This is a genomic window from Actinomadura sp. 9N407 (genome assembly GCF_044326315.1).
Lineage (GTDB): Bacteria > Actinomycetota > Actinomycetes > Streptosporangiales > Streptosporangiaceae > Spirillospora.
Genome location: NZ_JBIRAW010000055.1, coordinates 1 through 46,744, shown reverse-complemented (window position 1 = coordinate 46,744; position 46,744 = coordinate 1). Strand labels below are relative to the sequence as shown.

Sequence of the window (46,744 nt, the reverse complement as noted above, 5' to 3'; positions counted from 1 at the left end):
GTGTTCGCCTATCCGCAGCGTTGGAAAGGCGAACACGCCACGAGTCGACATTGCGGGTGACCGGTGATCAGGTGGGCCAGTTGGGCTTGCGCTTTTCGGTGAACGCGGCGATGCCTTCGCGGCGGTCTTCCGAGAACGCGGCGGTACGCCAGGCGTTGTCCTCGATGTCGAGTCCGGCGTCGAGGCTCAGGCCGTTGCCGAGCCGCAGTGCTCGCTTGGCGGCGCGGACGGCGACCGGGGAGTTCGCCGCGATGGCGGCGGCGATCACCATGGCCTCCTCGCGTGCCGATCCGGCGGGGACCTTGCGGTCGACCAGGCCGTACGCCTGGGCCTCGTCGATGCTCAGGCGGCGGCCGGTCAGCACCAGATCGGCCGCGCGGCCCGGGCCGAGACGGCGCAGTGCCAGCTGGGTGCCGCCGCCACCGGGCACCAGCCCCACGGCGACCTCCGGCAGCCCGAACACCGCCGACTCGTCGGCGACGATCAGGTCGCAGCTCAGCGCGAACTCGCAACCGCCGCCCAGCGCGTACCCGTGCACGGCCGCCACCACCGGCTGCGGCAGGTTCAGCACCGCCCCGAACGCCGCCCGGAACACCGGCCGCTGGGCCAGGATCTGCGCGTCCGACATCGCGTTGCGTTCCTTGAGGTCCGCCCCCACGCAGAAGGCCTTCTCACCCGCCGCGCTCAGCACCACCGCCCGTACGGACGGGTCCGCGGCCACCTCGGCGCCCACGGCGGCCAGCTGCCGTGCCATAGCCGTCGACAGCGCGTTCAGTGCCTCCGGACGATCCAGCATGATCTCGGCCACGTGCTCGGCATCCCGCCGCAGTGTCACTCCATCCACGCGATCACCCTAATGCGGCACCCGTTCACCGCGTCGCCGCGCGCCCTGTCCGCTTCCCCAGCCCTGCCTGTGGACGGACACACCTGGATCCGGCGACAGAGACCGAGGACGGATGGCTGCTGGCATCTGGCGCGTTCGGATCTTCCGAATCGGGGTGACCGCGACCCTCGCCGCCTCCGGTGACTCGTGGCGTGTTCGCCTCGATGGGCGACGCTGGGGGCGAACACGCCACGAGTCAACGGACCAGGGCGCAGAGCGCTCGGGGGCTAGGGGCGGAGCCCCAGCCGGGGGGCGTGGGGGGCGGAGCCGCCCCACCGGGGTGGGTGGCCCCGAAGCGAGGAACGAGCGTAGGGGTCGGCCCGACCCGCTCGGGGGGTGTGGGGGGTCGTCCCCCCACAATGACACTGTGACTGTTTCTGGTTATGGGGATTTGGGGCGGCCTCCGTTGCATGAGGGGGGGCTTCGGCGGGCGTTGGTGCGGCCTGGGGCGTTGTGGCGGGATGTACGGGTCGTGGCGGAGACCGGGTCGACCAATGCTGATCTGGCGCGTCTGGTGGGGGAGGGGGCGCCGGAGGGGACGGTGCTGGCGACCGAGCTGCAGACGGCCGGGCGGGGGCGGTTGGGGCGGCCCTGGACGGCACCGCCTCGGTCGGGGTTGATGTTCTCGATGCTGCTGCGGCCGGTGGTTCCGGCGGCTCGGATCGGGTGGATGCCGTTGCTGACCGGGGTGGCCGTGGCGATGGCGGTACGGCGGATGACGGCCTGGTCGGAGGCCGGGGAGAAGTTTCTCGGGGAGCCGGAGGACGTGGCGGTGGACGCGCGGCTGAAGTGGCCGAACGATCTGCTGGTCGGGGAGCGCAAGCTGGCCGGGATCCTGGCGGAGAAGGTCGGTGACGCGATCGTGGTCGGGGTCGGGCTCAACGTGGGCCTGCGGGAGGACGAGCTGCCGGTGCCCACGGCGACTTCGCTGCTGATCGAGGGGGCTCCGCTGACCGATCGGGCGCCGTTGCTGCGCGCGATCCTGCGGGAGTTCGAGACCTGGTATCGCGAGTGGACCGCGCTGGAGGGTGACCCGGAGAGCAGCGGGCTGCGTACCGCATACAAGGAGCTGTGCGCGACTTTGGGGCGGAACGTACGGGTCGAGTTGCCCGCCGGTGAGCCCTTGCGCGGTACGGCCGGGGACGTCGATGCCTCGGGGCGGCTCGTCGTCACTGGTGAGGACGGTGCGGTGCGGGCTGTCGGGGCTGGTGACGTGGTTCACGTACGTTGAACGTGGTGGGGGGATCGGTGGTCCGATCACCCTGGGACGGCCGCGTCTGCCACGATATGTCGCGGTACTTGACCACGTCGCCGCGGGCGGTCTGAGGGGCAGGGGAGATGTCAGCAGCAGGGGTACCGGATCCGAAGGAGATCGAGGAGCTCCTGCTCGGTGGCGAGCTGCGCTACACCCGTGTCGACGCCACCGAGCGGGCCGGGGTGACGCGGGAGCTGTCCGGCCGGATCTGGCGGGCGTTCGGGTATCCCTCGATGCCCGACGGCGAGGTGGCCTACACCGACGGCGATGTGGCGGCGCTGGACCGGATCCGCCGGCTGATGGACGACGGTGTCCTGGACGAGGACGCGGTGATCCGGCTGGTGCGGGCGTTCGGGCAGACGATGACCCGGCTCGCCGAGTGGCAGGTCAACCTGCTCAGCCACATGGTGATCCCGGATCCGAACGAGCCGCCCGATCCGACGTCGGTGCAGACGATCGTGGAGCTGGCCGAGAAGCACATCGGGGAGTTCGAGCCGCTGGTGGTGCACGCCTGGCGGCGGCAGCTGGCCGCCGCAGGGACCCGCGCGATCGCCGCTGCGGCGACCAGCCGCGAGGCCGGGACGGGTGCCGTACGGCCGCATCTGACCGTGGGCTTCGCGGACATGGTCTCGTTCACGCAGATGAGCCGGGAGTTGGAGGAGCTGGAGCTGGCGCGGGTGGTGGAGCGGTTCGAGGAGACCGCGTCCGACATCGTGGCCTCGTGCGGCGGGCGGCTGGTCAAGACGCTGGGGGACGAGGTGCTGTTCTGCGCCGACGACCCGGCGGTGGGCGGCGAGATCGCGCTCACCATCGCGGAGGCGATCCAGGACGAGACCGAGGTCCCGGACGTCCGGGTGGGCGCGGCGCACGGCCCGGTGCTGCAGCTGATGGGCGATGTGTTCGGTACGACGGTGAATCTGGCCGCCCGGCTGACCTCGCTGGCCCGGCCGGGCTCGGTGGTGATCGATGAGGAGTTGGCGGAGCGGCTGGAGGGCGAGCCGGCGTTCGCGCCCACCCGGATCGTGCGCAGGCCGGTCCGCGGGCTGGGGATCATCCAGCCGTACGTACTGCGCCGCGGGAAGCACGGGTCCCCGGCCGGGTGACGGCCGGGGACGTCGCGTTCCGGCTCAGTCCTCGCCCGGGGCGGCGGTGAGGCGCTGCAGGTAGTTCTGTTCGCCGAGGGACTCCACCAGGCCCATCTCGGTCTCCAGGTAGTCGATGTGCTCTTCCTCGTCGGCCAGGATGTCCTCGAAGATCCGGGCGGAGGTCACATCGCCGCGCGAGCGCATCAGCTCGATCCCGGGCCGCAGCCGCGCCACGGCCTCGAGCTCGACCTGCATATCGGCCTTGAGCTGCTCGAACACGGTCTGCCCGATGCGCAGCGTGCCGATCTTCTGGTAGTTGGGCAGTCCCTCCAGGAACAGGATGCGGTCGGTCAGCCGCTCCGCGTGCCGCATCTCGTCGAACGACTCGTCGCGGGTGTGCTTGGCCAAGCGAGTGAAGCCCCAGTTCTGCTGCATCTTGGCATGCAGGAAGTACTGGTTGATCGCGGTGAGTTCCGCGGTCAGCTGCTCGTTGAGCAGGTTGATGATGTCCTTGTCGCCTTCCATTCGGCCCATGCTGTCATGCGGGCCGGACCTTGGACAGCACTAGGCCCCCGTTCGGCGCGTATCGGTGCCGGACGAGGTGCGTCAGGAGGCTGCCGTCAGGCTGCGGTCGACGACCTCCTCTCGGCGGCCCTCGTGGCGGTACGGGGCGCGTGCTCCGCGTTCCGTACCGGCAGGGACGGGCCCGCGACCGTGATCGACTCGGGCGCAGTGCGCTCGGGCAGTGTGTGCTCGGGCGCCGTGTGCTCGGGCAACACGTGTCCGGGCAGCAGGTGCTCGGCGGGCATCACGGGGGAGGCCGGGCCGCCGGTGATCGCGTCGACCAGGTCGCTGGCCGTGCGGTACTCGCTCACCAGGGCATGCAGGCGCTTGGTGCAGGACCCGCACCCCGGCTTCATGCCGCACGCGGCCCTGACCTCCTTGGGAGAGCAGGCGCCGCCGGCCATACAGCCCCGCACGTCATCTTCGGTGACGGCGTTGCAGACGCAGACGTACATCCGGCGGTGGAACCTTCCGTGCGGCGTTACGGACTACCGAGGGCGATCACCAATGCACGGTAAGGGCACCCTCAATAAGGTAAGGCTCCCCTAAGGTAACCCAGTGATGTCCGTTCTGGCCAGTGGTGGTCGGTTCTCTTTACCTTCGGTCCCTCCCGGCGCCGTGGCGGTGTGAGCCAACCGTCACGGGGAAGCATCCGTCCCGAACGACGGGAGGGCGGGACGGTGACAGTGGTCTGGCCGGGTGACGCGTATCCCCTCGGGGCCCACTTCGACGGGGCGGGCGCCAACTTCGCGATCTTCACCGAGGCCGCCGAGCGGGTGGAGCTGTGCCTCTTCGACGGGCCCGCGGCCGACGGGGGCGAGGAGACGCGGATCACGCTTCCGGAGGTGGACGCGTTCGTCTGGCACGCCTACGTCCCCGGGATCATGCCCGGCCAGCGGTACGGGTACCGCGTGCACGGCCGGTACGAGCCGCGGCAGGGCGACCGGTGCAACCCGGCCAAGCTGCTGCTCGACCCGTACGCGCAGGCGATCGAGGGCGAGGTCGACTGGGACGCGTCGTGCTTCGGCTACGAGTTCGGGGACCCCTGGTCGCGCAACGACCAGGACTCGGCCCCGCACACGATGCGGTCGGTGGTGGTCAGCCCCTTCTTCGACTGGTCCGACGACCGGCCGCCGCGGACGCCGTACCACGAGACGGTGATCTACGAGGCCCATGTGAAGGGCCTCACGTACCGGCATCCGGAGATCCCGCCGGAGCTGCGCGGCACGTACGCGGCGCTCGGCCATCCGGTGATCGTCGATCATCTGGTCAAGCTGGGCGTGACGGCCGTCGAGCTGATGCCGGTGCACCAGTTCGTGCACGACGACACGCTGGTCGATCGGGGGCTGCGTAACTACTGGGGCTACAACACCATCGGCTTCTTCGCCCCGCACAACGGGTACGCGGCGTCCGGGCGGCGCGGGCAGCAGGTGCTGGAGTTCAAGGCCATGGTGAAGGCCCTGCACGAGGCCGGGATCGAGGTGATCCTGGACGTGGTCTACAACCACACCGCCGAGGGCAACCATCTGGGGCCGACGCTGTCGTTCCGTGGGCTGGACAACGCCTCGTACTACCGGCTGATGGAGAACGACCCGCGCTACTACATGGACACCACGGGCACCGGCAACAGCCTGCTGATGCGCAGCCCGCACGTCCTTCAGCTGATCATGGACTCGCTGCGGTACTGGATCACCGAGATGCACGTGGACGGGTTCCGCTTCGACCTGGCCGCCACGCTGGCCCGGGAGCTGCACGAGGTGGACCGGCTGTCGGCGTTCTTCGATCTGGTGCAGCAGGATCCGGTGGTCTCGCAGGTCAAGCTGATCGCGGAGCCCTGGGATGTGGGGGAAGGCGGCTACCAGGTCGGCAATTTCCCGCCGCTGTGGACCGAGTGGAACGGCAAGTACCGCGACACCGTCCGCGACTACTGGCGGGGCAAGCCCGCGACGCTGCCGGAGTTCGCCTCCCGGCTGACCGGGTCCAGCGACCTGTACGCCGACGACGGCCGCCGGCCCAACGCCTCGATCAACTTCGTGACCTGCCACGACGGCTTCACCCTGCACGACCTGGTCTCGTACGACGGCAAGCACAACGAGGCCAACGGCGAGGGCAACCGGGACGGCACCGACGACAACCGCTCCTGGAACTGCGGCCGCGAGGGCCCGACGGACGACCTGGAGATCATCGGGCTGCGCGAGCGGCAGAAGCGCAACTTCATGGCCACGCTGTTCCTGACCCAGGGCGTGCCGATGCTCTCGCACGGCGACGAGATCGGCCGTACGCAGCGCGGCAACAACAACGCCTACTGCCAGGACACCGAGATCTCCTGGGTCGACTGGGACGGGCTCCAGGACCATTTCCCGCTGTTCGACTTCGTCCAGAAGCTGGCGGCGCTGCGCAAGAAGCACCCGGTGTTCCGGCGCCGCCGCTTCTTCCAGGGGCGCGGGCCCCAGACCCGGCAGGCGGTGGGATCGCGGCAGGGCAAGGGGGCGAAGCAGGGCAAGGCGCTGCCCGACCTGCTGTGGTTCACCCCCGGCGGGCGGGAGATGAACGACGCCGACTGGTCGGCCGGCTACAACAAGTCGTTCTACATCTTCGTGAACGGCGACGCGATCGACGAGCCCGGCCGGCGCGGCGAGCGGATCAAGGACGCCTCGTTCCTGCTGCTGTTCAACGCCCACCACGGCGATCTGGGTTTCGGGCTGCCGCCCGCCCGGTACGGCGGGATGTGGTGCAAGGTGCTCGACACCGCCGATCCCCTGCTCGCCGAGGAGGAGTCCCCCATGGTCAAGGCGGGCGAGACGGTGACGGTCGAGGCCCGTTCGGTGCAGGTGCTCCGCCGTGTCTGACCCCGAGGTCCCCGCGACCGCGACGTACCGGATCCAGCTGCGCGGTGTGCGCGACCCGCGGCACTGCGGCTTCAACGAGGTGGGTGCGCTGGCGCCGTACCTGGCGGGGCTGGGCGTCTCGCACGTGTACCTCTCGCCGGTGCTCCAGGCGGCGCCCGGCTCGACGCACGGGTACGACGTGGTCGATCACGACCGGCTGTCGGCGGAGCTGGGCGGGAGCGACGCGTTCCGGGCGATGGCGTCGCGGTTCCGCGCGCACGGGCTGCGGATGATCGTGGACGTGGTCCCCAACCACATGGCGATCCCGCATCCGCCGGAGCTGAACGCGCCGCTGGCGTCGGTGATCGAGCGGGGCGAGGACTCGCCGTACGCCCGCTGGTTCGACATCGACTGGGAGGCGGGCGGCGGGCGGATCGTCCTGCCGGGTGAGGGCGAGCCCAACTACCGGCGGTTCTTCGACATCTCCGGCCTGATCTGCCTGCGCCAGGAGGACCCCGAGGTCTTCGCCCGGACGCACGGGCTGCTGCTGCGCCTGGTCTCCGAGGGGCTGGTCGACGGGCTGCGGATCGATCACCCCGACGGCCTCACCGATCCGCGCGGCTATCTGGAACGGCTGTCGGCGGCGGCCTCGGAGCCCGGGACGCCGCGCTGGATCGTGGTCGAGAAGATCACGACCGGCGAGGAGCGGCTGCCGGCCGGCTGGCGGTGCGCCGGTACGACCGGGTACGACGCGCTCGGCATGGTGGGCGGGATCTTCGTCGATCCGGACGGGGAACGGCCGCTGACCGACGCCTACGTCGCGTTCACCGGCGGCCCGGCGGCGTTCGAGGAGGTCGAGCACGAGGCGCGCCGGTACGCGGCGGAGCACGGGCTGCGGCCGGAGATCACTCGATTGCACACGGTCCTGTGCCGGGCCCTGGGCGAGCAGGACGAGGCGCGGCGTGAGGATCTCAGGACGGCGCTGTTCGAGCTGCTGGCCGCAATGCCCGTCTACCGGGCGTACGTCGTCCCGGGCGAGGACCCGCCGGTCCAGGCGGTCGAGGTCCTGGAGCAGGCGGAACGGGCGGCGCGGGCGCGGGTTCCGGACCGGCTGCACCAGGACCTGGAGACGATCGTCAAGCTGGCCCTGGGGGCCGGCGCGGGAGAGCCGGAGTTCGCCGAGCGGTTCCAGCAGACGTCGGCGCCGCTGGCGGCCAAGGGCGTGGAGGACACCGCGTTCTACCGCTGGAACCGGATGGCGATGCTGAACGAGGTGGGCGGCGATCCGGCACGGTTCGCGGTCGGCCCGGAGGACTTCCACGCGTACTGCGAGACCCTGGCCCGCGACTGGCCCGCGACGATGACGACGCTCTCGACGCACGACACCAAGCGCCAGGAGGACGTCCGCGCCCGGCTCGCCGTCCTCGCCGAGCTGCCGGGACCGTGGACGGAGGCCGTCGAGCGCTGGCGCGCGTGGGACCCCAAGGGCTCGCCGCTGGAGCCTGACCTGGAGTACCTGTTCTGGCAGACGCTCGCCGGGGCCTGGCCGCTCACCGCGGACCGGCTGGCGGAGTTCCTGACCAAGGCGATGCGCGAGGCCAAGACCCGGACGTCCTGGATCGAGCCCGACACCGGGTACGAGGAGGCGGTGCTCGCGTACGCCCGGCGGGTCCTGGAGGACGCCGACCTGATCGCGGATCTCACGGGTTTCGTGGACATGCTGAAGCCGTACGCGCGCGCCAACATGCTCGGCCAGAAGCTCGTCCAGCTGACCATGCCGGGCGTCCCGGACGTCTACCAGGGCTGCGAACTGGTCGGGCTGTCGCTCGTGGACCCCGACAACCGGCGTCCGATCGACTACGGCCTGCGCCGTACCCGCCTCACGCGCCTCGACAGCGGGCGCGACCCCCGCGATCTGGACGACGAGAAGCTGCTGGTGACCTCGCGGGCGCTGCGGCTGCGGCGCGCGCACCCGGACTGGTTCGGCGGCGGCCATGGGGCTGTCGAGGCTGAGGGGGATGCCGCGCGGCACGCCTTGGCCTTCTCTCGCGGGGAGGCTCTGACGGTCGTGACCAGGCTTCCGGCAGGTCTTGAACGGGCCGAGGGCTGGGGCGACACGTCCCTGGACGCCGGTTCCGGGCTGTGGCGCGACGTCCTGACCGGCGCCGTCCACAGGGGTCCGCGGCTCCGCCTGGCCGAACTGTTCAGAACGCTTCCCGTCGCTCTCCTCGTTCCAGATGCCACAGGAAAGAACGGCACGGAGAAGGACAGCACGGGAAAGGACAGGGCGGAGTGACCCGATTCGAGGTCTGGGCGCCGGATGCCGAACGAGTCCAGGTCGCCACCTGGAAAGGGGAAGCGCCCGTACGCCGATTGATGAGTCCTGTGGAAGGGCGGCATGGCTGGTGGGGCGCGGACGTCCCGGAAGCCGGGCACGGTACGGATTACGGCTTCGTCCTAGGCGATCAGGACGAGATCCTGCCGGATCCGCGTTCGCCTTGGCAGCCCCACGGAGCCCATGGGGCCAGCCGTGTGTACGAGCACGACCGCTTCGCCTGGACGGACCGGGCATGGCGAGGACGTCCCCTGCCTGGCAGCGTCCTGTACGAGCTGCACGTGGGCACGTTCACCCAGGAGGGGACGTTCGGCGCGGCCATTGAACGGCTCGACTACCTGGTCTCCCTAGGAGTGGACGCCGTTGAGTTGATGCCGGTGGCCGCGTTCCCTGGGATCCAGGGCTGGGGGTACGACGGCGTACACCTGTGGGCACCGCACGAGCCGTACGGCGGTCCGGACGGGTTGAAGCGTTTCGTGGACGCGGCTCATGCGCGTGGGCTGGCGGTCGTCCTCGATGTCGTCTACAACCACCTAGGGCCGAGCGGCAACCGGCTCGCGTCCTACGGGCCGTACTTCACCGACGCGTACAGCACCCCCTGGGGCGCGGCTGTGAATTTCGACCAGGTGGGCTCTGACGAGGTGCGCGCGTTCGTCATCGGCAACGCGCTGATGTGGCTGCGCGACTACCACCTGGACGGCCTGCGCCTGGACGCCGTCCACGCCATCAACGACCACGGCGCCGTACACATCCTGCAAGCCCTCGCCGGCCGCGTCCAGGCGCTGTCGGCCCATCTCGGCCGCGAACTCTTCCTCATCGCCGAGTCGGACCTGAACGATCCCCGGCTGGTGACGTCCCAGGAGGCCGGCGGGTACGGCCTGGACGGGCAGTGGTGCGACGACGTCCACCACGCCCTGCACGCCGCCCTGACCGGGGAACGGCAGGGGTACTACTGCGACTTCGGCTCGATGGCGACGCTCGCCAAGGCTCTGACCAGGGTGTTCGTCCATGACGGCACGTGGTCGACGTACCGGGGGCGCCATCACGGCCGGCCGGTGGACGTGCTGCGGACGCCCGCGCACCGGTTCGTCACGTTCCTGCAGAACCATGATCAGGTCGGCAACCGGGCGGCCGGTGACCGGGCCGCCGCGTCGCTCCCGCCCGCCCGGCTCAAGATCGGCGCGGCGCTGCTGCTGCTCGGCCCGTTCACCCCGATGCTCTTCATGGGCGAGGAGTGGGCGGCGAGCACGCCGTGGTGCTACTTCACCGACCACCGGGAGCCGGAGCTGGGACGGGCCGTCACGGAGGGCCGCCGGCGCGAGTTCGCCCGGCACGGCTGGACGGGCGAGGTTCCCGATCCACAGGCTGTGGATACGTTCCGGCGATCCCGGCTCGACTGGGCCGAGGCCGGCGAGGGCGTCCACCGTGAGCTGCTGGAATGGCATCGCGCGCTGATCGCGCTGCGGCGCGCCTGGCCCGAGCTGACCGACCCGCGGCTCACCGGGGTCGCGGTGGAGACCGGCGAGACCCTCGGGCGCGACACGCGGGCGAATGTGCAAGATCAACCGGATGACGCGAATGTCGGTTCGCTCGTGCTGCGGCGCGGCCGGATCCGCGTGGTGGCCTGTTTCGACGAACGAACCGTGCGATTGCCGGTCGTTCCACCCGCGCGGCTGCTGCTGGCCTCCGATTCCGCCGTACGGCTGGATCCGGCCACCACGGACGGTGACCTCGAAACGGTCACGCTCACCCTCCCGGGGCCGGGCGTGGCGGTCCTCGGACCGCTCCACGGCCACCCTGACCGGTGGCAATAACGTACGGTTACTTCCTCTTACATCATGATTTGTCCGTGTTCATGGATGTACTATGAGTGGCAAACCGCAGGTCAAGAGCGCGGCGGCCGCCGGGAAACGTTCGTGAATGGTCATACGATCGGTCCATGACCTCAGTACTGCTCGCCGAGGACGACACGTCCATCTCCGAGCCTCTCGCCCGCGCGCTGCGTCGTGAGGGGTACACCGTCGAAGTCAGCCCGGACGGCCCGCAGGCGCTGGAGCGGGCTCTCGGGGGCGGCGTGGATCTCATCGTCCTCGATCTCGGACTGCCCGAACTGGACGGTCTGGAGGTGGCGCGCCGGGTGCGCGCCGAGGGGCACGGGGTGCCCATCCTGATCCTCACCGCCCGCGCCGACGAGGTCGACACCGTCGTCGGGCTGGACGCCGGTGCCGACGACTATGTGACCAAGCCCTTCAGGCTGGCCGAACTGCTCGCCAGGGTCCGGGCCCTGCTGCGCCGCGGCAGCACCGAGACGCCCATCGTGCAGGGCGTCCGGATCGACGCCGAGTCGCGCCGGGCCTGGATGGGCGAACAGGAGCTCCAGCTGACCACCAAGGAGTTCGACCTGCTGCGCGTGCTGGTGCGCGACGCCGGCAAGGTCGTGACCCGCGAACAGATCATGCGCGAGGTGTGGGACACCAACTGGTGGGGTTCCACCAAGACGCTCGACATGCACATTTCCTGGCTGCGCCGCAAGCTCGGCGACGACGCCGGCAGCCCGCGCTACATCACGACCGTGCGCGGTGTCGGCTTCCGGTTTGAACGCGGCGATTGATCCCGTTCGTCATGATCACGCGGTCCCGCCGCGGGCCGACCGAGACGGGCCGCGGCGTGTCGCGTGATCACGGCATCACCTCGAAGGAGCCCTGATGAGGCGCCGACTGCTCCTGTCGACGCTCGCGGTGGCGGTCGTCGCGATCCTGCTGCTCGGCATTCCCCTCGCCTACGCCACACACAAGCTCATCTACGAGGAGGCGCGCCAGTCGCTGGACCGCGAGGCCGCCTCGATCCTCGGCGGGGTCGGATTCAGCCTGGAGTCCGGCCAGCCGATCACCGACCAGAAGATCTCGCAGGAATATCCGGGCCGCTACATCGTGATCACGCTGGCCAACGACCAGGTGGTCACGGCCGGGGCGCGGCCCGCCCGCGGCACCGAGCTGCTCACCGCCACCGGGACCGCCGGCGGCGTGCGGGTGCAGGTGTCCCGGCCGGCCGGGCAGGTCCAGGACGAGGCGCTGCGGCTGATGCTGCTGATCGGCAGCCTGGCCGCGCTGGGCGTCGCGGTGACCGTCGGGCTGGCGATGTTCCAGGCCCGCAAGCTCACCGTCCCGCTGATCGACCTGGCCGAGACCGCCGACCGGCTCGGCTCGGGGAACGCCCGGCCGCGCCGCCGCCGGTACGGCATCGCCGAGGTCGACCGGGTCGCGGAGGTCCTGGACCGCAGCGCGGTCCGGATCGCCGACCTGCTGGCCGCGAGCCGGGAGTTCGCCTCCGATGCCAGCCACCAGCTGCGCACCCCGCTGACCGCCCTGTCGATGCGGCTGGAGGAGATGGTCGAGGCCGCCGACTACCCCGATGTCGTCCGCGAGGAGGGCGCCGCCGCGCTGGCCCAGGCCGAACGGCTGGTGGCCGTGGTGGAGCAGCTGCTCGCCCGGTCCCGGCACGACCGTACCGGCGCCGCCGTGGCGGCCCCGATCGACGACATCATCGCCCAGCAGGTCGAGGAGTGGCGGCCGATCTTCCGCCGGGACGGCCGCGACGTCCGTACCACCGGGGAACGGGGCCTGGTCGGGATGACCAGCCCCGAGGGCCTCTCCCAGATCATCGCGACGCTGCTGGACAACTCGCTGGTGCACGGGTCGGGACCGGTCACGATCAACACCAAGCCGGGCGCCAGCTCGGTGGTGGTGGAGATCGGCGACGAGGGCCCCGGCATCCCGCCGGAGCTGGAAGCCAGGATCTTCGAGCGCAGCGTCAGCAGCGGCCGGGGAACCGGGCTCGGGCTCTACCTGGCCCGCTCGCTGGCGGTGGTGGACGGCGGCCGGCTGGAGCTGATCCAGACGAGGCCCGCGGTGTTCGGGGTGTTCCTGCGCCAGGCCGCCCAGGCCAAGCTGGCCTCGGAACGCGTCGTGATCGGCCCCGCGTGACGGCTCAGGAGTCCGCGTTACGGCTCAGGGGTGCCGACTCAGGGCATACGGGGCTCAGGGGTGCAGGCTCAGGGGGTACGGGTTCAGGGGTAGGGATTCAGGGGGTGCGGGTGAATTCCGCGTACCCCTCGGCGGGGTTCTCGCCGAGCGCCCGGCTGAGATCAGGGGCGGGAAGCGTGTGGCCGTTGACCTGCTGCGGGGCCTGCTGCGGAGCCTGCGGCACGTCGGGCTCGACCGGCGCGACGCCGGGCAGCCCGGAGTGCGGGTCGACCTGCGCGGCCTCGACGGGCAGGAACACCCACTTCTTGTACGACCAGAACCGGAACAGCGTCGCCACGCCGGTGCCGACGATCAGCGCGCCGTTGTAGGCGATCGGCCCCGTGAGGCCCATCACGTAGTGGGTGAAGCCGATGAACAGCTGGGTGATCACCAGGCCGACGCCGTTCAGCGCGAAGAACAGGACGTACTCGCGGCCCAGCCCGGTCCGGTCGCGGTGCCGGAACGTCCAGTAGCGGTTGGCCATGTACGAGAACGTGGTCGCCACCACCGTCGCGATGGCGTTGGAGGACAGCGGGCCCATCCCCAGGCCGGCCTCGTTGTGCAGCGCGTTGCTGAGGATCAGCGTGATGACGAAGGCGATCGCGCCGACGCTGCCGAACTTCGCGAGCTCGCGCACCAGATGCGCGAACCGTTGATAGAGGTTGGAGACCAGGTTCACGAAGAGGAACCGTCCTTCCGGACTTCGGCTACGGCGGCCGCGGGCGTGGTCCGACGCACTACGGCAAGGGTGGAGGCACAATGAGGATAGACGTATGTGGCCACTGAGGCGTCGTTAAAGGAACGTTCGCGTATCCGCGCCTGTTCCCCTCGCCCTCGACGCTGCCCTGTTGAACGCACCTCACACTCCTTCGACGCGGCACGCGCCCGGTTCGTTCGCCGTGTCCAAGGAACCGGCCGCGATGACCGGGCACACCGTACCGCCCGATAGCCTTTCGACCGTGAGAGATCCAGCTCAGATGCCCGTAGTGGGTATGGCGGGCGGCGGGCAGCTGGCCCGGATGACCCAGCAGGCCGCGATCGGCCTCGGCGTGTCGCTGCGCGTGCTCGCCGGCTCCGCCCACGACTCGGCGGCGCGGGTCGTCACCGACGTCCGCGTAGGCGACGACTCCTCGCTGGAGGATCTGCGCGCGTTCGCCAAGGGCTGCGACGTGGTCACCTTCGACCATGAGCACGTCCCCGGGGCCCACATCGCGGCCGTGGAGGAGTCCGGTATCCCGTGCCGCCCCGGCGCCGCGGCGCTGCTGCACGCCCAGGACAAGCTGGTGATGCGCGAGCGCCTCACGGCGTTCGGCGCTCCCTGCCCGGCGTACGGCCTCGTGCCGGACAGTGCACCGATGGCCTTCCTCGAAGCCTTCGCCCGCGAGCACGGCCTGCCGCTGGTCCTCAAGGCCACCCGCGGTGGCTACGACGGCAAGGGCGTCTGGATCCTGGACGGCCTCGGCCGCGAGGAGCAGGACCTGGTGAGCCGCCTGCTCGCCGAAGGCGTGACCCTGATGGCCGAGGAGCACGTCCCGTTCCGCCGGGAGCTCGCCGCCGTCGTGGCCCGTTCCCCGCACGGCCAGGGCGCCGCGTACCCGATCGTGGAGACCGTCCAGAAGGACGGCATCTGCGTCGAGGTGATCGCGCCCGCCCCCGGCCTGGACGGCGGCACGGCCGCCGAGGCCCAGCGCCTCGCGCTCGACATCGCCGACCGGCTCGGCGTCACCGGCCTGCTGGCCGTCGAGCTGTTCGAGACCGATGCGGGCCTGCTGGTCAACGAGCTGGCGATGCGCCCGCACAACTCCGGCCACTGGACGATCGAGGGCGCCCGCACGTCCCAGTTCGAGCAGCACCTGCGCGCCGTACTGGACCTGCCGCTCGGCTCCACCGACCCCACCGCCCCGTACACCGTCATGGCCAACGTCCTCGGCGGCGGCGAGGCCGAGATCTACCACCGCTACCTGCACGTGATGGCCCACGATCCGGCCGTCAAGGTGCACTTCTACGGCAAGGACGTCAGGCCCGGACGCAAGATCGGCCATGTCACCGCGCTGGGCTCCGACCTCGACGAGGTCCGCGACCGCGCCCGGCACGCCGCCGACTTCCTGCGCTGGGGCTCCAAGATGGGAGCAGCCCAGTGAGCCGCAGGGCCGCGGCGCGGGCTGGACTGACGAGCGAGGAACGAAGGGAAGCCCGTGCCTGAAGGCGGCCCGGAGGCGAACGGGGAGAGAGGGCTTGTGATCAGGGTCGGTGTGGTGATGGGGAGCGACTCGGACTGGCCGGTGATGAAGGCCGCCGCCGAGGCGCTGGAGGAGTTCGGTGTCGGCTACGAGGCCGATGTGGTCTCCGCGCACCGGATGCCGCTCGACATGATCGCCTACGGCTCCGAGGCGGCCGGGCGCGGCATCAAGGTGATCATCGCGGGCGCCGGCGGCGCCGCCCACCTGCCCGGCATGCTCGCCTCGGTGACGCCGCTCCCGGTCATCGGCGTCCCCGTACCGCTGAAGTACCTCGACGGCATGGACTCGCTGCTGTCGATCGTCCAGATGCCGGCCGGCGTCCCGGTCGCCACCGTCGCCGTCGGCGCCGCCCGCAACGCGGGCCTGCTGGCGGTACGGATCCTCGCGGCCTCCGACGAGGCCCTCCAGTCGAAGATGACCGATTTCCAGCGGGACCTGTACGACCAGGCCAAGGCCAAGGGCGCCCGCCTCCGCGACAGCCTCTAGCCCTTCGTCGACTCGTGGCGTGTTCGCCCTCGCAGGGCGGCGGACAGGCGAACACGCCACGAGTCAACCTTGGGGTGGGGCGGTCAGCGGCGGAGGGCCCATTCGACGGCCGGGCAGCGGTTCATGACCACGTCCAGGCCGGCTTCCTGGGCTCGTCTTGCCGCCGGTTCGTCGATCACGTCCAGGGGCAGCCAGACCGCCTTCGCGCCCGCCGCGATCGCCTCGTCGACGGCCGCGCCCGCGTACTCGGAACGCCGGTAGACCCCGACGACGTCGATCTCGCCGGGGACGTCCTTGAGCGACGCGTACCCCTGCTCGCCCAGCACGGCGGCTCCGGACGGGTGGACCGGTACGATCCGCTTGCCCCGCTCCTGGAGCAGCCGTGCCTGCGTGTAGACCTCGCGCTCGGGATTGTCGCCCAGGCCCACGAACGCCCACGTCTTGGTGTCGTTCAGCAGCCGCCGGACCACGTCCCGCTCAGCAAATGCATCACCCATGCCCGTCACAACATCAACAGTGCCGGGTTCGTTCCCCTACGGCCGGCCGAGGGCTCGGTAGTTCCAGCCTGCGGCGCGCCACTGCTCGGGGTCGAGGGCGTTGCGGCCGTCGACGATGTTGCGTTCGGCGACGACCTCGGCCAGGGCCATCGGGTCCATCTCGCGGAACTCCTGCCATTCGGTCAGCAGCAGCACCACGTGGGCGCCGCGCGCGGCGCCCAGGGTGGAGTCGCCGAAGTCGAGCGACGGCTGGGCCTCGCGGGCGTTGGCCATGGCCTGCGGGTCGTACACGGTGACCTTGCCGCCCTGGCCCCTGATGTTGGCGGCCACGTCGAGGGCGGGGGAGTCGCGCACGTCGTCGGAGTTGGGCTTGAACGCCGCGCCCAGGACGCCGACCGTACGGCCGATGAACGAGCCGCCCAGCTCGTGCCGGGCCAGATCGACCATCCGGATCCGGCGGCGGATGTTGATCTCGTCCACCTCGCGCAGGAACGTCAGCGCCTGGTCGACGCCCAGCTCGCCGGCGCGGGCCATGAACGCGCGGATGTCCTTGGGCAGGCAGCCGCCGCCGAAGCCGAGGCCGGGGCCGAGGAACCGGCCGCCGATCCGGTCGTCGTACGACAGCGCCTCGGAGAGCTTGGTGACGTCGGCGTGCGCGGCCTCGCAGACCTCGGCCATCGCGTTGATGAACGAGATCTTGGTGGCCAGGAAGGCGTTGGCCGACACCTTGACCAGCTCGGAGGTGGGGTAGTCGGCGACGATGAACGGCGTGCCGGCGGCCAGCATGGTCGAGTAGACCTCGCGCAGGATCTTCTCCGCGCGGTCGGCGGCGCCGGTGTCGGAGGGCACCCCCACGACGATCCGGTCGGGGCGCAGGGTGTCCTGGACGGCGAAGCCCTCGCGCAGGAACTCGGGGTTCCACGCGAGCACGGCGTCGCCGTCGGCGGGGGCCAGCATGGCGATCCGGTCGGCCAGCCGCTCCGCCGTGCCGACCGGCACGGTGGACTTGCCCACGATCACGCAGGGCCGGTGCAGCAGCGGCGCCAGCTCCGAGATCGCGTCGTCCACGTAGGTCATGTCCGCGGCGTACTCGCCGATCTTCTGCGGGGTACCGACGCAGACGAAATGCACGTCGCCGAACTCCGCGACCTCCTCGTAGGAGGTGGTGAAGCGCAGCCGCCCGTTCTCCAGATTGCGGCGGAGCACGGGCTCCAGCCCCGGTTCGAAGTAGGGCAGGTCTCCTGCCTGGAGCCGGGCGATCTTCTTGGGATCGATGTCCAGCCCGAGAACCTCGTAACCCAGGTCCGCCATGCAGGCCGCATGGGTGGCGCCCAGGTAACCGGTCCCGATCACCGTCAGCCGGTGGGTCAAGGCACAACTCCTTCGTCGTCTCGCCGCTGCCCCGTCGTGCGAACACTGTGGTTTGAATACCGTGTGGACATACCCCGCCCTGGCCGGTGGCCATGGTACCGGCGGGTAGCATTTGCGCTATGAGTCCCGACTTTCCCACGTACGCCCCGTCGGAGGAGCACGAGCTGCTCCGTTCGACGGTCCGCGAGCTCGCCGACGCCAAGATCGCGCCGCATGCGGCGGAGGTCGACGAGGAGGCCCGCTTCCCTCAGGAGGCCCTGGACGCGCTGGTGCAGAACGACCTGCACGCGGTGCACGTCCCGGAGGCGTACGGGGGCGCCGGGGCCGACGCCCTCGCCACCGTGATCGTGATCGAAGAGGTCGCTCGCGCGTGCGCCTCGTCGTCGCTGATCCCGGCGGTGAACAAGCTCGGTACGGTACCGGTCCTGCTGTCCGGCTCCGACGAGCTCAAGAAAAAGTATCTGACGCCGGTGGCCCAGGGCGACGCCATGTTCTCGTACGCCCTCTCGGAGGCCGAGGCCGGGTCGGACGCGGCGGGCATGAAGACCCGTGCCGTACGTGATGGGGATCACTGGGTACTCAACGGCGCCAAGATGTGGATCACCAACGCGGGCGTGTCGGAGTACTACACCGTGATGGCCGTGACCGACCCCGCCGCCGGCGGCCGCGGCATCTCCGCCTTCGTGGTGGAGAAGTCCGACGAGGGCGTCTCGTTCGGGCCCAAGGAGCGCAAGCTCGGGATCAAGGGCTCGCCGACCCGCCAGGTCATCCTGGAGAACGTGCGGATCCCGGCCGACCGCATCATCGGCGCCGAGGGCACCGGCTTCAAGACCGCGCTGGCGACCCTGGACCACACCCGCATCACCATCGCGGCCCAGGCCCTCGGCATCGCCCAGGGCGCTCTCGACTACGCCCTCGGCTACGTCAAGGACCGCAAGCAGTTCGGCCAGGCCATCGGCGACTTCCAGGGCGTCCAGTTCATGCTGGCCGACATGGCCATGCGCCTCGAAGGCGCCCGCCAGCTGACCTACCACGCCGCGATCAAGTCCGAGCGCGCCATGCACGGCGCCAAGATCCCGGACCTGACCTTCGTCTCGTCCGCCTGCAAGGCGCTGGCCTCGGACGTGGCCATGGACGTCACCACCGACGCCGTCCAGCTGCTCGGCGGCTACGGCTACACCCGCGACTTCCCGGTCGAGCGGATGATGCGCGACGCCAAGATCACCCAGATCTACGAGGGCACGAACCAGATCCAGCGCATGGTCATGGCCCGCCAGCTCCTCAAGTGACCGAGCGGGCCCGGCCTTGCGGACGGTCGTCCGCAAGGCTCACTCGCCGTGCACGACCCGCAGCCGCCCGGCGTGGGCGTGCGGCTCCGGGGGGAACCAGACCCAGGCGTCGCAGCTGGTCTCCTTGCGGGTCACCGCGAGCTCGGTGAACGCCAGCGGATCGAGCAGCGAGAGGCCCGGCCGGACGATCTGCTCGTAGAGGTAGTCCGAGACGATCAGGCCGAGTGGTGCCGCCCGCTCGGCATGGGCGGCCTTGAACGCCTCGGCGTCCAGCAGCCGGAAGAGATGGGTCAGCGCTTCGCCGTCCGCGCCGCGATCGCCGGACCGGACGTACCCGGCGTGGACGGCCAGCCGCAGCCGGATCCGCGCCTCCGGAAGCGCGACCCGGTCGTGCCGGCGCAGCTCGGCGTGCAGCCGCGCGGGGAACGCGTCGAGCAGCGGCTCGACCCCCGCGTCCGGCGGTGCCATGACCAGCATGCCGTCGCCGCGATCCTCGCGATGGCAGCCGGCGAGCGGGACGCCCGCGCCCGCCAGAGCGGTCTCCACGGCCTCGTACAGGACCTTGTGCAGGTACGGCTGGAGCGCTGTCTCGCGGCGCCCGAAGCCGACGATGTCGGCCGCGATCAGAGTGCGGTGCAGGGTGGTGACCGGGGTGTACTGGATCATGCGAAACCCGTCTCGACGTTGAGCTACGGACTGTTGACCGCATCATGTGGCCCCGGCCGCGCGGGTTTCCTCCAGCGGGACAAAGCCATCCAAAAAGATCTCGGCGCGACCAAAGCTGAACAGGGGCGCTGCAAAGGCGCCGGCGCGTCAAGTTCCGTCGCGGAGTGTTCACCCGGTGTTCGCCGGCGTCCCCGCGGTGGCCCGCGGTCGGCCCGGCGGCGTCGCTTCGCGAAAAGTGCCGTCAAATGTGTCATGTGACATGGTGAAGCCCGCTCCGATCACTCTTGATTAGGGCCTCGCGACGATGTCAGCGATCCGGCATGGACGCCGGAGCCCGCCGAGGTGGGGTGCCGTACGGCCAGGAGAGGCCGAGCGGCGTTCGACTTCGTCCGGTGGCCCGCGAGTCCGGCGGAAGACCCTCGCCTCCGTCCTGACTTAGGTCATGATTTCGCGTGAGACGCCCGGCGATCGCCGTTAGATAGAAGTTCGCGTGCAATGGCCGCTATGTAACGACCATTGCCGACCTTCGCGCGCCGGGCGCGGCCGAAAAGGATCATTGGACGAAACACGGCAGATGAAGAAATCGCGCTGGAAGTTCTGGCCGGGCCCGAAGTCCCGGCCGACGATCGCCCGGGCCGGCCGGGCGGAGCTCGATGGGTACCTGTCCGGCGGCGCCCCAGGGGGCACGGCCAGGGACCGTCTCAGGCTCCTCATCGTGTACGTGGTGTTCGAGCACCGGGACCGTGACGCGGTCCTGGAGTTCGCTCGCCGCTGTGAGGGCACGGAACGGGCCGAGGAGTTCATCCAGGGAAACGTGGTGGCCGGTTTCCGCTGGGAATCCGTCAAAGACGTCCTGGCCTTCTGCGGCGCCGGGCCGGACTTCATCGAGATGGCCCGGGAGCTCTTCGACGAGGCGGGCGTCGAGAACGTCCGCGGCACCGGCGACGGCGGTGCCGATGTCTCCATGGCGCCCGCCGGCGGAGACGAAGGGCGCGGCGCTCCCGAGCCCGATCCGCGGGAGGCGTCCACGGCGCAGGAACTGATCGAGCTGATGCAGGCGTACCGGGGCTGGAAGGGGCGCCCCAGTTACCGCAAGATGGCCGCCGGCAGCCGCTACGCGCACACGACCTTCTCCCAGCTCAGCACGCGCAACTCGCTGCCCAAACTCGAGTTCGTCCTGGACTACATCAAGGGCTGCGGAGCCGACGAGGACGAGCTCGGCAACTGGCGCGCGGCCTGGCAGCGCTTGGAACTCGCCAAGCCGGAGCCTCCGGGAAGGTCCGGCAGCGAGCATCTGGACGGCGCGCCCGGATAGAGCGCGGACGGGTCAGCCCTTGCAGAGCTTCTGGGTGGCGGTGCCGGCTTCGAGGCCCTGGGACGGGGTGGCCGAGGGGGACGGCCGTACGGTGACCTTCTCCACGCCGTCCCAGTCGTCGCCCACGAGGACCTGGATGCGGGAACCGAGCGAGCCGACCTGCTTGAGCTTGGCGCCGGGGATGGCGGCGGCCAGGGTCTCGGCGGAGTCCTTGCGGGACGGGCCGTACTGGATCGTGGTGGTCTTCAGGCCGCGGCGGGCGACGCCCGGGACGACGGTGACCTTGAAGCCCTCCTTGCGGAGCTGGCCGCCGGCCTTGGTGGCCAGGCCCGGGGTACCGATCGCGTTCAGAACGCTGACCTGGATGTCCTCGGGCGGGACGGTCGGGCCGGTCGGCGTGGCGGACGGGGTCGCGGAGGCGGACGGGCTGGGCTTGGTGACCGGCTGGTCGCGCCTGACCTTGGCGAACAGGTCGTCGGCCCGGCCCTGGTCCCACAGGACGGTGGACTGCGGGGTGCCGGCGTTCCAGAGGACGGCGTTGTGGTCGGGGTTGGCCAGCGGGACCTTGGCGAACGTGAGGCTGTCGGTGGACAGCCCCTTCATCTGGTCGGCCAGCTCGGGCAGGTTGTCGGCCAGCTTGTCGTCCACCCGCAGGGACTTGAGCGCGGCGTTGAGGAACCGGGTGGACTTGGCCGGGTCGCTGAGGGTCTTGGTGCTGAGGGCGCGCTTCATCATCGCGGCCATGAACTGCTGCTGGCGCTCGATCCGGCCGAGGTCGCTGCCGCCGGTCAGGGTGTAGCGGGCGCGGGCGAAGCTGAGGGCCTTGAGACCGTCCACGTGGGACGTGCCCGCGGGCAGGACGAGCCCGCTCTTCTTGTCGTTGATGGGCTGCTCGGTGCACACGTCCACGCCGCCGAGGGCGTCGACCATGCTGACGAAGCCGTAGAAGTTGACCTCGACGTAGTGGTCGATGGACACGCCGGTGGCGCGCTTCACGGTGTTGACGGTGAGGTCGGGGCCGCCGAACTGGTACGCCCAGGTCAGCTTGCCCGGACGGGCCGGGACCGCGGCGCCCTTGGCGCCCTCCGAGCCGTTGGACTTGTGGGCCGGGATCGTCACGTACGAGTCGCGGGGCAGGTTGACCACCGTGACGCGGTCGTGGTCGCGCGAGATGTGCATCAGCAGCATCGTGTCGGAGCGCTCGCCCGCCTCGTGGCCCAGTTTGGCGGCCTTCTGCTGGGCCTTGGTGAGGCCCTCGCGGCGGTCGACGCCGGCCACCAGGATCGTCATCGCGCCCTTGGGCGTGTCCTTGCCCTTGCCGAGGCCGCCGACGCTGACCCGGTCGAGGGCGCCGGTCACGTAGTTCTGGAACGCCCAGGCGCCGCCGGAGGTCAGCAGCACGAACGCGGACATGGCACCGGTGACCATCAGGAAGCGGCGCTGCCGGCGGGCGCTCAGCGCGGAGCGGCGGCTCGTACCGGAGCCGGGACGGCGGGGGCCGCGCGGGCCGTCCACCGTGACGCGCGGCGCCGGAACGCCGTCGACGGTGACGCCCTCGATCTCCTCGTCGTCGGCCGCGCCGCCGGGGAGCGCGCCCCCGGGGCCGCCGGGCCGGGGCCGGAAGTACCGCTCCAGCGGATCGCCGTCGCCGGCCCGTCCCGGTCCGTCCCCACTCCTGGGCCCCTCTGCCATTCTGGCCGCCGCCTCCCGAGAACTCGCATCGGCACCCTTACGGCGCGCATGGCTTCCCACTCTAAAGTGGGAGACACCCGTCCGTTCGGTACCTGGACCTCGTGTCCTTGCAGTAACGTGGCGCCGTCTTGACCACCCCCCGGGTGCCCGGGCGAGTTGAGCTGCGCCACGGACGATCGAGAGAGAGCCCGCGAGTCCAGATGAATCCGTCTTCCGGCGCCCAGAGCGCCCCGCAGGCCGCCACCGCCGACCGTACGTGGCCGGCGGTTTCGGTAGTGATGCCCGTACTGAACGAGGAGCGGCACCTGACCGAGGCCGTCCGCGGCATCCTGTTGCAGCAGTATCCGGGCGAGTTGGAGCTGGTGCTGGCGATCGGGCCGTCCAAGGACCGGACCGAGGAGATCGCCGCCCGGCTGGCCACCGAGGACCCCCGCATCGTGGTGGTGGCCAACCCCACCGGCCGTACCCCGCACGGGCTCAACATCGCCATCAAGGCCTCGCAGTACTCGATCATCGTGCGGGTGGACGGCCACTCGCTGCTGCCGGTGGACTACGTCCGGGCGGCGGTCGAGACGATGGAGGAGACCGGCGCCGACAACGTCGGCGGGATCATGGCGGCCGAGGGCGTCACCGCCTTCGAGCAGGCCGTGGCGCGGGCGATGACGTCCAAGATCGGTGTCGGCAACGCCCGGTTCCACACCGGTGGCGAGGCCGGCGAGGTCGAGACCGTCTACCTCGGTACGTTCCGGCGCAGCGCGCTGGAACGGGTCGGCGGCTACGACGAGACGTTCGTGCGGGCCCAGGACTGGGAGATGAACCACCGGATCCGGCAGACCGGCGGCCGGGTCTACTTCACCCCCCGGATGCGGGTCACGTACCGGCCCAGGCCCAACCTGCGGGCACTGGCCAAGCAGTACTTCCACACCGGCCGCTGGCGGCGCGTCGTGGGCCGCGAGCACCAGGGCACGCTCAACCTGCGCTACCTGGCGCCGCCGCTGGCCGTGGTGGCCATGGCGGTGGGAGTGGTGGCCGGAGCGTTCGGGTTCTGGCCGGGCTGGATCGTTCCCGGTGGGTACGGGGCCGCGATCGTGCTGGGTGCGGCCGTCGAGGGCCGCGGGCTGCCGGTGTCGGCGTGGGCACGGCTGCCGTTCGTGTTCGCCACCATGCACCTGTCGTGGGGTGTCGGTTTCCTGACGAGCCCGCCAGGGCTGGGCCAGCCCACCCCGTCGAAGACCCCATAACGGTCAGCTGCTTCTCCCGTGACCTCCGGGGGTTACGTTGGACGGAATCATGCCGTCCGGCGTCCAAGGAGGTGACCATGTCCGGTGGAGCACGCCACGGGATCGGCGTGGCGATCGGGCTGATCGTCACCCCGATCATCGCGCTGTGCCTGTTCTACGGCTCGGAACGGGCGATGCTGTTCGTCCGGACCTACGGCGGGCAGAACTGGTCGGAGCGGCTGGTGTCGCTCGTCCTTCTCCTGATCGCCGCGGTCCTGCTGGGACTGGTCATGGGATCGCGGGTCTCTCCGCTCGCATCGATCGTCCCCGGGGTGGTCTTCACCGTCCTGGGCCTGCTCTGGATAGTGGCCACCTCGTTCACCCTGCGGCACGTGTCCGGCGTCCTGCCGCGCGAGATCGACCGGGGGTTCATGACGGTCGGTGCCTACGGCGGCCTGCTCATCATCGGTGTCGCGCTGCTCGTGGCCTCGGTGGCCCCGTCGCGGTGGCGATCGGCCCGTCGAGCGCCCCGTCCGGCACCCCAATACATGGGCCCCGGCGGCCCTGGTGGTCCCGTCGGACCCGGGGCGCCGTTCCAGCAGGGTGCGATGCAGCAGCCGCAGCAGCCGCAGCAGCCGTACGGATCGCAGCCTCCCCAGCAGCAACAGCAGCAACAGCAGCAGCCGGGCGCGGCACCGTGGGCGCCGCCGAGCGCGCCTCCTGAGGCCGGTCCGGCACCGGGTGCGCCCGGTTACGGCTCGGGCGCCGAGCAGCCCCAGCAGCCCTCTCCCGGCCCCTCCGCCGGCTCCTCCGCACCGAGGGACGAGCAGCCCGGCGAGTGGACCCAGATGTACGGCGGCGACGACCTCAGGGGTGGCGGCGGCAAGAGCGGGCAGTGACGCCCGGCCGGTCGCTCTAGTCGACGGAGGCCGTCTCGTGGTCGGCGGAGGCGGTCTCGTGGTCGATGTGGGCGGTCTCGCGGCCGAGTGCCTGCACCACGCCCGGGACGTCGTTGACGACGAGCGCGTCCACCCCGGCCGCCGCGTAGTCGGCCGCGCTGTCGGCGGGCGGGCACCAGGCCAGGAACTCCAGCCCGGCCTTGTGCGCCACGTCCACGCAGTGCTCCAGCGGCCGCAGCCGCGTGTCGGGCTGGTCGAACCCGCAGGACGCGGTGTGCACGCCGACCGCCTGCAGGCCGAGCCCCGCCGCCGCCGGGATGCCGTGCCACAGCGGGAAGCGGAGCCAGGTGAGCAGCCCCAGCGGGACGCCCTTCAGGTTGTCGCGCAGGTGGATCAGCAGCGACGGGTCGAACGAGGTCACCAGCAGCGGGCGGCGGCGCGCCTCCCGCTCCAGCACCGGGAGCAGCAGTGCCCCGGTACGCCGGGACGGGGAGTCGACGGCGTCCTCCAGGATCGTCTTGACGTCCACGTCCACCGGGATCTCGGGCGGCAGCGCGTCGAAGACGTCGGCCAGCAGCGGCAGCCCGGTGGCCTCGGCGGCGGTGTCGATCAGGAACGCGCCCTCGGGCGTGGTCGGGTCGTGCCGCAGCACCAGCGCGTCGTCGGCGGTACGGGTGACGTCGATCTCGATCCAGGACGCGCCCGCCGCGATCGCGGCCAGCATCGAGGGGACGGTGTTCTCGGCGACGGTACGCGCCGTCTCGGCGTCGCCGTCCTGGCCGGGGACCGCGAGGTCGCCCGCGCCGAGACCGCGGTGGCCGATGACGGCGGGCCGGCTGTCGAAGATCACGTGCGCTCCGGGGGTTCGGTGGCAAGATGTTCGGCGACGACGATGTCCAGCGGATGGGTGACCTTGAGATTGCGCTCGCTCCCGTCCACGACCCGGATGCGGACCTCCGGGAGGTAACGATGCACGATGCCGCAGTCGTCGGTGGCCAGCAGCGCCGGGTCGGCCAGCGCCCGCTCGTACGCCGCGCGCACGGTGGCGAGCCGGAACCCCTGCGGTGTCTGGAACCGGCACAGCGACGCGCGCGGCGGCATCCCGGCCACCACGCCGTCCTCGACCGCGACGATGGTGTCGGAGGAGGGCACGCCCACCGCGACGGCGTCGTACCCGTCCAGGGCCGCCAGCACACGGTCGATCACCGGGCCGTCCACGAAGGGCCGGGCGGCGTCGTGGAAGAGCACGCGCGTCCCGCCGGGGTGCCCGGACAGCGCCTCCAGCGCCGCGACCGTGGACGCGGTACGGGTGTCGCCGCCCTCGATGACCCCGTTGACCTTCCTGAACGGGGCGGCCATCGCGGCGGCCGCGCGCACATGCCCGGCGGCCATCACGACCAGGACCTCGCCGATGCCGGGATGGTCGTCGAAGGCCGCGATCGCGCGGGCCAGGATCGGGCGCCCGCCGACCTCGATGAGCTGCTTGGGGCGGGCCGAGCCGACCCGCTGCCCGGTGCCGCCCGCGAGCACCACCGCCACCGTTCGCTCCGCCATACCGTCCCGTTCGGTCGATCGCTCACAGGCCATTGCAAGGTGTAGCCAAGCGGCTACACTGAGCCCTCGTTCTCGATCGCTGACCTCACCCCCGCCACCCATATCCCACGCGCCCGGAGGCGCCGATGACCGTAGCGGTGATCACCGTGACCGGACGGGCCCGCGGCGGGCCCGGACCGGGCTCCGCCGCCGCCCTGCCGTACCCGGACGGACCGCCGACGCTCCTGGCACGGCTGTGCGATCAGCTGACCACGCTCAACGTACCGGAGGTCCATGTCGTCGGGCGGCCCGAATTCGCGGCCGCCCTGCGCGCGGACGGCCACTTCGTCACCGAGAGCGCGGACGTGGCCGGTGACCTGCGGGAACTCGCCCGGCTGGCCCGCACTGCGCGGGAGCCGATCGTGCTGCTGCCCGCCGACCTGATCATCGCGGACGAGGCGCTGGCCGGGCTGCTGGACGGCGCGGACCCGCCGATCGCGGCGCTGACCGTACCGGCGCGGTACCGGGGCTCGTACGGGATGGCCGACGCCCGGGTGGAGGACGGCCGGGTCGTGACCGCGGGCTCGGCCGAGCACGTGGTCCCCAACCCGAACGCGGCGTTTCCCGGGGTGCTGCGGATCGCTCCCTCCCTGACCAAGGCCGTCGCGGACGTCGCCACGGAACTGGCCGACCTGCCCCGGCCCGACCTGCCCCGGCCCGATACGGCCGAGGCGCCGATGGAAGCGGTGGACCTGCTCCTGGTGGGGCTGGTCAGGTCCGGGATGCCGGTCGCCGTGGTCCCCGGCCATCTGCGTCCCTGCCACCGCGCCCGCGACGAGGACGGGGTGCGCACGGCCCGTGAGGCGCTGGAGAAGCCCGACGACGGCCGCGACGACGCCGCCCGGCTCGCCGCGGCCGTCAAGAGCAACGACGGCTTCTTCGCCACGTTCGCGGTCAGCTCGTACTCCCCGTACATCGTCCGCTGGGCGGCCGTCCGCGGCGTCTCGCCCACCTCGATCACGGCCCTGTCCATGGTGCTGGCCGTGCTCGCGGCGATGTGGTTCGCCGCAGGCACCCGCACCGGAATGGTCACCGGCGCGGTGATCTTCTACTTCTCGTTCGTCCTCGACTGCGTGGACGGGCAGCTCGCCCGCTACTCGGGCCGCACGAGCCTGTTCGGCGCCTGGCTCGACTCGGTATGCGACCGGGCCAAGGAGTACGTGGTGTACGCGGGCCTCGCCGTCGGCTCGACCGTGGCCGCCGTCGGCAGCGGCCCGTACGCCGGGGACGTCTGGGGGCTGGCGGTCGCGGTGCTGATCCTGCAGATCGTGCGCCACATGGTGGACTTCTCGTACGGGGCGCGCGGCAAGCCGCCCTTGACCCGTACCCGTGTGACGGAGCCGCTGATGGCGCCGGGCGTAAGGCCGCCCACGTCCCAGGCCGCCGGCGCGCTCGCCCTGTGGATCCGCGTGACCAGCCGGGCCCGGGCGTTCCACTGGGCCAAGAAGATGATCGTGCTGCCCATCGGCGAACGGTTCGCGCTCATCGCCGTCACCGCAGCCCTGGCCGACGCGCGGGTGACGTTCCTGGCCCTGCTGATCTGGGGCGGGATCGCCGCCTCGTACACCCTGGCGGGGCGGATGCTGAGGTCGGTCGCGGCATGAGTGCGAGTGAACCTATGACCGGGCCCGAGCGGTTGCGGGCCTATCGGGATGATGGGCCGGTGGCCTGGCTGCTGGGGCGGCTCGCCGAGAGACGGCCGTCCAGGCTGTGGCCCACGCCGGTGTTCGGGACGGCGGCGGCGCTGCTTCTCACCGGCGTTCTGCTGGCCGCGTCGACGGGTGGACGGGACGTTCCGGCGCTGTTCGTGCCGCTCGTGGCGGTGCTGCTCGCCGCGGCGCCCGCCTGCCGTTCCCTGAGCGGCAGAATCGACTGGCTCGTCCCTCCCGGTATCCGCACGATCGAGTATGGTTACCTCGCCGTACTGGGGTTCACACAGGATGTGGCCGCACCGCTCGTCTACGTGCTGCTCGCGGTCCTGGCGTACCACCACTACGACATCGTGTACCGCACCCGCCAGGGGTTCCGGCCGCCGGAGTGGCTCTTCCGCGCCGGGCTGGGCTGGGACGGCCGGATGCTGGTCGTGGCCCTCGCGGGCCTGTCCGGCCTCGTTCCGTTCGCGTACGCGGCGCTCGCCGTCTACCTTGGCGTGTTGTTCGTGGGTGAGAGCGTCGCGGTATGGGTGCGGGCCGGGCTCATGGACGGCCGCGATGCCGGGCGCGCCGCGGAACGCGGCGGCGTGACGGGTGATCTGGAGGAAGAGGAAGCATGATCGGAATGGTGCTGGCGGCGGGTGCGGGCCGGAGACTGCGGCCGTACACCGACACGCTGCCCAAGGCCCTGGTTCCGGTCGATGGTGAGACCACCATCCTGGACATCGCGCTGGGCAACCTGGCGGAGGTGGGCCTGACCGACGTGGTGATCGTCGTCGGCTACCGCGCCGGCGCCGTCGAGGAGCGCAAGGCGGCCCTCGAGGAGCGCTACGGCGTCTCGCTCACCCTCGTCCACAACGACAAGGCCGAGGAGTGGAACAACGCCTACTCCATGTGGCTGGCTCGGGAGTACTTCTCCAAGGGCGTCCTCATGGTGAACGGCGACACGGTGCATCCGGTCAGTGTTGAAAAGACCCTATTGTCCAACCGGGGAGCGGACATTCTCCTGGCGGTGGACGATGTGAAAACACTGGCCGACGAGGAGATGAAGGTGACCCTGGACGCCGGGGGGCGGCTCCAGCGGATCACCAAGCTGATGGACCCCGCGCAGGCGTACGGGGAGTACATCGGCGCCACCCTGATCGAGCCCGCCGCGGCCGGCCCGCTGGCCGACGCTCTCAAGGCCACCTGGGAGAGGGACCCCGACCTCTACTACGAGGACGGGTACCAGGAGCTGGTCAACCGGGGCGGCGGTATCGCCGTCGCCCCGATCGGCGCGGTGAGCTGGGTCGAGGTCGACAACCACGACGACCTGGAGAAGGCCCGCGGCATCGCCAAGGACTACTAGGCGTTTCCCAGGACCCGCGAGCAATCCCGCCCGCCGGGCCCGAGCGCGCTGACCCGCGGCCGGGCGCCCCGACCGTCCCGAGCGAGGAAGTCCTTAATGCCCCTGCTGACGCGAATGCTGACCGCGCCGCTGTCCATCGACGTCCGGCGCGGTGCCGTCGCGGCGCTCGGCGACCTGCTGGCCGACCGGCGGATCGTGACCGAGGGCCGGGTGGCCATCGCGGTCGGTCCCGGCCAGGGCGAGAAGATCGCCGAGCATGTCCGGCCCTCGCTGGCGGCCTGCGAGATGTACCAGGTGGCGGGCGGCACGGTCGACGCCGCGGTCTCCCTCGGGTCCAGCCTGCGGGCGGGCTCGTACGAGGCGGTGGTCGGGATCGGCGGCGGCCGGACGATCGACGCGACCAAGTACGCGGCGACGCTGGCCGGCATCCCGATGGTCTCGGTGGCCACCAACCTCTCGCACGACGGGATCTGCTCGCCGGTCGCCTCGCTGACCCACGAGAACGGCAAGGGGTCCTTCGGCGTGGTGATGCCGCTGGCCATGGTGGTCGATCTCGACTACGTGCACGCGGCGCCCAAGCGGCTGGTCCGGGCGGGCGTCGGCGATGTGGTGAGCAACTTCTCCGCGGTGGACGACTGGATCCTGGCCTCCGAGGAGTGCGGCGAGCCGGTCGACCGGATGGCGCTGACCGTGGCCCGTACGGCCGCAGAGGCGCTGCTGCACCAGCCCGAGTCGATCGAGTCCGACCGGTTCCTGACCGTCCTGGCCGAGGGCCTGGTGCTGTCGGGCATGGCGATGGCGTTCGCGGGCTCCTCGCGTCCCTCCAGCGGCGGCGACCACGAGATCCTGCACGCGATCGACCAGCTGTTCCCCGGCACCGCCAACCACGGCGAGCTGGCCGGCATCGGCACCGCGTTCTGCTACTACCTGCGGGCCGTGCACCTGGGCACCGGCGGGGACCGGCTCGCGGAGATCATGACCTGCCTGGAACGGCACGAGCTGCCCCGGCTGCCCGGCGACATCGGGCTGAGCAACGAGCAGTTCGCGCAGGCCGTCCAGTATGCCCCGCAGACCCGTCCCGGTCGCTATACGATCTTGGAGCATCTCGGCCTGGACCAGGGCGCGATCCTCAAGGCGGTGGAACAGTATGTCCAAGCCCATGGCGGCTGAGCTGCCGGAGACCCCCGTCCCGGGCGACGACGGGCGGCCCTCCCGGCGTACGGCGAGCGTCGCCGACGTCCGGCGGTACGGCCAGCCCCCCGGTCTCAAGGACCGGCGCAACGAGGAGCACTGGGCGGGCCGCCTCTACATGCGCGGCCTGTCGCCGTACTTCGCGTGGCTCGCCATGCGGATGGGGTTCAGCCCCAACCAGCTCACGTACATGATGATGGCCTGCGGCGTCGCCGCGGGCGTGGTGGTGTCGCTGCCCGCCGCCGGCACCGGTGTGCTGTGGACGGCGCTCGGCGGTGCCGTGCTGATCCAGCTCTACCTGCTGCTCGACTGCGTGGACGGCGAGGTCGCCCGCTACCTGCGGCAGACCTCGGTGGCCGGCGTCTTCCTGGACCGGATCGGGCACTACCTCTCCGAGGTGTCGCTGCTGATCGGCCTGGGCTTCGCGGCGCAGGGCGGCTGGTCCAGCGGCGGCTACACCGAGCTGGGCCTGGTCGCCGCGCTGGGCGCTGCGCTGATCAAGGCCGAGACCGACAACGTGGTGGTGGCGCGGGCCAAGTCGGCCCTGCCCGCCGAGCCCGTCGGCGGCGACCGCGCGCTGCGGCCCCGTTCGACCGGCATCGCGCTGGCCCGGCAGGCCGCGTCCATGCTGCGCTTCCACCGGATCATCGGCGCGGTCGAGCTGTCGCTGCTGATCCTGGCGGCCGCCGCGATCGACGTGCTGATGGGCAACGAGACCCCCGCCACGGTCCGGGTGCTGGCCGTCGCGGTCGCGATCGTCGCGGTCGTGCAGACGCTGCTGCACCTGGTGAGCATCCTGGCCTCCCGGAGACTGAAGTGAGCCTTGACCTGGACGGCGGCGCCGTGACCCCGGAAGAGCAGGGCGACGTTCCCGGCACGCGCGGCGGCCTGCTGTCGGTCGTCGTGCTCACGATGGGCAACCGTCCCGCCGAGCTGGCCCGCGCGATCCGCAGCGCCCTCGATCAGGAGCACGTCGACGTCGAGGTCGTCCTGGTCGGCAACGGCGTCTCAGGCGACTGGACCCCGGGCGAGGACGAGGTCTTCGACGACCACCGCATCGTGATCGTCCGGCTGCCCAAGAACGTCGGCATCCCCGCCGGCCGCAACCGCGGCGTCGAGGCCTCCTCGGGCGAGCTGGTGCTGTTCCTGGACGACGACGGCTGGTACCGCTCCACCCGGCTGGGCGCCCACCTGCGCGACCGCTTCACCGCCGAGCCCGGCCTCGGCGTGGTCTCGTTCCGCGTCCGCGACCCGGAGGGCGGCCGCGGCGAGCGCCGCCACGTACCGCGGCTGCGCGCGGGAGACCCGGAGCGCTCCTCCGACGTCACCACGTTCCTGGGCGGTGCCTGCGCCATGCGGCGCGCCGCGTTCGACGCCGGTGGCGGCCTGCCCGAGGACTTCTTCTACGCCCACGAGGAGACCGACCTCGCCTGGCAGGTCCTCAACGCCGGCTACCGCATCGTGTACGACGCGTCCGCGGTGATGTTCCACCCGGCCGTGCTGCCCACGCGGCACGACATGTTCTACCGCTACAACGCCCGCAACCGGGTCTGGCTGGCCCGCCGCAACCTGCCGTGGACCATCGCCCTGACCTACCTGGCCGTCTGGGTGGGCATGACCGTCCTGCGCGAGCGCAAGCCGAGCGCGCTCAAGCCGTGGTTCAAAGGCTTCGCCGAAGGCTGGCGCAAGCCCGCCGGCCCCCGCCGCCCGATCTCCTGGCGCACCGCCTGGCGCATGACCCGCACCGGCCGCCCCCCGATCATCTAGCCGGGCCCTGACCGTCGGGCCGGTCCTGGTCGTCCGGCCGGGCCTGGCCGTCCGGGGCGGGGAGATGGACCCATGCGGTGAGCCTGGCCTCCTTCACCTTGACGGCGACCTGGATGTAGGAGGCGGGGTCGATCCGCCCGGGCGCGTGCCGGACGACGCTCTCGTACACCGACTCCGAGACGATGAACCCGAGCGGCACCGACGCCCCGGTGAGCCGCCGCCTGAGCGCGGGGGCCTCCATGAGGCGGGCGGCGCGGATGATGGCGTACCCGTTGACGCCGTGCGCGTCGCGGGTCACCGGCCCCACGTCGAGCGCCGCGCGCAACCGGATCCGTACCGCCTTGGCCGCGTCCCGATTGTGGCGTGCCAGCCCCTCGGCCAGCAGCCCGATCAGCGGGTCGACGATCAGCGCCGCCGGGACCGCGGCCGGTGCGATGACCAGTGCCCCGTCGCCCCGGTCCTCCCGGTGGCAGCCCGACCAGGAGATGCCCGCACGCTCGAACGCCTCCTCCATGACCGCGTAGAGGGCCCGCCGGATCTCCTGCCGGTCCGTGTCGGTCCGGTACGGCGCCGAGAACCCGCCCACATCGACGAAGAGCACCGGGCAGTGCTGCCCGGTCAACTCGGGTTCGCCGGGGGGCCTGGTCGAGCGGGTGAGCCGGTCGTAGATCTGCCGCTCCAGCACGGCCACCACGCGCGGATGGTCGTTCAGGAAGGCGTTGAACGCGGCGGCGGAGGCGACCATCGCCCGCATCGGCGTCAGCGCGGTCACGGTGGCCGACCGCTCCCTGATCAGCAGCATGGCCCGCTCGCCCACGATGTCCCCGGGCCCGCGCCGCGCGATCTCCCGGTCGTCGCCGTCGACGCCCGTGGTCACCTGCGCCATCCCCGACCGGATGACGATGACCCGGTCCGCCGGCTGGTCCCGGCAGCAGAGCACGGCCCCCTCGTCGAACGTCACCCGTTCGGCCAGTTCCTCGAAGGCGCCGCGCTCCTCGGGGGTCAGCGCACCCCAGAAAGTGTGGTGCGGGACGACCTCGACGGCCGGCCCGTGCCGCCGCTCCCCGTTCCCTGCGAGGGCGGGGTCGGAAGGGGCGTCGGTGGCCGGCTCCGCGGGCCGCTCGATCGCCGGTGCCGAAGGGGGACGCGCCACGCCTTTACGGGTGGCGCCCTTACGGGTGGCCGGCCGGTCGCGCCGCAGCGGCATGCCGCGCAGGATCGTCGCGAACGGCAGGGTGAACGCCGCCGCCCCGGACTCCATCAGATCGGCGACGTCGTCGGACGACTCGAGCACGTCCAGCCCCCGCCGGGCCAGCCACAGCAGCATGATCGTGTTACCCAGCACGGGGATCGCCATGACCAGCACCAGCACGGTCGCCAGGACGGCGAGCGCCACCACGCCGGCCGTGCCGGCGCCGGCGATCGCGACTCCGGCGATGCTCGCGGCACCCACTCCGCCGGCGAGAGCGGTCCGCAGGGTGCGGGACGGCTCGTCACCTGTCCTGGGGGGCTTCGTTCGGCGGCCCATACGCCGTCCTCCTCGCCTTCCGGTGATCGCGCCGATCGGCGGCGATCACGGTCGTTCGGCCGGGCGCGGGGTGCTGCTCCTTGAGGGTAAGCGAGGATACATACGATGTACATACGATTGATGTATAGGACGCGGACGATTTGGGGACGATAGGCGTGGGTAGTGCCCAGGTGAGTACATCTCATCTAGCCCGGCGTTGACCATCATCTGGCGGCAGCGCATACTGTCCGCATACAGTGGACGGCCGGCGGGCATACGAGGGATAACCGGCGGCGATGGCGCCCCGGTTGAGGGAGGCCGTGATGAGCAAGGGGGAATCGCCCCTGGTCGACCGTTCGCAGGACGGCGCCCGGCACGGTGACGGGCCGGCCGCCAGGGAGCGCATCACCGTCAATCTCACCGGCAAGGGCGCGGCGTCGCTGGCCGAGCTGGTCCGGCTGACCGGCGACTCCAAGACCGACGTGATCAACCGGGCGCTGAGCCTCTACGACTACTTCGAGTCGATCACGGACGGCGGAGGCGCGGTCTTCGTCCGCGAGGGCGATGCCGAGGAGATGGTGCGGGTGCGCTTCCTCTGAGCCCGCGGAGCGTCCCCGAGCCGGTGGTTCGAGACGGGGGTCCGCGGCGGACCGGAGGTATCGGTCATGAGGCGTTCGAGGCGGGCGGCAGCCCCAGGCCCGTCCAGGGCGGGTCGCCGCTCCGCGCGTGCGGCCGCCTGCCGTTCACCGCCGGCGCATCGACCTCGAACGGGAGGGGCCGGCCGGGCCTGTCGGCGTGGACGTTCTTCTGGAACAGCGCGCCCGCCGGGTAGCCGGGGATCCGGGTCGACTGGCGCAGCCAGCGGAAGCCTTGCCTGAAGTAGTAGCGGTGCAGTGCGTAGTTGTCGGCCCACACGTCGATCCTGATCCAGTGCGCGCCCGTCCGGCGTGCCCGCGTCCCTGCCCAGTCCAGCAGGTGCGCCCCGAGACCGTTCCCGGCATGGGTACGGCCGACGACGAGCCGATGGAGGTAGATGGCCGGCTCGGCGCACTCCCCGATCGTCCACAGCGCGTCATCGGGCGTGCGGGTGGCCGTGATCGTGGCGATCGGTGCGGGCCCGTCCCACAGCAGCCAGGTCTCTCCCAGAGCCAGGGACTCGTACACCCGGCGGTCGCGTTCCTCGCGGTTCGGCCAGGGGCGGTTCCACTGGTCGGTGCCCGTGGTGCGCAGCCAGGCGGCCGCGTCTTCGATCAGGGCGAGTACGGATGGCAGATCGCTGGGTGAGGCCGGACGAAGTCGGAAGCTCGCTCCCACTCTCGGTCCTGTTCGCGACGACGAAACAGCAGGTCATGCGCCGCCGCGTCGAGGCGCCATGCCAGTGCTGCCGATTAACAGTAGATAATCACCGTAACGTACAGAATGCCCGGAAGGTGGGGACAGAGTCCTGACGTGATAGCAAAAGGGGCTTATGGGGCTTTTTGGCGTGCGCAATGTCGGCAGGTGCGCACGCCCGGGGCCTCTCCAGGTTGGCCGGATCCGGCCAGATCGTGCTGCCGGGCCGGAGCGTGCCGCGCGGCCTGACGCGGGCCGCCGTGTCCACCTGGTGGGCATGACACGGCGGCGTCTCGTACGATGCTCGGTCGGCCCGTGCTGGATCGGCCCGTGCTCGGTCGACTCGAGTTCAGCCGATCATTCGGCGAAGGTCTCGCGCTCCTGGGTGTCGAACGCGCGGACCTTGACGTCAAAGGACTCCGGATCGTCGGAGTGGTCCCTGAACTTGCGGAAAGATCCGGTGAAACCGCCGGTGACCGCGCGGGCGACCGTCTGCGGTTGCGGCAGCACCTCCTCGCCCAGATAGCGCGCGTCGGCCAGCTGCGTGCGCTCACCCGGGTGCCCGCTCACGAACTCGCCGATCCGCCAGCCGCTCTCCTCGTCCCAGACAAGGCCGTGGACCTTCTCGTCCCGGAGCCGGCAAAGGATGGTGGCGTCCCGCGGCCCGGACGGGTCGAGCCACGACCTTTCCAACTCGACACCCGCTGCGCGCAGGGCCTGAGCGGAGGCCGTGATGTAAGGCCGGAGCAGGTCGAGGGAAGGATCCTCGTGCCTGGGCGGCATGCTGCTGTCGGACATCGGTTCTCCATCTGCTGTGGGGACAGGCGCCCTTCGGTGGGCGCCTTTAGCTGCAAAGACGCAGGACTGGCCAAAAATGACAGTAAGGGACAGGTCAAAAATGACGAGCCGGCCGGTGGCCGGTGCGGCCGGCCCGGTCCGGGCCGGCCGATACCAGAGATCGTGAACGTCGTCGTCCGGGATCCTCCAGTTGTTATCGGTGGCGACTACTTTGACGAGTCGTCGTTGAGCGGGAGGCGTGCTTCGATGACGAATTCATTGCGATCCGTGGGATAGACCGTCACCGTGAAACGGCAGGGCCTGTCTTCGGTGTCATAGGCGGTCCGCTTGTGCTCGTACACCCAGACGCTGCTCTCGGTCGGCAGCCGGAAGAACTCCCGCTCGGTCTCGTCGGGGGGCCGGATCGACAGGACGTCCTTGTACCGGGCCTGGCGGATCTCCAGCTTCTCGGCCAGGTACGCCATCGTCCCCTCGAGGATGTCCTGCCCCTTCATCAGCGCGACGGCGCCCCGTTCGATGAAGCTGAACGGGTAGTACGAGGTCTGCATGGACCACGGGATGTCCTCGTCGGACTCATCGGTCATGTAGCGCCGCTGATGGCGGAGGATGAGGTCGGCGCCCTCCGGGACGTCGAGCAACCTGCTCTGGAGCTCGTCGGCCTGCTCGATCAGCACCTGCGGGGCGGAGGTCCTGGCCACCCGGTCCTGCTTGCCGGCCTCGGCGACCCATGCCTCGCCCTCGCCGCCGCTGAAGCCGGTGTCCTCCTCCGGCGTGAGGGTGATCTGGAAGAGTTCCGGCGGCTTGACGACGAAGTTGCCGCTGCCCTGGCGGGACTCCACCAGCCGGAGCACCTTGAGCCGGTTGATCGCGTCGCGCACCGTGTTGCGGGCGGCGCCGTAGTCGGCCATCAGTTCCTTCTCGGTCCTGATCTGCTGGCCCGGCCTGAGGGCGCCCTCCTTGATCTTCTTCTGCAGGTCGTCGGCGATCTCCTCGTACCGCGCGGCCATGGTCCCCTCCCTGACATCCCGGATCCCCGACATTCCGGGAGCCTGATATCCCAATGGTCTGGACATCCTGACCCGTACCTCTCGGTCTTCCGGGTCGGACCAGTCGACTGATCAGATGTTTAAGGCCGAGACGTGGTGGCTATCACCTAGGTGAGGCAAATGGTTGGGATGACTGGTATGAGATTACCCGATCAGACCAGTCAGCACACTAGTACGAGCCAGCTCAGCCGGGTCGAAATTCACCAGAATTGGGAGCGTCTCGGACGATCTCGCAACGACGTAAGGGGAGGTCTTGGCCATGATCGCAATTGTTGGGGCTTATGCCGCGCTCATCACCTTCGCTCTCTATGTCGGATTCTGTGCGGCCTTCGGCCGGCACAGCCGGCGAGCGGTGCTGGCGTGCCCGCCGGCCGGTACCCGCCTGGAGACGGTGTTCCGCCTGATGGCCGGGCTCTTCGTGCGCCGCTCGGCCCGGTAGAGGAGATCGCCCCGGGCCGGGGCCGGCCCGCCCGGGGCATCGAGAAGAGGGAGCCTCGCGTGAAACCCCCGGTGATCACTCATCTGGATCTGAGCAGGGAAGATCCGACCGAAAGAGCCGATCCGACGATTCTCACGGAGCCCGCGGGGGCGGAGCCGGGGAACGGATCGGCGCGGCAGGAGAAGCGCCACCGGCGGCCGGCCGGGGAGGAGCCGGACCGGGGAGACGGCGGGACGGGACGGTGAGGACCCGCAGCCGGGAGCCGAGGGGACCGCGAGGTGCGCATGCGCCTCGCGGTCCTTCGTTTCAGGTGGTGAGGGTCTTCTCCCAGATGGGGTCGGCGGTGAGGACCGTCAGGTGCTGGGTGGCCCGGGAGACGGCGACGTACAGGACGCGCAGGCCGCGGGGGGACTGGGCGGCGACGGTCTCGGGCGCCACGATCACGGCGGCGTCGAACTCCAGGCCCTTGGCCTCCAGGACGTCCAGGACCTGGACGCGCTCGGGCAGGCCGGCCGCCAGGCGTTCGCGGACGGCCGGGTCGCCGAGCGGGAGGATGAGGCCGATCGTGCCCTCGACCTGGTCGAGCAGGGACTGGACGGTCTCGCGGGCGGCGGCCTCGTGCTCGGCCTGGGGCAGCAGCCGGATGACCGGGGCGATGCCGGACTCGCGGACGGCGCGGGCCGGGTGGGCGCCGGGCAGGGCCAGGGCGAGGACGCGGGTCGCGACGGCGGCGATCTCGGTGGAGTTGCGGTAGTTGGTGGTCAGCTCGTACTCGTACCGGGTACGGCGCGGGGCGGGCTTGCGGCGGCGGCGCCTGGAGCGGCCCTCGGAGGGGGGCTCCTTGGCGCCCAGGGCGATGTCCATGGCCTCGCGGGCGGCGTCGAGGTCCTCCCAGGCGCTCTGGGCGGGGTCCTCGACGATCGTCCAGCTGGCCTGGCGGCCCCGGCGGGCGAGCATCCGCCACTGCATGGGGGACAGGTCCTGGGCCTCGTCCACGACGATGTGGGCGTACTCGGGACGCTCCTCGGCGGCGCCGTCGTCGACCCGGCGCGAGCGTTCCAGCCGTTCCATGGACGTGGTGAGCTCCTGCATCTCGGGCTCCCACGCATCGTCGGCGACCTCCTCGCCGGTGATGATGTTGACGCCGTCCACGACGAACGGGTCGTCCTCGGCGGCGGGCCGGCGGCGGCGGGACGGGCGGGGCGGGAAGCCGAGCATCGCGTCGATCTCGTCCAGCAGGGCGACGTCCTGGTAGCTGAGCGGCTGCTCGCCCGACCACGTACCGGCCAGCAGCCGTACGGCGGCGGGGGTGAGGTCGCGGCCGGCGGCGCGGCGCAGGCGCTCGGGGTCGCCGAGGGCGCGCAGCACGTCGATCGGGCGCCGGACCGGCCACCAGGCGACCAGGAAGTCGGTGAACGCCCGCTGCTCGCGGACCCGGGCGAGGAACTCGGTGCGCATCGTGTCGCCGCTGCCGTTGGCGGAGCCGGCCGCGTTCGGTACGGGGCCGTCCTCCTGGTCGAGGGCCTCCAGGCCGTCGGCGGCGAGCAGGGCGTTCCAGACGCTGAGGTCGCCCTCGGCCGCGGACGCCGCCGCCTCGGGCCCGCCGAGATCGCGGAACGTGTCCCAGAGGCCGTCCAGGAGGGACTCGGCGGCGCGGCCCCGGGCGGTGTTGACGCTGCCGCGGCTGCGCCGGTGGACGTCGTTGCGGATCCGGTCGAGCCGGTTGCGGTCGAGCTTGACGACGACGCCCTTGAAGACGACGCGCAGCTCGCCGGGCGCGCCGGGGGCCTGGTCGGTGACCGCGCGGCGCAGCACCTGGACCATCTCGCCCGCGCCCTTGAGGCGGGCCGCCTCGGGGGAGTCGTGGACGGTCCCCGACACGTCGTCGACCAGGTCGCCCAGCGAACGCAGCGTCGCCGAGCCTTCGCCGAGTGAGGGCAGGACGCGCTCGATGTAGGCGGTGAAGCGGCGGTTGGGCCCGACCACCAGGACCCCGCGCGACCCGAACCGGCGGCGGTGCCGGAACAGCAGGTAGGCGACCCGGTGCAGCGCCACCGCGGTCTTGCCGGTGCCGGGGGCGCCGCGTACGAGGACGGTGCCGTCGGCCGGTGCCCGGATCACCTCGTCCTGCTCGCGCTGGATCGTGGCGACGATGTCGCGCATCGCCCCTTCGCGGGCGCGGGCGAGGGAGGCGATGAACGCGCCGTCGCCGACCACCGTGAGATCGTCGGCGGCGGACGGGGCGAGCAGGTCGTCCTCCAGGTCGACGACCGTGTGCGCGCGCGAGTGCAGGACGCGGCGCCGGATCACGCCGCGCGGGTCCTCGGGGGTGGCCTGGTAGAAGTCCTCGGCGGCCGGGGCGCGCCAGTCGATGACGAGCGAGTCGTGGTCGGGGGTACGGACGCCGATCCGGCCGATGTAACGGATCTCACCTGCGCCCGTGCTGTCAGAGCCCGTGTTGTCAGAGCCGGTGTCGGTGGGACCGTCGCCGTTGGGCTCGGCAGGCTCGGCGAGTTCCGTACGGCGGGACGGGTCCAGGTCGAGGCGGCCGAAGACGAGGCCGTCGTCGGCGATGTCCAGGGCCTTGGCGCGCGCGGCGGCCTGGTGCACCATCGCGTCCCGGTCCACCAGCGAGGCCTTGGTACCGGCCAGCGACTGCCGGAAGCCTTCGCGGATCATGGCCTGGGCGTCGGCGCGCATCTCCTCGAGCCGGGCGTACGCCATGTCGACATAGCCCTGCTCGATGGCGATCTCGCGGTCCTTGACCGTCGCCGGCCGACCCTTCACCTGGGACGACATGCAGGCTGCTCCCTCACCGTCCGGGGCCCCGGGAAGGGGCGAAACAGACAGCTTATTCGGTCGCCGCCCACTACCCCGAAATCCCGCGTCCGACGCTCCCGGCGGACCGGGACGGGCGTCCGGATCAGGCCCGGGTGAGCGCGCGGCGCAGCAGGCCCGGCGCGTACCGCCCGGTCAGGACCGTCGCGCGGGTGATCGCGTCCGGGAAGACGTACAGCTCGTCACGGGCCAGCGACCGGTCGATCGCGTCCAGGACCCGCCGGACGGGCATCGCCTTCATGCCGGCGGCGGTACCGGACGGGTCGGCCGCCGACGCGGCACGGTACGCCGGGGTGTCGACCTGGCGCGGGCACACGACCTTGAACCGCACGCCGCTGCCGGCGTGCTCCTGCCGCAGCGTCTCGGCGTAGGCGTTGATCGCCGCCTTGGCCGCGCGGTAGGCCGAGGTCTTGGCCACCGGGACGAACGCGTTGAGTGAGGAGAACAGGATCAGCTCGCCGCCGCGGCGTTCCAGCATGCCGGGCAGGGTGGCGCGGACGACGTTCACCGTGCCCAGGTAGTTGACCCGGGTCACGCGCTCGACGTCGTCCAGGGGCTGCTCCAGCGCGGGGGCCAGCGGGCTGATCGCGGCGGCGTGCACGACCCGGTGCACGGCGCCGGTCTCGGCCACCAGCGCCTCGACGGCCCTGGCGTCGGACACGTCGCAGAGACGGGTGTGCATGTTGGGGGAGCGCAGCGCCGTACGGGCGAGCCCGTCCTCGTCCACGTCCACGGCCACGACGTCCCAGCCGGCCGCGGCGAACCGCTGCGCCGCCAGCGCGCCGAGGCCGCTCGCGGCCCCCGTGACCAGTGCGGTCTTCCTCAACCCCGGACCTCCTCGGCACTCGCGAAGCTCATCGTCAGATGCTCGACCGTGGCCGCGCTGAGCGCGCGGGCGCGGCCCAGCCCGATCTCGCGCAGTTCCTCGGCGACGGGATGGTCGCCGAGCCTGACCCGAGCGCCGCCCAGCCGCATCCGCACTCCGGACGCGTCCAGCGTCCACGGCGTGCGCCGGGTCGTCCCGTCCAGGCAGGAGTAGGCGGTGACCTCGGGCGCGGCGCCGGAACCGGACGGCATGGGCAGGCCGGGCCGTACGGCCAGCTCGATCGCGGTACGGCCGCCGAACTGCACGGCGCACCGCTTGATCCGTCCGGACAGGTCCATCGGGATGTCGGCGATCTCCTTGGGGAAGCCCCAGATCGACCGGCCGGCCTCCAGCGTGAACTCCTGGTTGACCGGGAGCCAGTGGATGAACGCGCCGACGCTGCCGAGGCCGCGCAGGCCCATCAGGTTCCGGACGCCGCGCGGCTCCGGCCGCGGGTCCGTGCCGGGCGGATGGACGAGGAAGGCGACGGCGAACTCGTGGTACGGGCCCAGGTCGCCGTCGGCGTAGCGGATGAACGCCAGCGAGCAGATCGCCCGGCCGGGCAGCGGCTCGGCCACCTCCAGCCCGGAGTAGGCGATCACGGCCTGGGCCGGGGCGGCCGGGACGGCGAACATCGCCGAGGCGACGGCGGCGTCCCGGATCCGTACGGGCAGCGCCACCCGCTCGCCCTGGATCAGATGTACGGGAGTCCTGTCCGCAGGGGTCTGGATCGTCACCCAGCTAAGTAGAACAGGTTCTACTTCCTAGGTCCACCGCCGGTCGGCCGGGTCCACCGCCGGTCAGCCGTGCTCCCGCTCGATCGAGGTCTTGATCCGCTCCAGCGTCGCGCGCATGCCGGTCCGGTTCAGGGCGGCGCGCCGGTCGGCCGGGACACCGGTGAAGAGCTTGCCCAGCAGCGAGACGAACCCGGCCCCGCGCGCGTCGCGGCGCAGGTCCTGCCAGTACTCGGTGAGCCGGGTGGAGCCGCCGCCGATGTCCTCCAGCCGGTAGCCCCAGAGCGCGACCGGAATGCCGAAGCTCGACACCCGGAACGCGAAGTTCTCGCCGGGCACGGCCGCGGTGACGCGGGCATCGGTGAACCACACCCGGGGACCGATCCGGTTGAAGCCCGTGAAGCCGGTGCCCTGCTTGATCTCGCGGCCTCGCACCCATACGGCGAACAACTCCGGGCTCCACCCGGGCATCCGGCGCAGGTCGGCCACCGCCGCGTACACGACCTCGGGAGCGGCGCCCACGACGACGCTCTCCTCGGCGACCCATTCACGTTCCATGCCTGTCTTCTCCACGCCTGGATTGTGCACCTTCCCGCGTGCGGTTCTCAGCGCAGGTGGGCGAAACGCTCGGACCAGCCCGCGTACCAGGACGCGAACCACGGGTGGCCCTCTGTCATGGGGACGATGTAGGTGAGCGTCTCGGCGTAGTAGCGGCGCTGGAAGTCCGGCGGCATCTGGTCGAGCCGCTGGACGTTGCTCACCCGGTCGGCGAGCTTGACGATGATCGCCTCGGGCGGGGCGTCGCGCAGCCGCCGCAGGTACGCGGACTTGGCCGCGCGCTTGGCCTGCCTCCCCTGCCCGGATGTCGGCGGCTTGGTGACCCAGTCGACCAGCTCGGCCACAAGTGGCCCGAACGCGGCCTCCACGTCGTTCACGGTGGCGTCGGTGTCCTCGACCACGTCGTGCAGGAGCACGGCGGACAGGACTTCGGTACGGGTCTCGCCCGCGCCCCGTACGAGCACCTCCAGGGCCTCCAGGAGATGTTCCACATATGGGACACCGGTGGGCCGCGTCTGGTCGCCGTGCCAGCGCTGGGCGGCGCCGGCGGCCTTCTCCAGCGCGGGTACGTCGAGCGTTCCGGAGACGGCGGGATCGCCTTCCAGTTCGGCGCGCGCCTCGTCCCAGGTCCGCCAGCTGATGAAGGTCTCCACGGGGCTCCGTTCTCGCCGGCCGTGTCGCGCGGGCGCCCCGGCACAAGGCATGGTGGGAGGCGCTCTCGCGGCACGGTGGTCCTCGGTCCACGGTAATGCTCGGCCAGGACGCGCGACACAGGGCGGGCGACACACGATGTAGGTGCGGACGACGAGGTAGCTGCGGACGACGAGGAGGGAGGCGGCGCGGTTGTGAACGGCGGTCGGGAGCGTTCCCCATGGAACGGCCCGCGAGCGGTCGGCCCGGGGCTGCTCGCGTTCGCGCTGGTCGCCGCGCTGCTGGCCACCGGCGGCCTGATCGTGGACCGGTTCGTGCTGGAGGCCGAGTGGTGGCAGGTCCGGCACACCGTCACCGCCGAGCCCGTCGCGCCGCAGGCCGGGCTGGGCCCGCCGGCCGGGCCTCTGGCGGTGAGCTGGCAGCGGACCGCGCAGGTCCGGCGCGGCCCCCTCGCCGGGTACGGCACCGTCGCCTATGACGTCGCGCAAGGCCAGGTGGTGACGGCCTCGGGCCGGGGCCTGGAGGTACGGGACGCGCGCAGCGGCGCGGAACGCTGGAGCTACCGCCGTACCGGCTGGACCATGCTGGGCTGGTCGTCCACCGGTTCCCGGCTGATCGGGTACTTCGAGCGCGACGGGCACCGCGGCGAGCGGCAGATGGTGGGGTTCGACGCGCTGTCGGGCGGGGTGATGTGGCGCCGTACCGGTGACCGTCCGGCCGCGACGCCCCGGACGACGCTGCGCTGGCCCGCCGGATCCGGCGTGGTGCTCACCACCGACCAGGACCGCCGCATCCTGCGCGGCCGGTCGGCCGACGACGGCAAGAAGCTGTGGACGAGGCGGCTGCCGGGCGGCTGCCGCCTGTTCGAGGACGCCTCGCACCCGTCCGGCGGCACGGAGAAGCTGGCGGGACTGGCGCTCGACTGCGCGGGCAACACCCGGCTGCTGGCGATCGAGCCCGCCAAGGGCAAGGTCCGCTGGGTCCGCTCGCTCGGCTCCACGGAGTCGCCCGAGGTGCGCATGCTCGACGGGGTGATGCTGGCCTTCGACGGTACGGCGCTGCGCGCCTACGACGGCGAGGGCACCCAGTTCGCGGTCTGGAACGGCGACGAGGTCTGCGTCGACGCCATGTGCCCGGCGGTCGTCGTCGACGGGCACCTCATCATCGTGCAGCGCCCGGACGAGGCGGAGCGGGGCGCCAGCCGGATGGAGTCGGTGGAGGTGTCCTCGGGCCGTACGGACTGGAGCCGCGACGTCCCCGGCTACGTGGCCCTCACCACGGCCGCGGGCCGGGTCTACGGGCTGCGGCCCAAGCTCGACAAGCGGCTGCTGCCCGCCGGAGTGGACATCGTCGAGCCCGGTGACGGCCGCACCACGACCGTTCCGGCGCCGTTCGCGATGGACCCCGTCCTGGGCGGGCCACGCCCGTGGCTGGCGGCGGCGGGCGGGCTGCTGTACGTCGCCGTACCGGAGGCGGCGCCCCGGCCGAGCGGATCGGCCCGCCTCCTCGCGCTGCGCGGCGGCGCCGACGGGCTCGGCCCGGCCGAGCTGGGCGGGGTCGCGGAGGCCGACTGGCCGGACGCGTGCGGGCTGCTGGAGGACACCGATCTCGCGGACGCCCATCTGACCGGGAAGTACGTCACCGAGCCTGGACGGGCCACGCCGGGCGGCGTCGGGCTGCCGCGCCCGGTCAGCTGCACGTACGAGCTGAAGGAGCCGCCCACTCCCGCGAAGGCCCCGGAGTCGCCGCGTCCCTCGAAGAGTCCCTCGGAGAAGCCCTCGGAAGAGCCCTCGCCGAGCCCCTCGGCGACCCCGAGCAAGGAGGGGAACGGCTGGGGCGCGCGCGGCTTCACCGTGACGGTGAAATGGGTCGCACCGGCCGCCCCCAACGCCTCGGCCATGCTCCAGACGTTGCAGTCGACCCAGTCCAAGGCGCGGCGGCGTACCGACGTCGGCGGCGACGAGGCGTACGAGATCGGCCCGGCCGCGGGCATGATCGCCCTCCGGGTGGACCGCTACATCGTGATGATCGACGCCTCCCGGCCGCCCGGCGCGGCGGCCCGCCTGTCCCGCGCCGTCGCCAAGCACCTCCCGCAGCCCGCTAGACGTTGACTCGTGGCGTGTTCGCCCCGTCCGCGGCTTGGACAGGCGAACACGCCACGAGTCAACCGGGTAGGGCGGGGGCGGCCGCGCGGTGGCCGGCCCAGATCTCCAGCTGGGTGACGAAGGGCTCGGCGTGCACGGGCCAGTGGTACTGCTCGCGGGCCGTCTCGTACCCGCGCTTGCCGAGGTCGGTGCGCAGCTCGGCGTCGGCGCGCAGCTTGCGGACGGCGTCCGCGGCGGCGGCCGGGTCCCGGAACGGGACGACCAGGCCGGAGCCCGCCGGTTCCACGATCGCGACGGCGGGCGGGTTCGGTGTGGTGATCACCGGGACGCCGTGCGCCATGTACTCCACGATCTTGGTCGGCATCGAGTGCCGGTAGTTGGGCTCGTCGTGCAGCAGCGCCAGCCCGGCCATCGCGCCCTCGGCGATCCGCAGCGCCCGGTCGTTGGGCACGAATCCGTACCAGCGCAGGATCCCGTCGCGCTGCGCCTGCCGCAGCTGCGGCCTGATCTGCGGGTCGGCGGCGCCGATCAGCTCCACCATGACGCCCTCGGGCGCCAGCAGCCGGGCCGTCTCGATCATGTCGAGGGCGCCCCTGGCCTCGGACAGGTGCCCGACATAGACGATCCGGCGGTCGTCCGGCGGGGCCGGCGGCAGGTCGGCGACGAAGGTGGTGTTCGGGACGACCGGGTGCTCGTCGCGGAACCGCTCGCGGTAGCCGTCCTCGGCCAGCAGCAGCCGGTGCCGCCGCTCGCCGACGGTCTCCAGGCGGCGGACGAACGGGCGCAGCAGCGGCCGTACGGGACGCGGCACCCAGCCCTTGCCGACCAGGGCCGCCGAGGTGTCCTCGTGCACGTCCCAGACGACGGTACGGCGCCGTACCGAGCGCGGTAGCGAGACCAGCAGCTCGGGATCGTGCAGCAGCACCACGTCGGCGTAGGCGGAGTGCTCCTCCAGCGCCCGGTGCGCGGCGCGCAGCGCCCGCAGCCGCTTGCGGCCGGACGCCCGCGGCACATCGACCGGGCTGATCTCGCGCCAGGGCGTCACATTGCAGGCCCGGAATGGCGCGATATAGGTCACCTCATGCCCCGCGTCGAGCAAAGCCCGGATCTGCCGATGCAAAATCCGGGCATCCTCGGGATGATGCACGATCGTGCAGACGCAGACCCGCATTCCACTCACTCCGGAAGGACGATGATCTTTCACTGCGGATGAATTCCGCCCGACCGGGCGGTGGACGCCGCCGGTCGGCTCGGCCCGCGGCGCGAATGCGGCGGTCACAGCAGCTCGACGGTCTCGCCGCGCGAATCGCGGGTGCGGCCCCGGGTGTCGAACAGCAGCCGCGAATGCCGGGTCAGCGTCCCGGCGTCGTACGCGGCGTGCTCGGCCAGCACGATCACCAGGTCCGCGGACTCCAGCGCGGCCACCAGGTCCGGGCCGGCCGACGGCACCTCGTTCCCGTCGACCTCCCACGTCTTGACGTGCGGGTCGTGGTAGGTGAGGTGGGCGCCGAGGCGGGTGAGGCGGCGGGCGATGGGGCGGGCGGGGGTTTCGCGTTGGTCGGCGATGTCGGCTTTGTAGGTGACGCCGAGGAGGAGGATGTGGGCGTTTTTGAGGGCTTGGCCGTGGGTGTTGAGGAGTTGCTGGGCGCGTTCGACGATGTAGCGGGGCATGC

43 protein-coding genes are annotated in these 46,744 nt (G+C 71.5%); 22 read left to right on the top strand and 21 right to left on the bottom strand.

Going from position 1 to position 46,744, the window contains the following annotated elements; all coding sequences use genetic code 11:
• Positions 1 to 67: 67 nt before the first annotated feature.
• Positions 68 to 844: an enoyl-CoA hydratase/isomerase family protein gene (locus ACH34Q_RS45525; RefSeq protein WP_395989495.1), complete on the bottom strand. Its 777-nt coding sequence runs from the start codon at positions 842 to 844 to the stop codon at positions 68 to 70.
• 406 nt (positions 845 to 1,250) lie between these two features.
• Between ACH34Q_RS45525 and ACH34Q_RS45520 the strand changes: the two genes are divergently transcribed.
• The gene (locus ACH34Q_RS45520; RefSeq protein ID WP_395989494.1) at positions 1,251 to 2,114 is read left to right on the top strand and encodes a biotin--[acetyl-CoA-carboxylase] ligase; all 864 of its coding nucleotides are present in this window, start codon (positions 1,251 to 1,253) and stop codon (positions 2,112 to 2,114) included.
• 107 nt (positions 2,115 to 2,221) lie between these two features.
• Positions 2,222 to 3,241: an adenylate/guanylate cyclase domain-containing protein gene (locus ACH34Q_RS45515; protein WP_395989493.1), complete on the top strand. Its 1,020-nt coding sequence runs from the start codon at positions 2,222 to 2,224 to the stop codon at positions 3,239 to 3,241.
• 24 nt (positions 3,242 to 3,265) lie between these two features.
• Here ACH34Q_RS45515 and bfr read toward each other — a convergent pair whose 3' ends face one another.
• Together bfr and ACH34Q_RS45505 are read right to left on the bottom strand one after the other, a co-directional pair.
• Positions 3,266 to 3,748, bottom strand: a complete 483-nt coding sequence (gene bfr / locus ACH34Q_RS45510; protein ID WP_395989492.1) for a bacterioferritin — start codon at positions 3,746 to 3,748, stop codon at positions 3,266 to 3,268.
• A 95-nt stretch (positions 3,749 to 3,843) separates the two neighbouring features.
• On the bottom strand, positions 3,844 to 4,242 hold the full coding sequence (locus ACH34Q_RS45505) for a bacterioferritin-associated ferredoxin (protein WP_395989491.1): 399 nt from the start codon (positions 4,240 to 4,242) through the stop codon (positions 3,844 to 3,846).
• A gap of 225 nt (positions 4,243 to 4,467) precedes the next feature.
• On the opposite strand from ACH34Q_RS45505, the gene glgX reads away from it, so the two are divergent.
• The 5 genes from glgX to ACH34Q_RS45480 all read left to right on the top strand — a co-directional run bounded on the left by glgX (position 4,468) and on the right by ACH34Q_RS45480 (position 12,933).
• Entirely contained in the window at positions 4,468 to 6,636 is a 2,169-nt protein-coding gene (glgX, locus tag ACH34Q_RS45500; RefSeq protein WP_395989490.1) for a glycogen debranching protein GlgX, read from the top strand.
• On the top strand, positions 6,629 to 8,911 hold the full coding sequence (gene treY / locus ACH34Q_RS45495; RefSeq protein ID WP_395989489.1) for a malto-oligosyltrehalose synthase: 2,283 nt from the start codon (positions 6,629 to 6,631) through the stop codon (positions 8,909 to 8,911). Before glgX ends, treY begins: the two co-directional genes overlap by 8 nt.
• A complete protein-coding gene (gene treZ / locus ACH34Q_RS45490) occupies positions 8,908 to 10,764 on the top strand; it encodes a malto-oligosyltrehalose trehalohydrolase (RefSeq protein WP_395989488.1) in 1,857 nt (618 codons plus the stop codon). Before treY ends, treZ begins: the two co-directional genes overlap by 4 nt.
• Before the next feature lie 125 nt (positions 10,765 to 10,889).
• The gene (locus ACH34Q_RS45485) at positions 10,890 to 11,561 is read left to right on the top strand and encodes a response regulator transcription factor (RefSeq protein ID WP_026402549.1); all 672 of its coding nucleotides are present in this window, start codon (positions 10,890 to 10,892) and stop codon (positions 11,559 to 11,561) included.
• Between the two features lie 94 nt (positions 11,562 to 11,655).
• Complete coding sequence (locus ACH34Q_RS45480) at positions 11,656 to 12,933, top strand: ATP-binding protein (protein ID WP_395989487.1); 1,278 nt, start codon at positions 11,656 to 11,658, stop codon at positions 12,931 to 12,933.
• 97 nt (positions 12,934 to 13,030) lie between these two features.
• On the opposite strand, the gene ACH34Q_RS45475 is transcribed toward ACH34Q_RS45480, so the two are convergent.
• The gene (locus ACH34Q_RS45475; protein ID WP_395989486.1) at positions 13,031 to 13,651 is read right to left on the bottom strand and encodes a GtrA family protein; all 621 of its coding nucleotides are present in this window, start codon (positions 13,649 to 13,651) and stop codon (positions 13,031 to 13,033) included.
• A gap of 298 nt (positions 13,652 to 13,949) precedes the next feature.
• Here ACH34Q_RS45475 and ACH34Q_RS45470 point away from each other — a divergent pair, with 298 nt between their 5' ends.
• Together ACH34Q_RS45470 and purE are read left to right on the top strand one after the other, a co-directional pair.
• Positions 13,950 to 15,113: a 5-(carboxyamino)imidazole ribonucleotide synthase gene (locus ACH34Q_RS45470; protein WP_395989485.1), complete on the top strand. Its 1,164-nt coding sequence runs from the start codon at positions 13,950 to 13,952 to the stop codon at positions 15,111 to 15,113.
• 96 nt (positions 15,114 to 15,209) lie between these two features.
• The gene (purE, locus tag ACH34Q_RS45465; RefSeq protein ID WP_395989484.1) at positions 15,210 to 15,698 is read left to right on the top strand and encodes a 5-(carboxyamino)imidazole ribonucleotide mutase; all 489 of its coding nucleotides are present in this window, start codon (positions 15,210 to 15,212) and stop codon (positions 15,696 to 15,698) included.
• Between the two features lie 83 nt (positions 15,699 to 15,781).
• Here the strand turns inward: purE and ACH34Q_RS45460 are convergent, their stop codons facing one another.
• Together ACH34Q_RS45460 and ACH34Q_RS45455 are read right to left on the bottom strand one after the other, a co-directional pair.
• A complete protein-coding gene (locus tag ACH34Q_RS45460; protein WP_395989483.1) occupies positions 15,782 to 16,195 on the bottom strand; it encodes a CoA-binding protein in 414 nt (137 codons plus the stop codon).
• 36 nt (positions 16,196 to 16,231) lie between these two features.
• Positions 16,232 to 17,566 (bottom strand): UDP-glucose dehydrogenase family protein, encoded by a 1,335-nt coding sequence (locus ACH34Q_RS45455; RefSeq protein WP_395989482.1) that lies wholly within the window; start codon positions 17,564 to 17,566, stop codon positions 16,232 to 16,234.
• Positions 17,567 to 17,685: 119 nt separating this feature from the next.
• On the opposite strand from ACH34Q_RS45455, the gene ACH34Q_RS45450 reads away from it, so the two are divergent.
• Positions 17,686 to 18,855, top strand: a complete 1,170-nt coding sequence (locus ACH34Q_RS45450; RefSeq protein ID WP_395989481.1) for an acyl-CoA dehydrogenase — start codon at positions 17,686 to 17,688, stop codon at positions 18,853 to 18,855.
• A gap of 39 nt (positions 18,856 to 18,894) precedes the next feature.
• Here ACH34Q_RS45450 and ACH34Q_RS45445 read toward each other — a convergent pair whose 3' ends face one another.
• On the bottom strand, positions 18,895 to 19,521 hold the full coding sequence (locus ACH34Q_RS45445; protein WP_395989480.1) for a hypothetical protein: 627 nt from the start codon (positions 19,519 to 19,521) through the stop codon (positions 18,895 to 18,897).
• A gap of 574 nt (positions 19,522 to 20,095) precedes the next feature.
• Here ACH34Q_RS45445 and ACH34Q_RS45440 point away from each other — a divergent pair.
• Entirely contained in the window at positions 20,096 to 20,836 is a 741-nt protein-coding gene (locus ACH34Q_RS45440) for a hypothetical protein (RefSeq protein WP_395989479.1), read from the top strand.
• A 12-nt stretch (positions 20,837 to 20,848) separates the two neighbouring features.
• Here the strand turns inward: ACH34Q_RS45440 and ACH34Q_RS45435 are convergent, their stop codons facing one another.
• Positions 20,849 to 22,528 (bottom strand): LCP family protein, encoded by a 1,680-nt coding sequence (locus tag ACH34Q_RS45435; protein ID WP_395989478.1) that lies wholly within the window; start codon positions 22,526 to 22,528, stop codon positions 20,849 to 20,851.
• Positions 22,529 to 22,728: 200 nt separating this feature from the next.
• Here ACH34Q_RS45435 and ACH34Q_RS45430 point away from each other — a divergent pair, with 200 nt between their 5' ends.
• Positions 22,729 to 23,769 carry a glycosyltransferase family 2 protein gene (locus tag ACH34Q_RS45430; RefSeq protein ID WP_395989477.1) on the top strand — a complete coding sequence of 347 codons (1,041 nt, stop codon included), beginning with the start codon at positions 22,729 to 22,731 and terminating at the stop codon, positions 23,767 to 23,769.
• A 77-nt stretch (positions 23,770 to 23,846) separates the two neighbouring features.
• Positions 23,847 to 24,647: a hypothetical protein gene (locus ACH34Q_RS45425; protein WP_395989476.1), complete on the top strand. Its 801-nt coding sequence runs from the start codon at positions 23,847 to 23,849 to the stop codon at positions 24,645 to 24,647.
• Positions 24,648 to 24,663: 16 nt separating this feature from the next.
• On the opposite strand, the gene ACH34Q_RS45420 is transcribed toward ACH34Q_RS45425, so the two are convergent.
• Entirely contained in the window at positions 24,664 to 25,497 is an 834-nt protein-coding gene (locus tag ACH34Q_RS45420) for a glycerophosphodiester phosphodiesterase (RefSeq protein WP_395989475.1), read from the bottom strand.
• Complete coding sequence (gene ispD, locus ACH34Q_RS45415; RefSeq protein WP_395989474.1) at positions 25,494 to 26,201, bottom strand: 2-C-methyl-D-erythritol 4-phosphate cytidylyltransferase; 708 nt, start codon at positions 26,199 to 26,201, stop codon at positions 25,494 to 25,496. The genes ACH34Q_RS45420 and ispD overlap by 4 nt, the downstream gene beginning before the upstream one ends.
• A gap of 125 nt (positions 26,202 to 26,326) precedes the next feature.
• On the opposite strand from ispD, the gene ACH34Q_RS45410 reads away from it, so the two are divergent.
• From ACH34Q_RS45410 to ACH34Q_RS45385, 6 genes are all read left to right on the top strand, one after another.
• A complete protein-coding gene (locus ACH34Q_RS45410) occupies positions 26,327 to 27,844 on the top strand; it encodes a CDP-alcohol phosphatidyltransferase family protein (protein ID WP_395989473.1) in 1,518 nt (505 codons plus the stop codon).
• Positions 27,841 to 28,512 (top strand): DUF5941 domain-containing protein, encoded by a 672-nt coding sequence (locus ACH34Q_RS45405; RefSeq protein ID WP_395989472.1) that lies wholly within the window; start codon positions 27,841 to 27,843, stop codon positions 28,510 to 28,512. The genes ACH34Q_RS45410 and ACH34Q_RS45405 overlap by 4 nt, the downstream gene beginning before the upstream one ends.
• On the top strand, positions 28,509 to 29,240 hold the full coding sequence (locus ACH34Q_RS45400) for a sugar phosphate nucleotidyltransferase (RefSeq protein ID WP_395989471.1): 732 nt from the start codon (positions 28,509 to 28,511) through the stop codon (positions 29,238 to 29,240). The genes ACH34Q_RS45405 and ACH34Q_RS45400 overlap by 4 nt, the downstream gene beginning before the upstream one ends.
• Before the next feature lie 114 nt (positions 29,241 to 29,354).
• The gene (locus ACH34Q_RS45395) at positions 29,355 to 30,410 is read left to right on the top strand and encodes an iron-containing alcohol dehydrogenase family protein (protein WP_395989497.1); all 1,056 of its coding nucleotides are present in this window, start codon (positions 29,355 to 29,357) and stop codon (positions 30,408 to 30,410) included.
• Positions 30,400 to 31,251: a CDP-alcohol phosphatidyltransferase family protein gene (locus ACH34Q_RS45390; protein ID WP_395989470.1), complete on the top strand. Its 852-nt coding sequence runs from the start codon at positions 30,400 to 30,402 to the stop codon at positions 31,249 to 31,251. The genes ACH34Q_RS45395 and ACH34Q_RS45390 overlap by 11 nt, the downstream gene beginning before the upstream one ends.
• Positions 31,252 to 31,343: 92 nt before the next feature.
• Positions 31,344 to 32,198, top strand: coding sequence for a glycosyltransferase family 2 protein (locus tag ACH34Q_RS45385; RefSeq protein ID WP_395989496.1), 855 nt, complete (start codon positions 31,344 to 31,346; stop codon positions 32,196 to 32,198).
• Here ACH34Q_RS45385 and ACH34Q_RS45380 read toward each other — a convergent pair.
• Entirely contained in the window at positions 32,191 to 33,726 is a 1,536-nt protein-coding gene (locus ACH34Q_RS45380) for a Crp/Fnr family transcriptional regulator (RefSeq protein WP_395989469.1), read from the bottom strand. The two genes, ACH34Q_RS45385 and ACH34Q_RS45380, sit on opposite strands and share 8 nt — an antisense overlap.
• A 302-nt stretch (positions 33,727 to 34,028) precedes the next feature.
• Between ACH34Q_RS45380 and ACH34Q_RS45375 the strand changes: the two genes are divergently transcribed.
• Positions 34,029 to 34,304 (top strand): hypothetical protein, encoded by a 276-nt coding sequence (locus ACH34Q_RS45375; protein ID WP_395989468.1) that lies wholly within the window; start codon positions 34,029 to 34,031, stop codon positions 34,302 to 34,304.
• A 64-nt stretch (positions 34,305 to 34,368) separates the two neighbouring features.
• Here the strand turns inward: ACH34Q_RS45375 and ACH34Q_RS45370 are convergent, their stop codons facing one another.
• The 3 genes from ACH34Q_RS45370 to ACH34Q_RS45360 form a co-directional block, all read right to left on the bottom strand.
• Complete coding sequence (locus ACH34Q_RS45370) at positions 34,369 to 35,019, bottom strand: GNAT family N-acetyltransferase (protein ID WP_395989467.1); 651 nt, start codon at positions 35,017 to 35,019, stop codon at positions 34,369 to 34,371.
• A 375-nt stretch (positions 35,020 to 35,394) separates the two neighbouring features.
• Positions 35,395 to 35,835 (bottom strand): DUF6292 family protein, encoded by a 441-nt coding sequence (locus tag ACH34Q_RS45365; RefSeq protein ID WP_395989466.1) that lies wholly within the window; start codon positions 35,833 to 35,835, stop codon positions 35,395 to 35,397.
• Between the two features lie 206 nt (positions 35,836 to 36,041).
• Positions 36,042 to 36,842, bottom strand: coding sequence for a GntR family transcriptional regulator (locus ACH34Q_RS45360; protein WP_395989465.1), 801 nt, complete (start codon positions 36,840 to 36,842; stop codon positions 36,042 to 36,044).
• Between the two features lie 292 nt (positions 36,843 to 37,134).
• Here ACH34Q_RS45360 and ACH34Q_RS45355 point away from each other — a divergent pair, with 292 nt between their 5' ends.
• Positions 37,135 to 37,320, top strand: a complete 186-nt coding sequence (locus ACH34Q_RS45355) for a hypothetical protein (RefSeq protein ID WP_395989464.1) — start codon at positions 37,135 to 37,137, stop codon at positions 37,318 to 37,320.
• A gap of 306 nt (positions 37,321 to 37,626) precedes the next feature.
• On the opposite strand, the gene ACH34Q_RS45350 is transcribed toward ACH34Q_RS45355, so the two are convergent.
• From ACH34Q_RS45350 to ACH34Q_RS45330, 5 genes are all read right to left on the bottom strand, one after another.
• Positions 37,627 to 40,119, bottom strand: a complete 2,493-nt coding sequence (locus ACH34Q_RS45350) for a HelD family protein (protein ID WP_395989463.1) — start codon at positions 40,117 to 40,119, stop codon at positions 37,627 to 37,629.
• 124 nt (positions 40,120 to 40,243) lie between these two features.
• Positions 40,244 to 40,984: an SDR family NAD(P)-dependent oxidoreductase gene (locus ACH34Q_RS45345; protein ID WP_395989462.1), complete on the bottom strand. Its 741-nt coding sequence runs from the start codon at positions 40,982 to 40,984 to the stop codon at positions 40,244 to 40,246.
• Entirely contained in the window at positions 40,981 to 41,760 is a 780-nt protein-coding gene (locus ACH34Q_RS45340) for an acetoacetate decarboxylase family protein (protein ID WP_395989461.1), read from the bottom strand. Before ACH34Q_RS45340 ends, ACH34Q_RS45345 begins: the two co-directional genes overlap by 4 nt.
• 63 nt (positions 41,761 to 41,823) lie before the next feature.
• Positions 41,824 to 42,330, bottom strand: a complete 507-nt coding sequence (locus ACH34Q_RS45335) for an SRPBCC family protein (protein WP_395989460.1) — start codon at positions 42,328 to 42,330, stop codon at positions 41,824 to 41,826.
• A 32-nt stretch (positions 42,331 to 42,362) separates the two neighbouring features.
• The gene (locus ACH34Q_RS45330; protein ID WP_395989459.1) at positions 42,363 to 42,968 is read right to left on the bottom strand and encodes an HD domain-containing protein; all 606 of its coding nucleotides are present in this window, start codon (positions 42,966 to 42,968) and stop codon (positions 42,363 to 42,365) included.
• A 192-nt stretch (positions 42,969 to 43,160) separates the two neighbouring features.
• Here ACH34Q_RS45330 and ACH34Q_RS45325 point away from each other — a divergent pair, with 192 nt between their 5' ends.
• A complete protein-coding gene (locus ACH34Q_RS45325; protein ID WP_395989458.1) occupies positions 43,161 to 45,077 on the top strand; it encodes a PQQ-binding-like beta-propeller repeat protein in 1,917 nt (638 codons plus the stop codon).
• Positions 45,078 to 45,129: 52 nt separating this feature from the next.
• Here ACH34Q_RS45325 and ACH34Q_RS45320 read toward each other — a convergent pair whose 3' ends face one another.
• Both ACH34Q_RS45320 and ACH34Q_RS45315 read right to left on the bottom strand, forming a co-directional pair.
• Positions 45,130 to 46,242: a glycosyltransferase family 4 protein gene (locus ACH34Q_RS45320; protein WP_395989457.1), complete on the bottom strand. Its 1,113-nt coding sequence runs from the start codon at positions 46,240 to 46,242 to the stop codon at positions 45,130 to 45,132.
• A 104-nt stretch (positions 46,243 to 46,346) separates the two neighbouring features.
• Positions 46,347 to 46,744, bottom strand: a 398-nt coding sequence (locus tag ACH34Q_RS45315) for a UDP binding domain-containing protein (protein ID WP_395989456.1), incomplete at its 5' end; no start/stop codon positions are given.

Excerpts from the sequence above, each read along its gene's own strand:
- ACH34Q_RS45515 (WP_395989493.1), top strand. The coding sequence starts at position 2,222 with ATGTCAGCAGCAGGGGTACCGGATCCGAAGGAGATCGAGGAGCTCCTG.
- bfr (WP_395989492.1), bottom strand. The coding sequence starts at position 3,748 with ATGGAAGGCGACAAGGACATCATCAACCTGCTCAACGAGCAGCTGACC.
- ACH34Q_RS45505 (WP_395989491.1), bottom strand. The coding sequence starts at position 4,242 with ATGTACGTCTGCGTCTGCAACGCCGTCACCGAAGATGACGTGCGGGGC.
- ACH34Q_RS45485 (WP_026402549.1), top strand. The coding sequence starts at position 10,890 with ATGACCTCAGTACTGCTCGCCGAGGACGACACGTCCATCTCCGAGCCT.
- ACH34Q_RS45480 (WP_395989487.1), top strand. The coding sequence starts at position 11,656 with ATGAGGCGCCGACTGCTCCTGTCGACGCTCGCGGTGGCGGTCGTCGCG.
- ACH34Q_RS45470 (WP_395989485.1), top strand. The coding sequence starts at position 13,950 with ATGCCCGTAGTGGGTATGGCGGGCGGCGGGCAGCTGGCCCGGATGACC.
- ACH34Q_RS45460 (WP_395989483.1), bottom strand. The coding sequence starts at position 16,195 with ATGGGTGATGCATTTGCTGAGCGGGACGTGGTCCGGCGGCTGCTGAAC.
- ACH34Q_RS45450 (WP_395989481.1), top strand. The coding sequence starts at position 17,686 with ATGAGTCCCGACTTTCCCACGTACGCCCCGTCGGAGGAGCACGAGCTG.
- ACH34Q_RS45445 (WP_395989480.1), bottom strand. The coding sequence starts at position 19,521 with ATGATCCAGTACACCCCGGTCACCACCCTGCACCGCACTCTGATCGCG.
- ACH34Q_RS45440 (WP_395989479.1), top strand. The coding sequence starts at position 20,096 with ATGAAGAAATCGCGCTGGAAGTTCTGGCCGGGCCCGAAGTCCCGGCCG.
- ACH34Q_RS45435 (WP_395989478.1), bottom strand. The coding sequence starts at position 22,528 with ATGGCAGAGGGGCCCAGGAGTGGGGACGGACCGGGACGGGCCGGCGAC.
- ACH34Q_RS45430 (WP_395989477.1), top strand. The coding sequence starts at position 22,729 with ATGAATCCGTCTTCCGGCGCCCAGAGCGCCCCGCAGGCCGCCACCGCC.
- ACH34Q_RS45425 (WP_395989476.1), top strand. The coding sequence starts at position 23,847 with ATGTCCGGTGGAGCACGCCACGGGATCGGCGTGGCGATCGGGCTGATC.
- ispD (WP_395989474.1), bottom strand. The coding sequence starts at position 26,201 with ATGGCGGAGCGAACGGTGGCGGTGGTGCTCGCGGGCGGCACCGGGCAG.
- ACH34Q_RS45410 (WP_395989473.1), top strand. The coding sequence starts at position 26,327 with ATGACCGTAGCGGTGATCACCGTGACCGGACGGGCCCGCGGCGGGCCC.
- ACH34Q_RS45405 (WP_395989472.1), top strand. The coding sequence starts at position 27,841 with ATGAGTGCGAGTGAACCTATGACCGGGCCCGAGCGGTTGCGGGCCTAT.
- ACH34Q_RS45400 (WP_395989471.1), top strand. The coding sequence starts at position 28,509 with ATGATCGGAATGGTGCTGGCGGCGGGTGCGGGCCGGAGACTGCGGCCG.
- ACH34Q_RS45395 (WP_395989497.1), top strand. The coding sequence starts at position 29,355 with ATGCTGACCGCGCCGCTGTCCATCGACGTCCGGCGCGGTGCCGTCGCG.
- ACH34Q_RS45390 (WP_395989470.1), top strand. The coding sequence starts at position 30,400 with ATGGCGGCTGAGCTGCCGGAGACCCCCGTCCCGGGCGACGACGGGCGG.
- ACH34Q_RS45385 (WP_395989496.1), top strand. The coding sequence starts at position 31,344 with ATGGGCAACCGTCCCGCCGAGCTGGCCCGCGCGATCCGCAGCGCCCTC.
- ACH34Q_RS45380 (WP_395989469.1), bottom strand. The coding sequence starts at position 33,726 with ATGGGCCGCCGAACGAAGCCCCCCAGGACAGGTGACGAGCCGTCCCGC.
- ACH34Q_RS45375 (WP_395989468.1), top strand. The coding sequence starts at position 34,029 with ATGAGCAAGGGGGAATCGCCCCTGGTCGACCGTTCGCAGGACGGCGCC.
- ACH34Q_RS45365 (WP_395989466.1), bottom strand. The coding sequence starts at position 35,835 with ATGTCCGACAGCAGCATGCCGCCCAGGCACGAGGATCCTTCCCTCGAC.
- ACH34Q_RS45360 (WP_395989465.1), bottom strand. The coding sequence starts at position 36,842 with ATGGCCGCGCGGTACGAGGAGATCGCCGACGACCTGCAGAAGAAGATC.
- ACH34Q_RS45350 (WP_395989463.1), bottom strand. The coding sequence starts at position 40,119 with ATGTCGTCCCAGGTGAAGGGTCGGCCGGCGACGGTCAAGGACCGCGAG.
- ACH34Q_RS45320 (WP_395989457.1), bottom strand. The coding sequence starts at position 46,242 with ATGCGGGTCTGCGTCTGCACGATCGTGCATCATCCCGAGGATGCCCGG.